Origin of the sequence: Streptomyces sp. NPDC094143 (assembly GCF_040303825.1) — a bacterium.
Taxonomy (GTDB): Bacteria; Actinomycetota; Actinomycetes; order Streptomycetales; family Streptomycetaceae; genus Streptomyces.
This window is the reverse complement of record NZ_JBEOTZ010000006.1, coordinates 130538-186531: the sequence shown is the minus strand read 5'-3', so window position 1 is coordinate 186531 and position 55994 is coordinate 130538. Positions and strand designations below refer to the sequence as shown.

At 72.4% G+C, this 55994-nt stretch carries 49 protein-coding genes (1 of these 49 cut by a window edge); 19 read left to right on the top strand and 30 right to left on the bottom strand.

Features of this window, described 5'->3' with window-relative positions:
- Positions 1–401: the 3' end of an anti-sigma factor RsbA family regulatory protein gene (locus ABTZ58_RS10715; protein ID WP_351353352.1), read on the top strand. It extends 553 nt beyond the left edge of the window; only the last 401 of its 954 coding nucleotides appear in the window; its start codon lies off the left edge, out of view; it ends in the stop codon at positions 399–401.
- Between the two features lie 57 nt (positions 402–458).
- On the opposite strand, the gene ABTZ58_RS10710 is transcribed toward ABTZ58_RS10715, so the two are convergent.
- The 4 genes from ABTZ58_RS10710 to ABTZ58_RS10695 form a co-directional block, all read right to left on the bottom strand.
- Entirely contained in the window at positions 459–1496 is a 1038-nt protein-coding gene (locus tag ABTZ58_RS10710) for a rod shape-determining protein (RefSeq protein ID WP_351353349.1), read from the bottom strand.
- Between the two features lie 168 nt (positions 1497–1664).
- Positions 1665–1865, bottom strand: a complete 201-nt coding sequence (locus ABTZ58_RS10705; RefSeq protein WP_351353346.1) for an HAD family hydrolase — start codon at positions 1863–1865, stop codon at positions 1665–1667.
- Between the two features lie 102 nt (positions 1866–1967).
- Positions 1968–3308 (bottom strand): carboxyl transferase domain-containing protein, encoded by a 1341-nt coding sequence (locus ABTZ58_RS10700; protein WP_351353343.1) that lies wholly within the window; start codon positions 3306–3308, stop codon positions 1968–1970.
- Positions 3301–4746: an acyl-CoA synthetase gene (locus tag ABTZ58_RS10695; protein ID WP_351353340.1), complete on the bottom strand. Its 1446-nt coding sequence runs from the start codon at positions 4744–4746 to the stop codon at positions 3301–3303. Before ABTZ58_RS10695 ends, ABTZ58_RS10700 begins: the two co-directional genes overlap by 8 nt.
- Positions 4747–5263: 517 nt before the next feature.
- Here ABTZ58_RS10695 and ABTZ58_RS10690 point away from each other — a divergent pair.
- From ABTZ58_RS10690 to ABTZ58_RS10680, 3 genes are all read left to right on the top strand, one after another.
- On the top strand, positions 5264–6142 hold the full coding sequence (locus ABTZ58_RS10690) for an ATP-grasp domain-containing protein (RefSeq protein WP_351353337.1): 879 nt from the start codon (positions 5264–5266) through the stop codon (positions 6140–6142).
- A 169-nt stretch (positions 6143–6311) separates the two neighbouring features.
- Positions 6312–7148, top strand: a complete 837-nt coding sequence (locus ABTZ58_RS10685; protein ID WP_351353334.1) for a hypothetical protein — start codon at positions 6312–6314, stop codon at positions 7146–7148.
- A gap of 19 nt (positions 7149–7167) precedes the next feature.
- Entirely contained in the window at positions 7168–7911 is a 744-nt protein-coding gene (locus ABTZ58_RS10680) for a hypothetical protein (protein WP_351353332.1), read from the top strand.
- Here ABTZ58_RS10680 and ABTZ58_RS10675 read toward each other — a convergent pair.
- From ABTZ58_RS10675 to pgfA, 10 genes are all read right to left on the bottom strand, one after another.
- A complete protein-coding gene (locus tag ABTZ58_RS10675; RefSeq protein WP_351353329.1) occupies positions 7902–8510 on the bottom strand; it encodes a hypothetical protein in 609 nt (202 codons plus the stop codon). The genes ABTZ58_RS10680 and ABTZ58_RS10675 overlap by 10 nt on opposite strands.
- Positions 8476–9303 (bottom strand): FkbM family methyltransferase, encoded by an 828-nt coding sequence (locus ABTZ58_RS10670; RefSeq protein ID WP_351353326.1) that lies wholly within the window; start codon positions 9301–9303, stop codon positions 8476–8478. Before ABTZ58_RS10670 ends, ABTZ58_RS10675 begins: the two co-directional genes overlap by 35 nt.
- On the bottom strand, positions 9300–9521 hold the full coding sequence (locus ABTZ58_RS10665) for a Trm112 family protein (protein ID WP_351353323.1): 222 nt from the start codon (positions 9519–9521) through the stop codon (positions 9300–9302). Before ABTZ58_RS10665 ends, ABTZ58_RS10670 begins: the two co-directional genes overlap by 4 nt.
- The gene (locus ABTZ58_RS10660; protein ID WP_351353320.1) at positions 9518–10435 is read right to left on the bottom strand and encodes a hypothetical protein; all 918 of its coding nucleotides are present in this window, start codon (positions 10433–10435) and stop codon (positions 9518–9520) included. Before ABTZ58_RS10660 ends, ABTZ58_RS10665 begins: the two co-directional genes overlap by 4 nt.
- 3 nt (positions 10436–10438) lie before the next feature.
- Positions 10439–11182: a class I SAM-dependent methyltransferase gene (locus ABTZ58_RS10655; protein WP_351353317.1), complete on the bottom strand. Its 744-nt coding sequence runs from the start codon at positions 11180–11182 to the stop codon at positions 10439–10441.
- Entirely contained in the window at positions 11179–12426 is a 1248-nt protein-coding gene (locus tag ABTZ58_RS10650) for a condensation protein (protein WP_351353314.1), read from the bottom strand. The genes ABTZ58_RS10655 and ABTZ58_RS10650 overlap by 4 nt, the downstream gene beginning before the upstream one ends.
- Entirely contained in the window at positions 12423–16595 is a 4173-nt protein-coding gene (locus tag ABTZ58_RS10645) for an alpha-(1->3)-arabinofuranosyltransferase domain-containing protein (protein WP_351353675.1), read from the bottom strand. The genes ABTZ58_RS10650 and ABTZ58_RS10645 overlap by 4 nt, the downstream gene beginning before the upstream one ends.
- Positions 16592–17290 carry a class I SAM-dependent methyltransferase gene (locus tag ABTZ58_RS10640; RefSeq protein ID WP_351353672.1) on the bottom strand — a complete coding sequence of 233 codons (699 nt, stop codon included), beginning with the start codon at positions 17288–17290 and terminating at the stop codon, positions 16592–16594. The genes ABTZ58_RS10645 and ABTZ58_RS10640 overlap by 4 nt, the downstream gene beginning before the upstream one ends.
- Positions 17291–17436: 146 nt before the next feature.
- The gene (locus ABTZ58_RS10635) at positions 17437–18588 is read right to left on the bottom strand and encodes a glycosyltransferase family 4 protein (protein WP_351353311.1); all 1152 of its coding nucleotides are present in this window, start codon (positions 18586–18588) and stop codon (positions 17437–17439) included.
- A 220-nt stretch (positions 18589–18808) separates the two neighbouring features.
- Positions 18809–19804, bottom strand: a complete 996-nt coding sequence (pgfA, locus tag ABTZ58_RS10630) for a cell envelope lipid trafficking protein PgfA (protein ID WP_351353308.1) — start codon at positions 19802–19804, stop codon at positions 18809–18811.
- A gap of 214 nt (positions 19805–20018) precedes the next feature.
- Here pgfA and ABTZ58_RS10625 point away from each other — a divergent pair, with 214 nt between their 5' ends.
- Both ABTZ58_RS10625 and ABTZ58_RS10620 read left to right on the top strand, forming a co-directional pair.
- On the top strand, positions 20019–20171 hold the full coding sequence (locus ABTZ58_RS10625) for a hypothetical protein (protein WP_351353306.1): 153 nt from the start codon (positions 20019–20021) through the stop codon (positions 20169–20171).
- Between the two features lie 3 nt (positions 20172–20174).
- Positions 20175–21419 carry a PucR family transcriptional regulator gene (locus ABTZ58_RS10620; RefSeq protein ID WP_351353303.1) on the top strand — a complete coding sequence of 415 codons (1245 nt, stop codon included), beginning with the start codon at positions 20175–20177 and terminating at the stop codon, positions 21417–21419.
- 43 nt (positions 21420–21462) lie between these two features.
- On the opposite strand, the gene ABTZ58_RS10615 is transcribed toward ABTZ58_RS10620, so the two are convergent.
- On the bottom strand, positions 21463–23475 hold the full coding sequence (locus tag ABTZ58_RS10615; RefSeq protein ID WP_351353300.1) for a TerD family protein: 2013 nt from the start codon (positions 23473–23475) through the stop codon (positions 21463–21465).
- Between the two features lie 225 nt (positions 23476–23700).
- Between ABTZ58_RS10615 and ABTZ58_RS10610 the strand changes: the two genes are divergently transcribed.
- Both ABTZ58_RS10610 and ABTZ58_RS10605 read left to right on the top strand, forming a co-directional pair.
- Positions 23701–24474, top strand: a complete 774-nt coding sequence (locus ABTZ58_RS10610; RefSeq protein WP_351353297.1) for an IclR family transcriptional regulator — start codon at positions 23701–23703, stop codon at positions 24472–24474.
- The gene (locus tag ABTZ58_RS10605) at positions 24471–25319 is read left to right on the top strand and encodes an SMP-30/gluconolactonase/LRE family protein (RefSeq protein ID WP_351353294.1); all 849 of its coding nucleotides are present in this window, start codon (positions 24471–24473) and stop codon (positions 25317–25319) included. Before ABTZ58_RS10610 ends, ABTZ58_RS10605 begins: the two co-directional genes overlap by 4 nt.
- A 44-nt stretch (positions 25320–25363) precedes the next feature.
- Here the strand turns inward: ABTZ58_RS10605 and ABTZ58_RS10600 are convergent, their stop codons facing one another.
- From ABTZ58_RS10600 to ABTZ58_RS10590, 3 genes are all read right to left on the bottom strand, one after another.
- On the bottom strand, positions 25364–26764 hold the full coding sequence (locus tag ABTZ58_RS10600; RefSeq protein WP_351353291.1) for an FAD-dependent monooxygenase: 1401 nt from the start codon (positions 26762–26764) through the stop codon (positions 25364–25366).
- 268 nt (positions 26765–27032) lie between these two features.
- Positions 27033–28262: a DUF6545 domain-containing protein gene (locus ABTZ58_RS10595; protein ID WP_351353288.1), complete on the bottom strand. Its 1230-nt coding sequence runs from the start codon at positions 28260–28262 to the stop codon at positions 27033–27035.
- On the bottom strand, positions 28259–28870 hold the full coding sequence (locus ABTZ58_RS10590) for a toxin-antitoxin system, toxin component family protein (protein ID WP_351353285.1): 612 nt from the start codon (positions 28868–28870) through the stop codon (positions 28259–28261). Before ABTZ58_RS10590 ends, ABTZ58_RS10595 begins: the two co-directional genes overlap by 4 nt.
- A 250-nt stretch (positions 28871–29120) precedes the next feature.
- Between ABTZ58_RS10590 and ABTZ58_RS10585 the strand changes: the two genes are divergently transcribed.
- From ABTZ58_RS10585 to arfA, 4 genes are all read left to right on the top strand, one after another.
- A complete protein-coding gene (locus tag ABTZ58_RS10585; protein ID WP_351353282.1) occupies positions 29121–30479 on the top strand; it encodes an extracellular solute-binding protein in 1359 nt (452 codons plus the stop codon).
- Positions 30479–31417 carry a carbohydrate ABC transporter permease gene (locus ABTZ58_RS10580; RefSeq protein WP_351353279.1) on the top strand — a complete coding sequence of 313 codons (939 nt, stop codon included), beginning with the start codon at positions 30479–30481 and terminating at the stop codon, positions 31415–31417. Before ABTZ58_RS10585 ends, ABTZ58_RS10580 begins: the two co-directional genes overlap by 1 nt.
- A complete protein-coding gene (locus ABTZ58_RS10575; protein WP_351353277.1) occupies positions 31414–32247 on the top strand; it encodes a carbohydrate ABC transporter permease in 834 nt (277 codons plus the stop codon). Before ABTZ58_RS10580 ends, ABTZ58_RS10575 begins: the two co-directional genes overlap by 4 nt.
- Positions 32248–32328: 81 nt before the next feature.
- Positions 32329–33843 (top strand): arabinosylfuranosidase ArfA, encoded by a 1515-nt coding sequence (gene arfA / locus ABTZ58_RS10570; protein ID WP_351353274.1) that lies wholly within the window; start codon positions 32329–32331, stop codon positions 33841–33843.
- Positions 33844–33853: 10 nt separating this feature from the next.
- Here the strand turns inward: arfA and ABTZ58_RS10565 are convergent, their stop codons facing one another.
- A complete protein-coding gene (locus ABTZ58_RS10565; protein WP_351353271.1) occupies positions 33854–36826 on the bottom strand; it encodes a glycoside hydrolase family 35 protein in 2973 nt (990 codons plus the stop codon).
- A 98-nt stretch (positions 36827–36924) separates the two neighbouring features.
- Here ABTZ58_RS10565 and ABTZ58_RS10560 point away from each other — a divergent pair, with 98 nt between their 5' ends.
- Complete coding sequence (locus ABTZ58_RS10560) at positions 36925–37383, top strand: RrF2 family transcriptional regulator (protein ID WP_309093498.1); 459 nt, start codon at positions 36925–36927, stop codon at positions 37381–37383.
- A gap of 372 nt (positions 37384–37755) precedes the next feature.
- Positions 37756–38406, top strand: a complete 651-nt coding sequence (locus ABTZ58_RS10555; RefSeq protein ID WP_309093499.1) for a DUF4360 domain-containing protein — start codon at positions 37756–37758, stop codon at positions 38404–38406.
- Between the two features lie 47 nt (positions 38407–38453).
- On the opposite strand, the gene ABTZ58_RS10550 is transcribed toward ABTZ58_RS10555, so the two are convergent.
- Positions 38454–39017 (bottom strand): dihydrofolate reductase family protein, encoded by a 564-nt coding sequence (locus tag ABTZ58_RS10550; RefSeq protein WP_351353267.1) that lies wholly within the window; start codon positions 39015–39017, stop codon positions 38454–38456.
- Positions 39018–39116: 99 nt separating this feature from the next.
- Between ABTZ58_RS10550 and ABTZ58_RS10545 the strand changes: the two genes are divergently transcribed.
- On the top strand, positions 39117–39668 hold the full coding sequence (locus ABTZ58_RS10545) for a YciI family protein (RefSeq protein ID WP_351353264.1): 552 nt from the start codon (positions 39117–39119) through the stop codon (positions 39666–39668).
- Between the two features lie 3 nt (positions 39669–39671).
- Here the strand turns inward: ABTZ58_RS10545 and ABTZ58_RS10540 are convergent, their stop codons facing one another.
- Together ABTZ58_RS10540 and ABTZ58_RS10535 are read right to left on the bottom strand one after the other, a co-directional pair.
- A complete protein-coding gene (locus tag ABTZ58_RS10540) occupies positions 39672–39914 on the bottom strand; it encodes a DUF397 domain-containing protein (RefSeq protein WP_351353261.1) in 243 nt (80 codons plus the stop codon).
- Positions 39911–40735, bottom strand: a complete 825-nt coding sequence (locus tag ABTZ58_RS10535; RefSeq protein ID WP_351353669.1) for a helix-turn-helix domain-containing protein — start codon at positions 40733–40735, stop codon at positions 39911–39913. The genes ABTZ58_RS10540 and ABTZ58_RS10535 overlap by 4 nt, the downstream gene beginning before the upstream one ends.
- 141 nt (positions 40736–40876) lie before the next feature.
- On the opposite strand from ABTZ58_RS10535, the gene ABTZ58_RS10530 reads away from it, so the two are divergent.
- The 3 genes from ABTZ58_RS10530 to ABTZ58_RS10520 all read left to right on the top strand — a co-directional run bounded on the left by ABTZ58_RS10530 (position 40877) and on the right by ABTZ58_RS10520 (position 43908).
- A complete protein-coding gene (locus ABTZ58_RS10530; protein ID WP_351353258.1) occupies positions 40877–41359 on the top strand; it encodes an ATP-binding protein in 483 nt (160 codons plus the stop codon).
- Positions 41360–41509: 150 nt separating this feature from the next.
- Positions 41510–42490 (top strand): arabinan endo-1,5-alpha-L-arabinosidase, encoded by a 981-nt coding sequence (locus ABTZ58_RS10525; protein ID WP_351353256.1) that lies wholly within the window; start codon positions 41510–41512, stop codon positions 42488–42490.
- Complete coding sequence (locus ABTZ58_RS10520; RefSeq protein ID WP_351353253.1) at positions 42472–43908, top strand: family 43 glycosylhydrolase; 1437 nt, start codon at positions 42472–42474, stop codon at positions 43906–43908. Before ABTZ58_RS10525 ends, ABTZ58_RS10520 begins: the two co-directional genes overlap by 19 nt.
- 61 nt (positions 43909–43969) lie before the next feature.
- Here ABTZ58_RS10520 and ABTZ58_RS10515 read toward each other — a convergent pair whose 3' ends face one another.
- The 8 genes from ABTZ58_RS10515 to ABTZ58_RS10480 form a co-directional block, all read right to left on the bottom strand.
- Positions 43970–45715, bottom strand: a complete 1746-nt coding sequence (locus tag ABTZ58_RS10515) for a pyridoxal phosphate-dependent aminotransferase (RefSeq protein ID WP_351353250.1) — start codon at positions 45713–45715, stop codon at positions 43970–43972.
- A 186-nt stretch (positions 45716–45901) separates the two neighbouring features.
- Positions 45902–47050, bottom strand: a complete 1149-nt coding sequence (locus ABTZ58_RS10510; RefSeq protein ID WP_351353247.1) for an aldose epimerase family protein — start codon at positions 47048–47050, stop codon at positions 45902–45904.
- Positions 47051–47105: 55 nt separating this feature from the next.
- Entirely contained in the window at positions 47106–48350 is a 1245-nt protein-coding gene (gene mmsB, locus ABTZ58_RS10505; RefSeq protein WP_309093507.1) for a multiple monosaccharide ABC transporter permease, read from the bottom strand.
- Entirely contained in the window at positions 48347–49897 is a 1551-nt protein-coding gene (gene mmsA, locus ABTZ58_RS10500) for a multiple monosaccharide ABC transporter ATP-binding protein (RefSeq protein WP_351353243.1), read from the bottom strand. The genes mmsB and mmsA overlap by 4 nt, the downstream gene beginning before the upstream one ends.
- 46 nt (positions 49898–49943) lie before the next feature.
- Positions 49944–51065, bottom strand: a complete 1122-nt coding sequence (gene chvE, locus ABTZ58_RS10495) for a multiple monosaccharide ABC transporter substrate-binding protein (RefSeq protein ID WP_351353240.1) — start codon at positions 51063–51065, stop codon at positions 49944–49946.
- 140 nt (positions 51066–51205) lie between these two features.
- Positions 51206–52174 (bottom strand): glycosyltransferase family protein, encoded by a 969-nt coding sequence (locus ABTZ58_RS10490; protein ID WP_309093510.1) that lies wholly within the window; start codon positions 52172–52174, stop codon positions 51206–51208.
- A 111-nt stretch (positions 52175–52285) separates the two neighbouring features.
- Entirely contained in the window at positions 52286–53290 is a 1005-nt protein-coding gene (locus ABTZ58_RS10485) for a zinc-dependent alcohol dehydrogenase (RefSeq protein ID WP_351353236.1), read from the bottom strand.
- A gap of 61 nt (positions 53291–53351) precedes the next feature.
- Positions 53352–54515, bottom strand: coding sequence for a mandelate racemase/muconate lactonizing enzyme family protein (locus ABTZ58_RS10480; RefSeq protein WP_309093512.1), 1164 nt, complete (start codon positions 54513–54515; stop codon positions 53352–53354).
- 255 nt (positions 54516–54770) lie between these two features.
- On the opposite strand from ABTZ58_RS10480, the gene ABTZ58_RS10475 reads away from it, so the two are divergent.
- Positions 54771–55520 (top strand): SCO2400 family protein, encoded by a 750-nt coding sequence (locus ABTZ58_RS10475; RefSeq protein WP_351353232.1) that lies wholly within the window; start codon positions 54771–54773, stop codon positions 55518–55520.
- Positions 55521–55994: the final 474 nt, after the last annotated feature.

Below are 55994 nucleotides of genomic sequence, written 5' to 3'. Positions count from 1 at the left end.
GCTACAACGAGCCCCTCGACCCGGTCGCGCACGCGCTGGCCTTCGCCTTCGACACCGAGTCGCTCTCCCACGCCCGGCACGTCGCCGTCGGGGAGGCCTCCCGGCTCGGCCTCACCGGCGTCAAGCGGGACGACCTGGCCCTCGCCATGGCGGAACTCACCACCAACAGCGTGGTGCACGGTGGCGGTACCGGCGTCCTGCGGGTGTGGAGCGAGGACGGGCACGTGGTGTGCGAGGTGCGGGACGAGGGGCGGCTCGCGGACGTCCTGGCCGGGCGTCGGCCCGTGTCCCGGGACCAGCGCGGGGGCCGCGGGATGCTGCTGGTCAACCTGATCGCCGACCTGGTGCGGGTGCACCGGGGCGACAGCGGCACGACCGTGCGCTGCTGGTTCGCCCTCTGAGCGTCCTGCGACCGCCTTCAGCCCGCTTTCTGCTCACCCTCCCGCGGTCCCCGGCGCTCAGCTGCCCAGCGGGTCCAGGGCCAGTGGCGCGATCCTGCCCTCCAGCATGGCGCCCAGCCCCTGGACGGCGCACACGTCCGGGCGCTCCGCGATGTTCACGGGCATGCCCGTCGCCTGCCGCAGCATCTGGTCCAGGCCCGGCAGCAGGGCGCTGCCGCCGACCATCATGATCCCCCGGTCGGCCAGGTCGGCGACCAGGTCGGGCGGGCAGGACCGCAGCACCTTGCCGATGCCGTCCAGGACGGCGGTGAGCGGCGTCTGGATGGCGTCCCGCACGGCCGCGGTGTCCACCTGCACGGAGCGGGCCAGACCCGTGGCGACGTCCCGCCCGTGGATCTCGGTCGAGGCCGGGCCGTGCGGGGTGAGGCCGTTGCCCGACAGGGCGAGCTGCAGCGGCCGGACCGACTGGCTCGGCAGAATCAGCTCGTGCTCGTGGCGCAGGTGCTGCACGATCGCCTGGTCGACGGCCTCGCCGCCCACGGGGATGCGCTCGGCGGTGACGATCGCCCCGAGGGACAGCACCGCCACCTGCGTGGCCGCCGCCCCGCACACCATGATCATGGTCGCCTCGGGCTGCTCCACGGGCAGCCCGCAGCCGACCGCCGCGGCGATCAGCGTGTCCACCAGCTCCACGCGCCGGGCCCCGAGGCCGACCAGCGTCTCGATCGCGGCCCGCTGGGCGAGCGGGTCGGCGTCGTGCGGCGTGCAGGCAGCGGCGCGCAGGATCGGCTTGCGGCGCAGGCCGCGGCGCATCTTGTCGCCGAGCAGGTGGCGCAGCATGCGCTGGGCCATCTCGATGTCGACGACGGTGCCGCCGGAGACCGGCCGGACGACCCGGATGTAGTCGGGGGTGCGGCCCATCATCTGTTCCGCGAGCTCACCGACCGCGATCAGCGCCCCGGTGCGGGTGTTCACGGCGGCGGCGGACGGCTGGTCGACGACGAGCCCGGCGCCCTTGACGTAGACCCGCGTGCGGGCCGCCCCCAGATCGACGGCGAAGTGGCAGCGGCGCAGCTGCTCCAGACTGGCGGTCATGGCAGGTCCTCCCGAGAGCACAGACCGTGGGGGGCCGCCAGGTGGCGGGCCTCGCGGACGTGAGGCCGCCGGGCGGCGGGCCTCCCTCGCATCGTGCGCGGGAGGGCCCCGGGCCGCCTTTCGGAGGGGGCCGGGCGGGGCGCCGCCGAACGGGGGGTTCGGGCCGCGCTACAGGGAGCGGGCGGCCTCCAGGAGCGGCGCCAGGGAGGTGACGGTCGTCTCACAGCCCGCCTCCTCGAGCAGCCGGCCGGCGGTGGTGTTGCGGGCGAGGCCGACGAAGCGCAGGCCCGCCTGCTGGGCGGCGGTCAGCTCGGGGACCGTGGAGCCGATGAGGACGCCCGTCGCGGCGCCGCCGCCGGTGGAGCGCATCGCGCGCAGCAGGCAGTCGGGGTGCGGGGTCAGCAGGGTCAGGTCCGTGCCGCGGGCGTGGATGCCGGCCAGGGGCAGGCGTGGCGGACAGCCACCGGTACCTCAGGGGCCGACCGTCCCCCGGATCACCCCCAGCTCCACCAGATCCTGCGGGCGGATGCGCAGTTGGTCCGCCGTCGCCTCCACCTCGCGGGGCGGGCGCTTGAGGATGGCCGCCGCGAGCTCCGGGGCGATCACCGAGAAGTAACTGTCCGGTGTGGCCCAGGTGTTGCCGGGCGCGGCCAGGGCCAGCGCGCCGCCCGAGCCGCCCTCGCCGATCACCAGCGTCGTCAGTGGCGTACGGGCGCTCGCCACCGCGCCGAACAGGTCGGCGATCGCGGCGCCCGCGCCCTGCCGTTCCGCCTCGGCGTCGTTGGCGGCGCCCGGGGTGTCCACCAGGGTCAGCACCGGGATGCCCAGCCGGTCCGCGAGGCGGATCAGCCGGGCGGCGGTGCGGTAGCCGGCCGGGCGGGTCGCGGTCCCGGTCTGCGCGGCGTAGGCGACGGTCCGGCCGTCGTGGGTGCCGAAGCCGCACAGCATGCCGTCCGGGTCGGTCCCGCCGCAGCGGTCCCCGCTGATCGCGACCCGGTCGGCGAAGTAGGCGTCCAGATAGGCCGCGGCGCGCGGGCGCAGCGGTGATCGGGCGCGCCGGACCGCGTCCCAGCCGGTGGCGGGCAGCACCGCGGTCTCGCCGAGCGGCTCGGGCGGCGGGGCGGGCGTGGTGGAGGGACAGGTCAGCAGCCGCAGCCACCGCGCCAGCGTCGCGCGCAGCTCGGCCGGCGTCACGACCGCGTCCGCCGCGCCGGCGGCGACCTGCGCCTGCGCCGTGTACGCCGCCGGGTCCGCGTCCGCCGGCCGTACCCGGGAGCCGGCGAAGCCGACCTGCGCCCCGGGCAGCGCGAGGACCACGTCGGCGCCCGCGCCGAGCGTCGCCCAGCCGCCCCCGGTCGTCGGGTCGCGCAGGACGGCCACCTGGGCGAGCCCGGCCTGCCGGGTGAGTGCCGACTGCCGCGCCACTCGCTGGAGTTGGGCCAGGGCCCGCATGCCCTCCTGCATCCGGCTGCCCCCGGTGGCGACCAGCGGCACGACCGGCAGGCGGCGCTCCCGGGCGTACGCGTGGGCCGCCTCCAGCCGGTCGCCGGTGCGCTCGCCCAGGGAGCCGCCGAGGAAGCCGAACTCGAACGCGATCAGCACGGCCCGGGTGCCGCCGACCCGGGCGGTGCCGCACACCACGGACTCCTCCTCGCCGGTGCGCGCGGCGGCCCGGGCGCGGGCGGCGTCATAGCCCGGCCAGGCCAGCGGGCCGTCGGGCGGCGACTTCCGGACGGGAGCGGGCAGTTCGTCGAAGGTGGCCTCGTCGGCGAGGGCGGTGACGACCGCACGGGCGGGGAGGCGCTCAGCCATGGGTCAGCGCCCGCTTCAGGATCTTCCCCATGTCGTTGCGGGGCAGGGCGTCGAGGTGGTGGACCACCCGCGGCCGCTTGTGCGGGGCCAGGCGCCGGGCCACATGGTCGGCCAGCTCGTCCAGCGCCGGGGGCGCCTGGGGATCGTCCGGCACGATCCACGCCACGATCCGCTCGCCGAGGTCGGGGTCCGGCTCCCCGGTGACGGCGGCCTCCCGCACCCCCGGGTGTTCGAGCAGCGCGTTCTCGATCTCACCGGCCCCGATCTTGTAACCGCCGCTCTTGATCAGGTCGGTGGCCTTGCGGCCCACGATCCGGACGTAGCCGTCGGGGTCGCGCACCGCCATGTCGCCGGTGCGGAACCAGCCGTCGGCGGTGAACGCGGCGGCGGTGGCGTCCGGCCGGTTGAGGTATTCCGTGAACAGGTTCGGGCCGCGCACCTGGATCTCGCCCACCGTCTCCCCGTCGTACGCGGTGACCTCCGAGCCGTCGTCCTCGACCAGCCGCAGCTCCACGCCGGGCAGCGGCACGCCGACCGTGCCCGGGCGGGCCTCGCCGTCGGCGCGGACGCTGGTGTTCATCAGCGTCTCCGTCATGCCGTACCGCTCGATCACCCGCCGCCCGGTCGCCGTCGCGATCCGCCCGTGGTCGTGCACGGGCAGCGCGGCGGAGCCGGAGACCAGCAGCCGCGCCCCGGTCAGCGCCTTCACCAGCTCCGGCTCGCCCGTCACGGCCTCGGCGAGCCGGTGGTACATCGTCGGCACGCCGAACAGCATGGTCGCGCCGGCGTTCAGCTCGCGGGCGACGCCCTGGGTGCTGAACCGGCCCAGGTGCCGTACCGAGCCGCCGCGGCGCAGCGGGCCGAGGGTGCCGAGGACCAGGCCGTGGACGTGGAACAGCGGCAGGGCGTGGACCAGCACGTCGTCGCCGGTCCACTGCCAGGCGTCGGCCAGGGCGTCCAGGGTGGCGGCGATCGCCCGGCGCGGGATGACGGCGCCCTTGGGCGGGCCGGTGGTGCCGGAGGTGTAGACGATCAGGGCCGGGTCCTCCGTCTCGCCGCGGTCCTCGGGGACGGGGCCGCTGTCGTGCACGTCGACGTCGACGCGGGGGAGGTCTCGCAGGGGTGCGGGGAGCTGGTCGTCCGGGGCCGTGAGCACCAGGGCGGGCTCGCTGTCGGCCAGGATGTGGCCGAGCTCCTTCTCGCCCGACCTCGGGTTGAGCGGCACGGCGGGCACACCGGCCAGCAGTGCGGCGACGACGGCGACGGCCGTCTCCAGCGTGGGCGTCGCCCAGACGGCGACCCGCGCGGCCCCGCCGAAGCGGTCCGTGAGCGCTCCGGCCGCGGCGGCGAGCTGCGCGTAGGTCAGGGAGCGCTCGCCGAACCGGAGGGCGGGCCGGTCGGCCGGGTGTTCGGTCAGGGCCGGGAAGAGAGGGGGCACGCGTCACATCTCCTTGGGCTGTTTGCGCCGGTTGCCGTTGCCGGTGGGCGGCGGGGTCACCGCAGGCCGCCGGTGCGACGGCCACCACGATCCCTCCGTACACCATCAGCCGCCGGAGGAAACGTCCCCGGCGCACGGTGGCGAAGGCGCGGCCGCTGGACGGGGAACCCGACGGCACCCAGACGCCCGCCCGGTCCCCGCCCTCCACCACGTCCGCCACCACGCAGCTGACGTTGTCCGGTACGCCGGCGCGGGCGGGGCCGTTCCGCATCACCCACGACCACACCGTGGTCCAGCCGATGATCGACGAGGGTCGTCTGACCGCCGAGGAGGCCGTGTCCCGGCATGCCCATACGGCCTCCCGCGGCTCCCGCGCTCCTCGCGCTCGTCCGTTCCGCCACCGATGCTGGGGCTTCACCGAAGGTGAAGGTCGAACGCGGCGTCCCGGTTCCGCAGGGCGGTTGTTAGCCTGCGGCGGAAGCCGACGACCGATCGTCCGCCCGAGGAGGGAGTCGCCGTGGCCGGCACCCCGCGCATCGCGCTCGTCACCTACGACCCCGGTGACGAGGAGCACAAGGACCGGGACCTGCCGGTGCTGACCGACGCGCTGCGCGACGCCGGGGCCGACGCCGTCGCCGTCCCCTGGGACGACCCCTCCGCCGACTGGGCGGCCTTCGACCTCGCCCTCATCCGCTCCACCTGGGACTACAGCCGGCGCGCCGCCGAGTTCACGGCCTGGGCGGAGCGCTGCGCCCGGGCGACCCGGCTCGCCAACCCGGTCGAGGTGGTGCGGTGGAACGCCGACAAGCGCTACCTCGGGCAGCTCGTGCGGGCCGGGGTGCCCGCCGTGCCCACCCGCTACCTCGCGCCCGGCGACCCCGTCGAGCTGCCCACCGGCTACGAGTACGTGGTGAAGCCCACCTCCGGTGCGGGGGCCCGGTACGCCGCCCGCCACCCGGCCGGGGAGCGGGACGCCGCCGTGCGGCAGGTGGAGCGGATGCACGCCGAGGGGTACACCGCGATGGTGCAGCCGTATCTGACCGCCGTCGACACGCACGGCGAACGGGCCCTGCAGTTCTTCGGCGGCCGGCTGCTGCACGCCGGCGTCAAGGGCGCCGTCCTCACCCCGGGCACGCCGTACGACGCGGACAAGGTCGCCCACCCCGACGTGCGGCGCTGGAAGCCGACCGCCGCGGAACTCGACGTCGCCGAACGGGCTCTGGCGGCCGTGCCCGGGGATCCCGAGCTGCTGTACGCGCGCGTGGACCTCGTCACCGGGCCGGACGGGCAGCCCGTGGTGATGGAGCTGGAGCTGATCGAGCCGAACCTGTTCCTGGACGTCCACCCGGACTCCGTGCCCCGGGTCGTGCAGGCGGTGCTGGCCGCCGCAGGCTGAGCGCCACGGGTGGGGCACACGTCCCGTGCTGCCGGTCCGGAACTCCGGGCCGACTCACGTATCCGGACGAACTCCTGGCGGATATCCGTCACTTGACGCAAAGTCACGTTGTACGGTCTTCGCCGACGCCGTCGAGCCGCACGCCGTCGAGCCGCACGCTGGAGTGGGCATGGGGAGCAGTTTCCGCTACTGGGCCGAGCGCATCGTCCTGGGCCTGACCGCCACCGTCGGCATCGCCGTGACCCTCGCCGACCAGGTGGACCTGCTCGACGGACTGGCGGCCGACACCGTCCCCAAGCTCACGCTGCTGACCCTCAGCACGGTCACGCTGTTCCTGCTGTTCGAGATCGACCGGCTGAAGGCGCTGGACAACATCAACACCCAGCTGTCCAGGCTGGACATCGACGCCCTCGCCCGCGACCTGCGGCACGACCACTACGGCGGTGTGGTGCGTGTGCACCGGCGCTTCCCCGAGGAGGTCTTCGAGGGCTACCTCAACGGCGCCGGGCGCGAGGTGACCATCCTGCAGACGTGGATCCCGAACGTGCACCGGTTCGAGTCCGCGCTGAAACAGGCCATCGTCGACCGCCGGGTCCGGGTGCGGATCCTGCTGCTGCACCCGTCCTCACCCGTCGCCGACCTGCGCAACGAGGCCCTGCGCGGCCTGCGCGACCCGGCCCTGGAGGAGGACGTCCAGGCGGGTGTCGCCCGCTGTCTGTCGACCTTCGCCTCCCTCTTCCAGAGCGTGCGCGCCGGCGACCGGGCACGCCTCCAGGTGCGCGTCTACCAGGCCCTGCCGTCCATCGCCGTCTACAAGGCCGACGAGCACTACCTGGTCAGCTCCTTCCTGCACGGCCGGCTCGCCATCGACTCCACCCAGCTGGAGATCGAGGGCAGCGGCACCGTGATGGGCCGGGAGATCCAGCAGGAACTGGACACGCTGTGGAGCATCGGCCGCGACGTGGACCTGGACGACTGGCGCAGGTCGGTGGACACCACCCAGTGACCCGGGAAGGGGTACGCACATGACAGACCTGGACGCGTTCGAAGACGCGCTGATCGACCGGTTCCGCGGGCACCCCGTGCTGGCGAACACCGCACGCCTCGCGGACGCCGACTTCGCCGCCCTGCTGCTCCAGCGGCGCTTCGTCTCCCTGGCCTTCACCCCCTCGTACGACCTGGCCATCGACCTGCTGTCCGACGAGGCCGGCCTGCGGATCGCCCGGGCCATCCTGCGCGAGGAGTACCCGGACGGGCGCGGCCACACCCGCTCGCACCGGGAGGACATGAAGGAGGACCTGCTCCAGCTGGGCATCCCCCGCGCCGAACTGGTCGCCTCCCGGCCCACTCAGGCCACCCGGAACGCCATCGACGGGGCCTTCGCGCTGATCTCCGAGGCGGGCGGCCACGACGACGCCGACCTGCGGCTGCTGACCTTCCTGCGGTTCTGGGGCGAGGTCCTGGTCTCCGTCGAGTACGAGCACCTGTGGCAGCGCATGGCACCCGTGCTGGCCGCCGGCGGCCGCAACCGCTCCCGCTTCTACTACCCGCACTACGTGCACGACGCCAAGGCCCACCCCCTCACCGCCGTCTCCCTGCTGTCGGCCACCCACTCCGACCGGCTGGCCACCCGCATCAGCGAACTGCTCGCCCGGCACGGCTCCGCCGACGCCTTCCGGGAGACCGAGGAACAGGCCCTGCGCCTGAAGACCGCCTTCTACGACCAGTTCCTGCCCGCCCTCGACCGGACCGGCGCGCCTCAGCCCTGAGTGCCCGTGACGGCCACCCGCTGCAGCAGGCCCCAAGTGAACTCGGCGACGGCCTCCCGCCGTACGCCCCGGGCGTCCGGCGCGGTGAACGCCAGTCCCCACCGGGTCGGTGCCGAGCCCTGCAGAGGGCGGGCCGGGGCGAAGGCACGGGCCGCCTCGTCGACGGTGCAGGACCAGGGGGCGAGGTCGTCCAGCGTGCGCAGCCCAGGTCCCGGCGCGCCCGGGGCGCGGACCAGCCACTCGTTCCACACCGCGCCGTTCGGGGCGGTCAGCACCTCGAAGCGCAGGTCCGGCCAGAGGGGCACCGGCCAGAGCCAGGCCTCGCAGTCCAGGTCGCCGATCCGGCGCGGCGTGCGCGATTCGGGTTCGCCCAGCACGGAGCGGTACCGGGACAGGGGCGCGCGGGAGCGCGGGGAGCGGACCATCGCCTGCCAGCGCTTGTTGGCCTCCCGCATGCCGGCGATGGACACGCCCAGCCGGTGCCGGGCGTCCTCGACCAGGCCGGGGTTGTGGTCGGCCATGCGGCGCAGCAGCACCAGCTGGAAGTCGAGCGGACCGAAGGGGCTAGCGGGGCGCTTTCCGGAGGGCATGGGACCCATCGTCGCCCACCGGGGCGGTGCCGGGGCGGCGGCCGTCGGGCAGGAACAGCACCGAGTTGACGTAGCGCGGGCCGCGCCGGAGCGGGGAGGGAAGGACGCGGCGGAGCAGGCCGTGGGAGACGACGTAGGAGACACGGGCCTGGTGGTCCTCCAGCGGGAACCTCGCCAGTGGCACCCAGGTGGCGCCGGGCAGCACCCAGCCCTCGTAGCCCAGCAGGGTCAGATACGTCACCACGGGCGCGATCGGCTGGATGCGGGACTCCAGTTCGACGAAGAGGGCGGGCCGGTCGCGGGCCAGCAGCCCGGTCGCGCCGCGCAGCACCGCCGGCTCGTTGCCGTCCACGTCGATCTTTATGAAGCCGACGTCGCGCAGTCCCAGCTCGTCCAGGGTGACGCTGGGCACGTCCAGCGCCCGGCCGTGGATGTCGCGCCGCACCAGCGAGGAGACGCCCCGGTCGCCCGAGTCGTCCGGCGGCAGCCACAGGCGGGCGATGCCCGGGCGGTCCGAGGCCGCCGCGCGGACCACCCGGACGTTCGGCGGGGCGGCGGCCGCCAGCAGCCTGGCCAGGTGGGGCACCGGCTCGATCGTCACCACGTGCTCGGCGTGGCCGGCCAGCCGGTGCGTCCAGGGCCCGTACCAGCCGCCGACGTCCACCGCCGTCCCGCAGTCCGGCGGGCACAGCTCGGCGAGCCGGGCCAGCTCCGGCTCGAAGCGCGGATACAGCGCCCGGGCCGTCGCGGCCACCAGCCGGGTGGGCAGGAAGGGCGCGAGGCGCGCCGCCAGGCTGGTCACGGTGCCATCCTCCTGAGGAGTTCCTCGTGCACGTCGTCCGGGACCTGCTCGCCCGAGGACGGCAGCAGCTGCGGAATGCCGTCGACGATCGGGTAACGGCGGTGCAGGCGCGGGTTGTACAGCGCCTCCTCGTGCCCGGCCTCCTCGGGCAGCAGATGCAGCGGACCCTTGTCGAGCGGGCACGCCAGGATCTTCAGCAGCGGGTCGTCGGGCTTCATGGGGATGCCAACTCCTCGGCAGGTGCGGTGGGTTGGGGAGCGGAGTCGTGCTTCGGCATGGTCAGCAGCACGGCGACCGCGAGGGCCGTGCCCGCCACCCGCAGCGCGAGCCGCAGCGGGTCGTGCGGCAGGGCCTCGCCGAACGCCGGCGTGCCGAGCACCGCCGTGAACAGACTGGTCACGGTCGTGCACACCGGCACGATCAGCGAGGCACGGCAGCGCTGCAGCGCCGCCTGCGACATCACCAGGCCGAACACGCCGGTGAACAGCAGCAGATACGGATACGGGGAGCTCAGCAGGTCCAGGACCGCCCCGCCGATCCCGTCGGTCGTCAGGTGGCCGGAGACGCCCTTGATGGCCAGCGAGCTGACGCCGTACAGCAGGCCCACCGCCACGCCGTACTCGACGCCGGTCGTCGGGCGCCGGTGCCGGTTGCGGGCGCGCCGCTCGGCGGAGCCGTACAGCCACACCCCGGCCGCCAGCGACGGCACGCACACCAGCAGGACCAGTGGGTAGGGCGCGTCCCGGCCGACGCTGTCGGCGCCCTCGCGCAGCGACAGCACGACCATCAGCAGCGCGAGCAGGATCGCACCGAGCGCGTACCTTTCCCGGCCGGTCGTCTCCTCGCCGAGCAGCCGGGCCGACAGCAGCACGAGCAGCACCAGGCCGGAGACGAAGATGCCCTGCGCGGCGGCGATCGGCAGGGTGCGGTAGACGACGAGCTGGGCGGCGAAGCCGGCGGCGAGGGCGAGGGAGCCGCCGATCCACAGGGGGCTGCCGAGGACCAGGCGCAGCAGCCGGGCCGGTTGCCGGATGCTCACCTCCGGGAGCGAGGTGAGCGCCCGCTTCTCCAGCACGAACCCCAGGCTGTACAGGGTGTTCGCCAGCAGGGCCGCGGCCACTCCCCACCACATGGGCTACGTCCTCCGGGCGTGCAGCAGCAGGATCGACGCGAGCTGCGGCCGGGCACAGGCCAGCCGGTCCAGCGGCCGCAGCGGGCGCGGCACACCGTGGAAGGGAGCGCCTTCGAGCCGTACCACCGAGAAGCCCGAGGCGGCGACGAACTCCCGCAGGGCGCGCGGGGTGTACAGCCGCAGGTGCCCGACGACCTCCCGGCCCGGGCGGCCGTGGATGCCGCGCAGGCTGACCTCGGAGAAGACGGGCTGCACCCCCGCGAGCAGCAGGGCCCGGTTGTACCAGGCGGCCAGGTTCGGCGTGGACAGCATCAGATGGCCCCCGGGGCGCAGCACGCGGCGGATCTCGTCCAGCGCCGCGTCCGGGTCGACGAGGTGCTCGATCACCTCGCTGAACAGCACGGCGTCGGCCGACCCGGACGCGAACGGCAACCCGCCGCCGGTGAGTTCGCCGCGGACCGCGTGGGGGACGCGGGTGCGGGCGCGGCGCAGCGCGTCCTGGGACCAGTCGACGCCGACGATGCGGTGACCCGGCAGCAGGGGCGCGGCGGTGGCCGCGGCGGTGCCGTCGCCGCAGCCGATGTCCAGGACGGTCGCCGGGCGGCCGGCGGCCGGGCCGAGCGCCCGGGCCAGCATGCGCGCCTGGCGCAGGCTGCGCGGGGTGCCGGAGGCGACGGGGACGGCCGGGTTCTCGTAGAAGTCGCGCAGGTCCCCCGGGCGGGGCGCGGTGGCCGGTACGGCCGTCATGACGTGGCCTCCGTGGTGTGCAGGTAGTGCTCGAACAGGTCGCGCAGGTGGGCCCCGTCGCCATGGCCGAGCAGGGCGCGGGACCAGCGCAGGGCGAGGTGGAGGCGCCCGGCCGTGGACGCGGTCGTCACGGTCAGGCCGCGCGGCATCCGGGCCGGGGCGGAGAACCAGACCGCGTGCGCGCGGCCCGCCTCCTCGCCGAAGTCCAGCGGGTAGGGGATCCGGCCGATGTTGCTGAGCAGGGTCGTCGACGTCCAGGGCGCGGCGGCCCGGCGCAGGGTGCGGGTCAGGGCGGCCCGGGCGGCGACCGGCGCCCACGGGGCGGTGAGCAGGGTGGCGCCGTGGCCGAGCTGGGGGCGGGGCAGGGACTTCAGCGCACGGGTGCGTTCCGCGGTGCGGCGCAGCAGGGTCGGCAGCTGCGGGTCGCGCAGCTCCCGCGGCGCGAAGGGGACCTCCACCAGGCGCGTGCCGTTGCCGATGGGCATCGAGGTGTCCCGTGGGCGGTCGTCCACGGGCATGGTGATGCGCAGGGGGCGGGGCCGGGCGCCGTGCTCCCGGTTCCAGTGGGCGATGGTCAGCGCCGTGGCGACCATGAGCTGGTCGTTGACGGTGTAGGGGGAGCCCTTGGGGCGGTGCGGCAGGGACAGCTCGGTGACCAGCAGGCCGTTCCCGGGCGAGGGGTCGGGGGTGCCCGGCGCGACCCGGGCGGGCGGCGTCCAGTTCGCCGGGGTGTCCGGGGGTTCCTGGTGCGGTTCGGCGGGACGGACCGGGGGCGCGGCGGGGGAGTTGTCCCTGCCGCCGTAGAGCTCCGCGGCCGTGGCCAGGACCCGCAGGCAGGCCGGGCCGTCCAGGGCGGTGTGGTTGATGGTGAGGACCAGGACCGAGTCCACCACGTCGAGGCGGACCGGCGGGGACTGCGACAGCGGCGGAGCCTGCGCCAGCGCCCGGGCCCTGGCGTCCTGCAGGGCGCCAGGGCCCGACGGGGCGAAGCTCACCACCTCCACGTCGGGTTCGCGGGTCAGCTCCCACTCGTAGCGCCGCCGGTACCACGGGCCCCGGGCCTCCCGCATGAGCACGCGCGGATGCCGGTGCAGCGCCTCCACGAACGCCTTGCGCAGGCGCGCCCGGTCGAGGGGGCCCGGCAGGTGGACCTCGATGTGGACCGTCTCCGGCTCCTCCTCCTGCAGGCAGTGCCGGGAGACCTCGTCCACCACCGGGAACGGGATGCGGACCGGTGTCGTCATACGGACTTGCCCTCCCCGTCATCCGTCCTCGGCAGCGGCCGCGTCGGCGCCGGTGACCGCGGTTGCTCGCGCAGGCTCACGAGTCCCGCGAACAGGCCGATCAGCGCCAGCAGTTGGCCCAGGTGCCCGAACGCGCCCTCCCCCGCGCCCACCGGCTCCCCGGCCCCGAAGGCCGCGGCGATCCCCGCTGCGGCCAGGGCGGCGAACGCGATCGGCACCAGCAGCGCGTGCCGCCGCGCGGCGAGCAGCGCCAGCGCCGGGACCAGCAGTGCCAGCCACCCGGCGATCACCACCCCGACCAGGGTCAGCGCCACCGTGCCGAGCCACAGGCCGGGCGGCGGCGGGGCGGGCTGCGGCGCGTCGGGGTTCGGTGCGCGGCGGCGCCAGACGGCCAGACCGAGCAGGGCGGCGATGCCGACGCCGCTGCCGATCAGCCCGATGTCGTAGGTGGTGGCCGGTTCGTACGACAGCTTCACCGCGCCGCCCGCCCCGGCCGGGATCCGCCAGCCCTGCTGCCAGCCGTCCAGCCGGACCGGGGTCAGCTCCTTGCCGTCCAGCGTGGCCCGCCAGCCGTCGTTGAAGTTCTCGTACGTCGTGAGGTACGAGGCCGCCCCCGAGCCGACCGTGACCTCGCGCCGGTCGCCCAGCCAGTCCCGGATCCGCAGCTCGCGCCCGGCCGCGGCGGCCCCGGGCACCGTGCCGCGTGTCAGGGTCACGTCCGTGAGCGCCAGCGGGCCCGCGTCACCGCCCTCCAGCCGGTGCGCGCCAGCCGGCAGCCGCACCTCGGTGTCCCCCCGGCCCTCCTGGCAGAGCGTCACCTCCACGCCCCGCCGCTCCACCAGATCGCGCACGGTGCCCTTCACCCGCGTCTGGTACAGCTCGCCGTCCAGCGCCACGTCCGGGCCCTTGCCACAGGGCAGGGAGAACGCGCGGGTGCCGTCCGGCTGCGGGGTGCGGTACTGGTCGAGGGAGGGGATGTAGGCCTCGGTGAGCCCCACCGGCAGGCGCAGGTCCTCGTCGGCGACCGGGTTGTGCAGGGTCAGCGGGGCGGTCTCGGTGATCGTGACGTCGAGCCGGTCGGTGGTGATCGGCGGGAAACGGACCCAGCCGTTCTCGTCGACGCCGGCGACGGCCGCGCCGTCCGGGGAGCTGATGTGCACCTCAAAGGCCCGCGTGGACAGGCCGCCCGCGGGGGCCAGCACCAGCTCACCGACCGGCTGCTTGCCCTCCCAGCGCAGGTGGATCGTCGGCCGGTCGCCCGCGATCCAGGCCGTCGTCAGGTCGCCGTCGGTGAGGTTGCGCGCCCCGATGCCCGCGCCGAGCCGTGCCGTGGAGTCGGCGGTGGCGACGATCCGCGCCTGCTGCCCGGGCGCGACCTCGTACAGCAGCTCGTCGAGTGCCGCGCCCGGCACCGGCACCGCACGCGCCTTCACCTCGTACGTCCCGGCGGCCGGGGTGGTGAAGCGGCGGTGCAGGCCCGCCTCGGTGCCGGTCGGGGACAGCCCGGTCGGGTCGGAGGCACGGTGCAGGGAGACGACGGTGGCGGTCGCGGTGGCCTCGTCCGCGTCGGACGGCAGCCGCAGCAGCCGCGTCACCCGCACGTCCGGCAGGTCGATCTCGGAGAAGCCCGCGCCCGTGAGACCGGCCCGCCGCTCCACCGAGTCCACGATCGTCAGCTTCATCCACCGTGTCGCGCCCTCGGGCGCCCTGACCCGCTGCGTCTTGCCGTTCGGCTGGAGGAAGCCGGTCCGCTCGCCCTTCTCGGTCTCCACCCGCACCTTGGTCGCCGCCGCCCGCACGCTCTGCTGCGGCAGCGGCGTGACCTCGAAGGAGGACGGCATGTCGTAGGGGCCGGTGAAGCCGATGCGCAGCCACTGCCCGTCCGGCGTGTCCGGCGCGCCCTCCGCCCAGGCGGTGTCCGGGTTGCCGTCGAAGGCGTTCACCGGGTCGTACTGCGGCAGGTGGAACAGCCAGTTGCCGTACGAGGACGCCGACACCGAGGACGCGCCGCGCAGTTCGGCCACCGTCTGGTGCTCGACCCCCTCGGTCGGCAGGATCTGGCGCGGCTTCTCGCCCGGGTCCTGCTGCGCGCCGGACGCGTTGCGCTCGTCGCGCGTGTACGTGTACGAGGTGTTCGCGTTGACCAGCCCGAACCGGGTGTCGGCCCGGCGCAGTCCGTCGCCCACCACCTGCACGGCCGGGGTGCCGAGCCCCGGGTGGTCGTCCCCGGTCAGGACGGTGGCCCGCCCGCGCAGTTCGGACGCCAGCGGCAGCAGCGCCTCGGGCCCGCCGGACACCACGGCCGTGTCGGCCACCGGGGCGAGCCCGGCCTGCCCGGGCCGGACGACGTCCCCGCCCGCCGGACGGTAGATCTCCACGGCCCGCTGCCGCGGGTAGAGCCCCTCGACCTGGAGCGGGGCGTCCCGGGCGATGCGGCCACCGGTCATCACCGGGCCGAGCCCCGTGACCCGCTCGTACCCGGACTGCTCCAGGGTGCGCTTGACGGTCGCGGTCGGCACCGCGCCGATCTGGTCGGGGTCGAGGTCGTTGCGCACGACGACGTAGTACAGCCCGGCCCGGCTCAAGTAGTCGGCGAGTCCCGGCACTTCGGCGCCGGACAGCAGCGCCTGCTCGACCGCGTCCATGGCGCGCCGGTTGCCGGGCGTGCCGAACGGGACGTAGTCGCGCTGCGCCCAGCGCGACTCGGCGAGCACGTCGAGCGGCTGGTCGATGGGGGAGCCCCAGGTGTACACGCCGTGTGCGGTGGCCGGGACGACCAGGGCGCGCGAGTCCGGCGAGTACTTCTCCAGCCAGTCGGCCGTGGCCTGCCAGTAGGTGGGCAGCTGCCGGAAGGAACCGGGGTTCAGGATCGAGCCGTTGAGGTACGGCCACAGCAGACCGGGCAGGATCAGCACGGCCGCGACGAGCGGCGCGAGACGCCGGCCGCGCACCGGCCGGGGCCGGCGCCGCTCGGCGGCCACCCCCACCAGATGGGCCAGGCCCAGCACGAGCGCGAGCGCCAGCCCCGTCTGGAACTTGTAGACGTTGCGGAACGGCGACAGCCACCCGTCCAGCCAGCCCTGCGTCACACCGTGGAACGGCGCCCCGAACGCCCCGCCGTACCCGGCGAGCAGCACCAGCGCGGTCACCAGCACCGTCAGCACCAGCCAGCGCCGCTCGGGCAGGTCCCGCCGGGCGAGCCCGGCCAGCCCCAGCCCCGCCGCCAGCGCCGAGCACACCACCACCAGCACGGAGGAGACCACGGTCCAGCCGGCCGGCAGCCAGGCCTCACCGAAGTGCAGATAGGCGACCCAGTTCCCGGCCCCGCGCAGCGCCTCGGTCGCCGACATGGTGTCCGTCGTCGTCCGCGCGGTCTCGATGTAGGGGAGGAAGTTCTCGCCGTAGACGCCGAGCAGCAGCAGCGGCACCCACCACCAGGCCGTCACCACGATCACCGCCGGGGCCCACCAGGCGATCAGCTTGCGCATCCGCGGCCCCGGCGGCCGGGACAGCAGGTACAGCCCCACCGGCAGCAGGGACGCCAGCATCGCCGAGGCGTTCACCCCGCCCATGAACGGCACGAGCAGCGCCGAGCGCAGGGCGGCGACCCGGGCCGCGTACCGCTCGTCGGCCAGCGGCAGCAGCACCCACGGCAGGAACGCGCCGGGCAGCGCGGCGGCCGACGTGGAGCCGACGACGGTCGTGAACAGCGGCCACAGCGCGTACGCGACGGCCCCCAGCAGCCGGGACGCCGGGCTGCCCACCCGCAGCCGCTCCGCCAGCCGCAACGCCCCCCAGAAGGCGACGGACACGATCACCGACAGCCACAGCCGCTCCGCCAGCCACACCGGCAGCCGCACGAGGTCGGCCACCCAGTAGAACGGCAGCATCGGCCACAGATAGCCGGCGTACTGGTCCTGGATGCCGCCGAACCCGGCGCGGTCGTGCCACAGCTGCCCGAGATCGGCGAGGAACCGGCCGGGATCGGTGGTCACCCCCAGCTTGGTGTCGAACGTCTGCCGCCCCGGCTGCACCGCCAGGAACAGCACGAACACCACGGCCCAGAAACCCAGCAGCCAGCGCCGCGACCGGGGACCCTCGGGCGGGCCCGACGCGGTCGCGGTGGTGGGGACGGCTGCCGGGGGAGGAGCCTGGACCGTGGTTGTCATGTAGGACACCGCCGCAGGATGAGGAGGAGGTTCCAGGTGGCGAACTCGCGGATCCCGGGCGCCTTGACGACGGCCTCCGCGAGGAAGGGCCAGTAGCGGGAGCGCGCCGAGACGACCGTGACGTCGTCCCGGGCCCGCACCTGCCGCAGGGTGGAGCCGATGTGCACCGCGAACAGGTTCTCGCCGAGCGTGTGCTTGGCGGGCCTGCCGGTCCGCCGGGTGTAACGGGCCCGGGCCCGCTCGGCACCGAGGTAGTGCCACGGGGCCCACTCGTGCCCGCCCCACGGCGACAGCCAGTTGGTGAACGACACGTAGATCAGCCCGCCGGGCCGGGTGACCCGGGCCAGCTCGCTGAGGAACGTCTCGGGGTCCCAGACGTGCTCCAGCACGTTGGAGGAGAAGGTGACGTCCGCGACGCCGTCCCGCAGGGGCAGCAGGTAGCCGTCGGCGACGACGGCCGAGTCGGGCGGCTTCTCGCCGAGTTCGGCGACGTCCGGCTCGAACAGGAAGGCGTTCGCCCCGCGTCGCCGGAACTCCGCGGTGAAGTACCCGCCGCCCCCGCCGACATCCAGGACGGTACGCCCGGCCACGGGCCCGTCGTAGGCCTCGACCTGGTCGACGGCGTCCCGGGCGAGCAGGGTGTAGCAGGCCTCGGGGTCGTCCTGCTCGTGGCGGAAGGCACGGAACAGGGCCAGGGAGCGCCGGAACGAGGGGTCCCTCCACGGGGTCGTTCCCGAGGGGCGCGGGGCGGGGACAGACGCGGCTCCGCCACGTGGACGCGACCAGCCACGCGCGACCCGCACCCGGGACACGGCGTCACCCGCACGGCGCAGGGGCGAGGTCACGGCCCCCAGCCCCTCACCGCCTCCGCGGCCACCACCCGGAACTGCCGCACGGTCCGGTCCCACCGGAACTGCGCGGCCCGCTCCCGGGCCGCCTTGCCCATCAGCTCGCGCCGCTCCGCCGACAGCGCCAGCGCGCACCAGGCCGCGGCGAACGACGACTCGCCCCGGGCGAGGACCCCGGTCTCACCGTCGACGACGGAGTCCTTGAGCCCGGGCACGTCGAAGGCCACGCTCGGTGTCTCCCGGGCCGCCGCCTCCGTCACGACCAGCCCCCACCCCTCCACCGCGGAAGGGTGCAGCAACAGCCAGGCCGCACACAGCAACCGGTGCTTCTCGGCTTCCGAGACGTACCCGGCGAATTCCACACCGGGTCCGGCCAGCCGTTCCAGCCGCTCGCGCTCCGGCCCGTCCCCGGCGATCACCAACCGCCCGCCGGTCACCGGCCGGACCCGCTCCCACAACCGCAGCAGCAGATCGATGCGCTTGTACTCGACGAGCCGCCCGACGGCGACGAACAGCGGCTCGGGCGAGCGCTCGGCGCGCGGCCCGGGCTCCTCGACGCCGTTGTGCACGACCCGGATCCGCTCCCGCTCGACGCCGATCGCGCGCAGGGCGTGGGCGGTCGAGGACGACACGGCGACCAGCAGGTTGCGCTGCTGCGCACCGGTCAGCGCCCAGTGTTCGAGTCTCCGGCCGATCCGCGCCGCCGGGGCCAGCGGGCCGCCGAAGCGCATCCTCCACAGGTCCGTGTGGACGTGGTTGACCAGGCACAGGGTCGGTCCCCGGTGCCACAGCGGCGCCAGGTACGGCATGCCGTTGCACACCTCGACCAGCAGATCGCAGTCGCCGACCTGGCGGGCGAAGGCGGACCGGGCGCGCAGGTAGTGCCCGTACGGGCCGCCCGCCGACACGACCCGGTAGTCGCGGAAGGACGCGGGGCCGCCGCACAGCAGGGTCACCTGGTGACCCAGCCGGCTCAGTCCGTCGGCGAGTCTGTCGACCAGCAGCTCGGAGCCGCCGGCGGAGGGATTGTCCAGATCACGATGGGCGAGGAACACGATCCGGCGCGGATGTGGGGGGAGCGCCGGAAGGTGCTGCGGCGCGTTGGAGGACGCGGTGCGCAGCGTGGACGGTACGTGCTGGGGCATGGGTGCTCCAACTCGTCTCGGGGTGCGGAACCCGGTGGGGGAGAACGTGGGGGTGGGGTCGTCGGGGAGGGAGGGTCGGCCTGTGGGGGGCCTGAGTTCTTCCTGGGAGGGGAGTGTGGACGGGGTGTGCTCGGGTGGGGTTGGACAGTTTTCGCCCGGACCTTCTCCACGGCTACTCACCGACGTGACAATTTCTGGCTTTGTCAGAGCTGACGTCACATCACATCGTGAGGGTCGGCTGGGGCGTACCCGGCTTATCGGACGGAGTGGGCTGCTCCGGCTCCTTCCGCCCACGGGCCACCAGAACGCCGCCCGCCACGGCGAGTACCAGTCCGGCGATCCCCGCGCCGGCCGGCAGGGTCGTCCCGACGAGCCGCAGCCGGCCGCTGTCGTTCTCCGCCTGCCGCACCGCCTCCTTCTGCGTCGCGGTCGTGAAGGCGACCTTCTCGCTGTCCAGCAGCACCGCCGCGTCCTTCTTCGCGCCCGGCGCCCGCAGGGTCCGCTTCGGCCCGGTCTGCGCGTACAGCACCCGGCCCGTGGCCTGGTCGACGATCAGCACGAAGCCGTGGTTGGCGTACCACTCCTCGGCCAGCACCTGGGGCCGGTCCGGCTGGCCGACGAGGGTGCCGGGCACCATCCGCGTGCCCGTGCGGGTCGGCGGCACCGAGCCGGTGAACTTGTAGCCGGTGTAGCCCTGCACCTTGTCGGTGCCCCGGTAGCGCAGCACGACCGTGTCGCCGAGGGTGTTGTCCCACCACTGGTAGGAGCGTTTCTGCACGTCGAAGGGGAACTTCAGGTACGCCTCGCCCTCGATGTGGGGCTTCTCGCCGCAGCAGTGCACCGGCCGGGTGGTCTGCCGGTCCATCACCCAGCGGTGCGGCACGAAGTCCAGCGCGTCGTGCGGATCGGCCGCCGGCAGCGACTTGTCGGTGTCGACCGTGGTCGTCACGTCCCAGACGGCGTTGCCGCTGCGTTCGCTGTCCTCGACGTTGCCCCGGACCCGCTGGGTGACGGTGATCCTGCGGTCGGGCACCGTCTCGATCCGGTTAGTGTCGAAGACGCTGCCGCGGCCGGTGTAGACGGCGGTCGTGTCGATGTCGATCGGGTTCACCGCGGCCCGCGGCTGCACGTACCAGGCGAGCAGGGGCGCCAGCACCAGCAAGAACGTACCGAGACCCAGCAGGACCAGGGAAAAGGGAGAGGTTGTACGGCGCATCCGGGCACTCCAGTGGCTTGGGGCGGCTCGACGTACGAGAGGACCGGCACGGCGGCGGAATGCGCGCGTGCGGCCGGGCCGGGAACCGTAGGCGGCTCTTGACGGGGTGTCAATGCTTGTCGAGACTGGGCGCGACAGGCAGGGACGGGGTGCCGAGGTGGGGCAACCTCCGGACCATCTCCGGACGAATCCGGACAGAGAGGCTGACCCTGCGATGTCCAGACTGCTCGCTGCCGCGCTGACCGTAGCGCTCGCCGCCGCCCTCGCCCTGGGGGCCGCGCTCGGCGTGGTCGCGCTGCTCGAAGCCACACCCGACCAGCCGAACACGCCCCTGATCACCTACGAGCAGGCCGGTCAGGGGAGTTGACGGATGACGGCCGCCCGCACCGGAACCGTCACCACCCGCTCGGCCTGGCACGACGTACCGCGCTTCCAGGTGCGCCGGTTCGCCGCCATCGCCATGGCCGAGGCCCCCGAGCTCGCCGAGGAGATCCTCCGCGAGATCCAGCGCGAGTACCCGCACCTGCCCGTGGTCCTCGACGACTCCGGCGAGCCGATGGCCCTGGTCGGCATCCGCCGCGCCATCGAGGTCTTCGTGCAGCACCTGGAGAACTCGGAGGGGCGCCCGACCGTCCCGCCCGGCGTCTTCCAGGACTTCGGCCGCGGCGAGGGCCTCAACGGCCGCTCCCTCGACTCCCTCCAGGCCATCTACCGCATGGGCGTACGCCTGGCCTGGCGCCGCTTCGCCGACATCGGCCAGCGCGTGGAGATCCCGCCCCCGGCGATGTACGAACTCGTCGACGCGGGCTACGAGTACCTGGACGGCCTGGTCGACCAGTCCGTGCGCGGCTACGCCGAGGCGGCGGCCCGCCAGGCCGGTGAACGCCTGCGCCTGCAGCGCCGCCTGATGGAACTCCTGCTGGCCGAGCACCACCGCGGCGACCCCACCGAGGCCTTCACCGAACGCGCCGCCCGCATCGGCTGGCCGCTGCCGGAGAAGGTCGCCGTCGGCGTCCTGCTGCGCCCGGCGCGCGAGGCGATGGCGCCGGCCGTCGGCCAGGGCGTCCTGCTCGACATGGAGTACGAACAGCCCCGCATGGTCGTTCCCGAACCGGACGCGGCCGGCCGCCACGAGCTGCTGCACCGGGCCCTGACCGGCTGGTCCGGCGCGATCGGCCCGCCCGTCCCGCTGGCCGACGCGGCGAAGTCGCTGCGCTGGGCGGAGGCGGCGGTCCGCCTCATGGAACGCGACCTCCTGCCCGGCGGCGAGGTCCTGCACTGCACCGAGCACACCGAGGCCCTGGTCCTCCTCCAGCCCGAGGAACTGATCGACGACCTGGCCCTGCGCTGTCTGGCCCCCCTGACCCACTGCGGCCCCACCCACGGCCGCCGCCTCGCCGAGACCCTCCTGGCCTGGCTGGAAACCCGCGGCGGCGCCCCCGAGGTCGCCGCCCGCCTGGGCGTCCACCCCCAGACGGTCCGCTACCGCCTGCGCCAGATCCGCGAACTGTGGGGCGACGAGATAGACGACCCGGACCGCCGCTTCGAACTGGAACTGGTCCTGCGGGCGCAGCGGTTGCGGGGGGAGCTGGGGGTGGTGCGGGGGCGGCGGTGAGGCGGGCCGGTGCACTCGGCGGGAGCCCACCGCCGCCGCACCGTCACACCGTGGCGCGTTCCTTCACCGCGGCCCGCCCGGACACCGGAGCGTCCAGGTGGACCACCACCGACGTGTAGAAGCGGTGCACGGCGTCGTCGACGCTGCGGATGAAGCCGGACTCCGCGCTGCCCCGGCCGCTGCCCATGCCCTTGAACAACGACAGGCGGAAGCCGGTGATGCGCGTGGCGCCGTCCTTCGGGAGCAGATCGGCCGGTTCCGGGCGCAGCCGCTCCAACGTGCCCCGCGGACCGCCCGTCCCGCCCTCCACCAGCGTCTCGACGTGCAGATCCGCCGGAGCGTCGGCGAGACGGCGAATCAGACGCTTGGCCCAGGTCAGGGGATAGCCCTGCTCCGGAGCCGGGATCTCCACGGACGTCCGCAGCTTGGCGGTGCGCAGGTCCGCGGTGACGCCGAGCAGGCCGGGCGCGCCCTCGACCCGCAGCTCCGCCTGGAGCCTGCCCTCCTCGCACAACCGGTCCGCCAGGCGGGCGCGGCGGGCCCCGGGGTCGGTGCCGCGCCTGGTGCGCTGGGCGGGCAGCACCTTCTGCCCGAGTTCGCCGCCGAGCCGCAGGCACACCTGGCGGATGAGCCGCTCCCAGCTCTCGACGACCTCCAGGGCTCGCGGGTCTCCCTGGCAGAGGGTCTCGTCGCTGATGCCGTTGCGCACCGGCACCCAGGCGGCGCCCATGTTCTGGAAGCCGTGGCAGCCGGAGTTGTCGTGCTGGAGGTAGTGGAGCAGGTCCTGGAGGAGCCAGGTGCGTGCCGCGTTGCCGACGCCCTCGTGGCGGATCAGCATCTGCGCCTGGTGGGCCACCTCGGCCCAGGACAGGTGCCAGAGCGCCACCTGGTGCTTGCGCCGCCGGTCGATCTTGACGTCGACCAGCGGGCTGCCTTCCAGCGCCACGTCGTTCGACAGGGTGATCACGGCCTCGTAGCCCCGCCGGGCGGCGATGTCCATGTAGGCCTGCACCTGGTCGGACTTCAGCGGGTTGCCGTTGGTCTTGGTCTCGACGAGCGCCGTCCACAGCTTCCCGGCGCGCTCGACGCGGATGACCCCGTCGGGGCGCCGGGGTGTGTCCCCGTGCGGCAGGGAGACCTCGGTGAAGGTCTCCATCCGGCCGGACGGCGCACCGAACGGGGCGGTGATGCGCCGGCCGAACCGGGGCACCTGGGCCATCACCGACAACAGCACCGAGGTGGCGCGCGTCTCCCGGTCCCGGTCGCTCTTGAGCGTCGAGACCGGAAAGAGCCGGGCCTGCTTCCAGGAGTCGTTCTCCGCCAGGCTCTTCACGGGCGCCCCGGGCGGGGTGGCCTTCTTCTTAGCGGTCCGGGGCCGGGCCGTCCGCTTCTTCGGAGCGGCCTCCTCGTCCGCCGGCGGACGCGGTGCCGGGACAGCCTCCAGCGTCGCCCGCGGCGGGGCGCCGGAGGCGGGGGCCGCGGCGGGTTCCTCCGCGACCGGCGTCGCGGATTCCGCCTCGTCGTCCTCGATGTCGACGCCGAAGTCCGTCGCCAGTCCCGCCAGGCCGCTCTCGTAGCCCTGTCCGACCGCCCGGAACTTCCATTCCTCGCCCCGCCGGTACAGCTCACCGAAGATGATGGCGCTCACCTGGCCGGGGTCCTCGATGACGAACCGGAGGAGGTTCTCGCCCACCGCGTCGGCCAGCGTCACGCGCACGTCGTGCAGTTCGCCGAAGCGCGCGCCCTCGTAGCGGCTGGCGGCCACGACGATCCGCTCCACCTCGGCCGGGACCGCGGTCAGGTCGAAGCTGATCCGGTCCTCGCTGCCGTCGCGGGTGGGCTCCTTGCCGAGCAGTTGCACGCTGCCGTCGGCGGCCACCGGGTTGTTGTAGAAGTAGAAGTCGGCGTCGCTGCGCACCTTGCCGTTGCCGTCCAGCAGCAGGACGGACACGTCGGCGTCGCCCTCCCCGCTCGGGCTGGACCAGCCCAGGCTCACGATCGCGGAGCCGACGTGCTCGCTCAGGGCCGACAGGGACACGTTCGATCCCATGGTCATGTCACGCACAGAAGAATCCCCCACCTCTGCGGCACCTGTGACGTGCCGCACATCGGCACTTTAATGTGCACGCAACGTGCTCGTGGGGTGCTCGTCGGTTTCCGCCCGCTGCGGGCCTGCCCATTGCCCGGGCATACCTCTATGGCTAGCCTGTGTTCGTCATGCCGATCGCCTGTTGAAATCTCGAACGCGGGCGCTGAGAACACATTAGGGAGGGGGCCGGTCGTGGGACGACTCGTACCAGCCGTGACCCGGGCTCTCGACATTCTCGAGCTCTTTCTCGACGGGGACGGGACGCTCTCCGCCCCCGACATCGTGCGCAGGCTGCAGCTGCCGCGCACCACCGTGCACGAGCTGGTGACCACGCTCGCCGCCCGGAAGTACATCGTCCCGGTACCCGGCCAGCCGGGACGCTACCGGCTCGGCGTGCGCCCGTACCAGCTCGGCGCCCGCTACGCCGAGCAGCTCGACCTCGCCGCCGAGGGCCAGCAGGTCGCCCGGTCCGTCGCCGAGACCTGCGACGAGACCGTGCACGTGGCGATCCTGGAGGACACGGACGTCATCTACATCGCCAAGGTCGACTCCACGCACGCCGTGCGGATGGTGTCCGCCGCCGGCCGCCGGCTCCCCGCGCACTGCACCTCCGTCGGCAAGATGCTGCTGGCCTCCCTTCCCGAGCACGAGCTCGCCGCGCGGATCCCCGACGGCGCCGAGCTGGTCGCGATGACCCCCAACAGCATCACCGACCCGGCCGCCCTGCGCGAGGCCCTGGCCGAGATCCGTGAGCGGGGCCTCGCCGTGGAGAGCCGCGAGTCCAACCCGGACGTCAGCTGCGTGGCCGCTCCGGTGCGCGACCGCACCGGGCAGGTCGTCGCCGCCCTGTCGATCTCCGTGCCCATGATCCGCTGGAGCGAGGAGCGCCGGGCCGAGCTGGAGCAGCTCGCCGCGAAGGGCGCCGCCGAGCTGTCCGAGCACCTCGGTCACCGGAGCGTGGCATGACGACGCCGTACGAGGTCGCCGTGCGCGCCGAGGCCGAGCTGGGCGAGGGCCCGACCTGGGACGCGGCGGCCGGCCGGCTGCTGTGGATCGACATCCTCGGCTCGCGTCTGCACACCTACGACCCGGCCACCGGACGGCGGACCGTCCGCCGCACGGAACAGCACATCGGCGCCGTCAAACCGCGCGCCGGAGGCGGTCTGGTGCTCAACCTGCGCGACGGGGTCGGGCTCCTCGACCCCGACGGCGGCTTCCGCTGGCTGCGCCGCGAGCCGGTGCCGGGCCGCCGCGCCAACGACGCCGCGGTCGCCCCCGACGGCGCGCTGTGGGCCGGCACCATGCGCTACGACGAGGCGCCGGGAGGCGCGACGCTGTCCCGCGTCACCGGGGACGGATCGGCCGAGGTCGTGCTCGACGACGTGACCGTCAGCAACGGCACCGGGTGGAGCCCCGACGGGCGGCTCATGTACTACATCGACACCCCCACCCGGCGCGTCGACGTCTTCGACCACGCCGACGGGCGGGTGTCCGGCCGGCGCACCCTCGCCGAGATCGAGGAGGGCGCCGGTTTCCCCGACGGGCTGACCGTGGACGCCGACGGGTGCGTGTGGGTGGCCCTGTGGGAGGGCGCGGCGGTGCGGCGGTACACGCCCGACGGCCGGCTGGACCGGGTGATCGAGCTGCCGGTGCCCCTGGTGACGGCCTGCGCCTTCGGCGGGGACGGGCTGACCGACCTGTACATCACCACGGCCCGCACGGGGCTGACCGAGCCGCCCGCCCTGGCGGGATCGCTGTTCGTGGTGCCCGGGGCGGGCAAGGGAGTGGCGCAGCCCGCGTTCGCCGGCTGACGAGGGGCGGGGCGGCCGGGAGCGCGGACCGGACCGCCCCCGCCTCAGCCTCCCGTCCGGTCCAGCCGTCGCAGGATGGCCCGCTCGTCCTCCGTCAGCGGCGCCCCCACCGCCGCCGGCAACGGCGGCCCGCTCAGCGTCGCCAGCACCGTCGAGGGCCGCAGCAGCCGCGTGGGCCCCGTCGTCATGCTCATCACGTCCCAGAGTGCGGACGCCGCCGGGTACGAGCCGGTCGCCGTGCGGATCATGCGGCGGGTGTAGGCCGTGACCAGACGGTCGGCGACCCCGGGGGAGCCCCCGCGCGTCCCGGGGTACCAGACGTCCTGGCTCACCGCCATCGTCCACGCGGACTGGACCGGCCGCGCCGCCCGCCGTTGCACCCGCCGGGCGAGCCCGGGCGCGTCGAGGCCGGACCGCCGCAGCTCGCGGTCCAGCTCCCGGGCGCCCAGCGCGGCCACCGACATGCCCTGTCCGTAGGCGGGGTTGAACGTGGCCAGCGCGTCACCGAGGACGACGAGGCGCTCGGGCCAGGAGCGCGTCTTCTCCAGGTAACGCCGGTGGTTGCTGGTGCTGCGGCTGACGTGGACCTCGGTGAGCGGCTGCGCGCCGGAGATCAGCCGGCCCACGATGGGGTCGGGCAGGTCCAGGGTGTACCGCAGGAACGCGTCCGGGTCGGACGGCGGTTCGCCGCCGCCCCGGGTGCCGGCGAGGCTGACCATCCAGCGGTCGCCCTCGATCGGCAGCACCATGCCGCTGCGGCCGGGCCGCCCCTGGTACGGATCGGCCTGCACCATGGTCAGCGGGAAGCGTCCGGCGCCCTCGGGAGTGCGGTAGAGACGGGTGGCGTTGACCAGGCCGGCGTCCACCGTCTTCTCGCGCACGTCGTCGACGCCCAGCCCCGCCAGCCAGGTCACGATCCGCGAGCCGCGTCCGCTCGCGTCCACCACGAAGTCGGCGGCGAGTTCCTCCTCCCCGGCCTCGGCCGAGATGCGGACCCCGGTCACCCGCTGCCGCGACCCCGTCAGCTCCAGCACCCGGGCCTTGCGGATCACCACCCCGGTGCTGTCCAGTACGGCGCCCCGCACCGCCCAGTCGAGCAGGGCCCGGGTGCAGGTCAGCATCCGCGGGCCGGGGTGGCGCCAGCGCCTCAGCCAGCCCTCGGGCGTGAGGGCGACCATGCCCGAGCCGAGCGGTATCTCGTGCGCACCGGCGGCGAGCAGGTGCTTGCGCATGCTCACGCCCGGCACCAGGTCCTCCATGGGGGCGAGTCCGCCGGCCATGAGGAGATGCGCGTGACGTCCCTGCGGCAGGCCCTTGCGGTGCTCCGGCCCCTCGGGCAGATCGTCGCGGTCGAGCACGACCACCTCGTCCGCGACGGCGGACAGCGCCGCCGCGGCCAGCATGCCGGCCAGCCCCGCACCGATGACGACAGCTCTACGCGACATGCGACTCCTCGCACTCAGCCATGACGGCTCCTTCGCCCCGCGGGCATTCCCCGACGTCCGGCCACGGCCGTGCGGCGCACAACACCGTTCGCCGGCACCGGCTTTCGAGCCATGCGGGCCTCGTCCCGGACGGCTCTCACCGTACCTTCACGCACCGTGCGCGCGGCCCCCGCGTACGGGCCCCGCGTACGGGCCCCGCGTACGGACCCCGTCCGCGCATCCGGCCGGGCACGCGACGCGCGGCCGCCGGGACGGCCCGGGGGGCGGGTCAGCCGGTGAGCGACCTGCCCTCCGTGTGGTCACGCGCCAGGGCGCGGATCGCGCGGAGGTCCTCCGTGCGGCGCAGGGCCCGGGACACGGCGCCGATCTCGCGCAGCAGCTCCGTGGTGTCGCGGGCGCCGGTGCCGTCGTCCTCCCGGGCCCGGTTCCGGGCCTCGGCCGCGTCCAGGATCGCCGCGGTGGCGGCGAGCACCTTGGCCCGGTCGGGCGGGTGGCCGAGGGCGCGGGCGGCGTCGTGGAACCGCTCGCGCCGGTCCTCGTCGATGTGCCGGGCGAGCGGCAGCAGCACGTCGCGGATGAACGTCTCCCGGCGGACCAGCCGCAGCTCCGGCGTGGCCCGCAGCAGGAACGGCACCCCGTCGCCGTTGACGGTCCTCATCAGCAGGTAGAGCGGCCGCAGTTCGTGGTGGGCGAGCCGGACGTGCCAGCGGCCGTGCAGGTACTGCCCGGCGTGCGGGAGGATGAAGCCGATCGCGATGAGCACGGCGGACAGACAGGCGAACGGCGGGGCGACGGCCGTGCTCAGCCAGTCCACGTTCCGCCCGGACCAACGGGCCACCACGGCGCTGATCTTGGCGGCGTCGAAGAGCAACTGCGCCGCGTAGCCGAAGCCGAGGAACTTCAGCCCCCAGCGCAGCAGCGAGTCCAGCCCGTCCGTGCGGACCCAGTTCCAGATCAGCCCATTGGTGACCAGGGCCGCCGCGGTGTGCGCGAGCAGGTAGAGCACGATCACTTCGCGCATGTACGGGGTGTTCGCGTAGTACGTGTCGAGATCCCGCAGGCGCTCTTCCGGCACGTCCGCGAGCGCGAAGAGCACCCACATCGCGACGATCACACCCGAGTAGACCGCCACGACCCCGCGCATCGCGCGCCGGGTGCGCGCCGAGCGGTCGGACAGGCCGTTGCGCCAGGCGATGATCAGCAGCAGGCAGAAGGCGCAGAACGCGGTGAGCAGCGAGTAGACCCAGGGTCCGGAGAAGTTCGCCACCCCGGTGAGCCGGTTGACCCGGGCGATCGTCGACGGCGCCACGAAGACGAACACCGCGCAGGCGAGCAGCAGCAGCCCGCCGACCGCGCGCAGCATCGGGTCCTGCCAGAGCCGGATGATGCTCGGCAGCTTGATGGCCAGGGCGGCGGCCAGGACCCCCGCGGGGATCCACCAGAAGTTCGGATAGAACTGGTTGACGAACTCGACCGGGGTCAGCGCCACCGTGCTCACGGCGCCGCACCTCCTCGCGGCCCCCGGTAGTACAGCGACCGCTGCACGGGTTCGAGGGGCACGTCGGGTCCGCGCCCACCCGGCAGCAGTGCCCGGCACCCGGCCGCCAGCCGGTGCCCGAAGGCGTCGGCGTCGGCCTCGTCCCGCTCCCGGGAGCCGTCGCGGGCGGCCACCGCCAGCGCGATGTCGTCCCACCCCGGCCGGTCGGCGAACGCGTGGGCCGCCGCCGCACCCGCCCCGTGGTGATGCCCGTGCCCCGCGTGCAGATGCCACAACTCGTGTCCGAGGATGACCAACTGCTGTACCGCCTCGGCCCGTTCCTCCACGATGACCAGGTCGAAGTCCTGGAACTCCACCCACAGGCCGGTCACTTCGATCTCGTCCGGGAAGCGCTCGAAGCGCAGCTCCACGGGCCGCCCGTCGCGCCGCGCGCTCATCTCCTCGCACAGCGCCCGGCACAACGACCGTACGTCGCCGGGCGCCTGGGGTCTGGCGCGGACTGCGGCGGTGAGGTCGGCGGCCAGGCCGCGCATGGCCGCGCCACGGCGCGAGCGCCCGAGCGCGGCGCTGACTCGGGCGGCCATCGTCCGCGCGCCCGCGATGTCCATCGCTCCCCCTTCTCACCACCGGCCGACGGCTTCGGCAGCCCGTCCGAGACTACGCGCCCGAAAGTGTGCGCGTCATGCGATCCGGCGTCCGATGTGCAGCGGAGAACGACCGTTCGTGCTCACGGAGTCACCCCCAATGTGTGACCGGACCATTGACGCGGGGGCGCTGCGAACTTACGGTCCCGTTCGAAGTAGCGAGCAACTTTCGAAATACCGAACGGACCGTGGACACCGATCGTAAGGGCAGGGCATGGGACGACCTGGCCTGAATCGCAGGCAGCTACTCGGCGCGCTCGGCGGACTCTCCGTCGCCGGCAGCTTCGGCTTCGCCGCACTCGGCACCGGAGCCGACGCACTCGCCTCCGACGCGCACACACGCGTGCGGTACTGGAACCTCTTCAGCGGCGGCGACGGCGCCAACATGATCGCGATGCTGGACGCCTTCCGCCGGGCCGACCCCGACATCGCGGTGAAGGACTCCACCCTCCAGTGGGGCAACCCCTTCTACACCAAACTCGCCATGGCGGCCGCGGGCAACCGCGCCCCCGAGCTCGGCGTCATGCACCTGGGCCGAGTGCCAGGCTTCGCGCCCGGCCGCCTCCTAGACCCCTGGGACACCGGCCTGCTCGCCGAGTACGGCGTGCGGGAACAGGACTTCAACCCCGACCTGTGGAAACGGGCCGTCGTCGACGGCAGGCTCTACGCCCTCCCGCTCGACATCCACGTCCAGCTCTGCTTCTACCGCAAGGACGTGCTGAAGAAGGCGGGCCTGCTCGGCGCCGACGGCCGGATCGTGCCGGTCACCTCCACCGACGAGTGGTTCGGCGTCCTCAAGGAGGCCAGGAAGGCCACCAGGAAAGGGCTGCAGACCATCGGCTTCTGGCACAACGACCAGAACTTCCAGTGGTGGTTCTTCGTCGCCTTCTACACCCAGCTCGGCGGCACCTGGTTCGACGCCGCCAACACCGAGGTCACCTTCGACACCGGCAAGGCCGTGCAGGTCCTGGAGTTCCTGCGCCGGCACGTCACCGACGGATACGCCGACCCGGGCTTCGGGGGCGGCGCCGGCGCCGAGCAGTTCCTCAACGGCTCGCCCTTCGTCTGGGAGGGCAACTGGTCGGTGCCGGTCTTCTCGGGGGCGAAGCTCGACTACGGCGCGACCCCGCTGCCGCCCGTCTTCGGCAGGCCGGCCACCCACGCCGAGTCCCACGCCTTCGTCCTGCCGCACCAGTCCGGCCGCGGCGGCGCCCCGAACGAGGCCGCCCACCGGCTCGCCGCCTACGTCGTCCGGCACGCCCGGCAGTGGGCGGCCGGCGGCCACATCCCCGCGTACACCCCCACCCTGTCCACGCCCGCCTACCGGAAGCTGAACCCGCAGAGCGAGTACGTCTCCGCCATGGACCACCAGGCCAACGAGCCCAAGGTGTGGTTCGCGGGATCCACCGGCATCCTCGCCCAGCGCGTCGGCCCGATCGTGGTCTCCTCCACGACGGGTTCCGCCGCGCCGGAGACCGCCGCCCGCCGCATGAGGAGCGCGCTCACCGCACTGCTCGCCACCAGGAACCCCATGGACGGCAGGACCGCCGCCGAAGGAGGTGCGGCCACGTGATGGCGACCAGCGCCCAGACCCTCGCCGCACCCGCCCGCGCCCGCACCGCCGCCGCGGGCGCCACCCTCCGCCGCGGGCAGGGCTTCCAGCACGGCGGCTGGTTCGTCGCCCCCTTCCTGGCCCTGTTCGCCCTGTTCGTGATCTGGCCGCTCCTGCGGGGCGTCTACCTCAGCTTCACGGACGCCAACATCACGGGCGAGGGCGCGAGCTTCGTCGGCCTCGACAACTACCGCGAGGCCCTGCGGGACCCCCTGATGTGGGACTCCCTCGGCCACAGCGCCTACTTCACGGCCCTGGTCGTGCCCTGCATCACCGTCCTCGCCTTCCTCCTCGCGATGCTCGCCCACCACATCGAGCGCGGGAAGTGGCTGTGGCGGCTGTGCTTCTTCGCCCCGTTCCTGCTGCCGTCCACCGTCGCGGGCAACCTGTGGCAGTGGCTGTTCAACCCCGGCACCGGCATGGTCAACCACGTCCTCGGCCTTCAGACCCCGTGGCTGACCGACAAGTCGTACGCGATGCTCGCCATCGTCGTCATGACCCTGTGGTGGACCGTCGGCTTCAGCTTCCTGCTCTACCTCGCCGCACTCCAGGGCATCCCCGGCCACCTTTACGAAGCGGCCAGGCTGGACGGCGCGAACGCCTGGCACCGCATGGTCCACATCACCCTGCCGATGCTGCGCAACATCACCGGCCTCGTCATCGCCCTGCAGATCCTCGCCTCGCTCCAGGTCTTCGACCAGGCCGTGGTGATGCAGGACTTCGGCCCCGGCCCCGAGGAGTCGACCCGGACCTTCGTCCAGTTCACCCTCGAAGAGGGCTTCACCAGCTACCGCGTGGGCTATGCCTCCGCCATCTCCGTCATCTTCTTCGTGATCATCGCGGCCGTCGCCCTCGCCCGGATGTGGCTGCTGCGCAACCGTGAGGAGAGCGCCCGATGACCACCAAGGCGTGGAGCCCCGCCCAGATCGTCCTGACCCTCCTCGGGACGGCCGTCTCGGTCGTCTTCCTGGCCCCCTTCGCCTGGGCCCTGTTCACCTCCCTCAAGTCGGAGACCGAGGCCGTCGAGGTCCCCCCGCACTGGCTCCCCGAGGACTCCACGGGCCAGGCCTGGCAGGCCCTGTTCGAGGCCGGCATCCTCACCGACTGGTTCGTGAACTCCGTGGTCGTATCGGTCTGCGTGACCGCGGTCGTGCTCCTGGTCAGCGCCCTGGCCGGATACGGCTTCGCACGCACCGAGTTCCGCGGCAGGAACGCCCTGCTGGGCCTGGTGATGGCCGGCCTGATGATCTCGCCGGCGGTGCTCGGCGTCCCGCTGTTCACGACCGTCCAGCAGATGGGCATGGTCGACACCTACTGGGGCATGATCCTGCCGCAGTGCGCGCCCGCCGCGATGGTCTACATCCTCTACAAGTTCTTCCAGGGCATCCCGCGCGAACTGGAGGAGGCCGCCTTCATCGACGGCGCGGGCCGCTGGCGGGTCTTCTTCACCATCGTCCTGCCGCTCTCGCGCCCTTCCCTGGCCGCGGTCGGCATCTTCACCTTCATCGCCTCCTGGAACAACTTCCTCTGGCCGTACATGGTGACCAACAACCCCGACCTGATGACCATGCCGAACGGCATCGCGACCGTCATGAACTCCTACGGCATCCAGTGGGCCCAGCTGATGGCCGGCGGCCTGATGGCGGGCCTGCCCCTGATCATCGTCTTCGTCTTCTTCCAGCGGCAGATCGTGGCGGGCGTGGCCCACACGGGCCTGGCAGGGCAGTAGAACGACGCGCTCAGGGGCGCGGGGAACTGCGCGACCAGCCACACACCACCTGCAGACGAAACCGAACTCCGAAAGGCGACCATGCACACCGCCCGCTTCACCCTCGACCCCGCCTTCACCGTCGGCGAAGTGAACCCCCGCCTCTTCGGCAGCTTCGTCGAACACCTCGGCCGCTGCGTCTACACCGGCGTCTTCGAACCCGGCCACCCCACCGCCGACGGCCAGGGCCTGCGTCAGGACGTCCTCGCCCTCGTCCGCGAACTCGGCGTGACCGCCGTCCGCTACCCCGGCGGCAACTTCGTCTCCGGCTACAGGTGGGAGGACTCGGTCGGCCCCGCCGAGAACCGCCCCCGCCGCCTCGACCTGGCCTGGCACTCCACCGAGACCAACCGCTTCGGCCTGTCCGAGTACATCGACTTCCTGCGCAAGATCGGCCCTCAGGCCGAGCCGATGATGGCCGTCAACCTCGGCACCCGCGGCGTCGCCGAAGCACTGGAGCTCCAGGAGTACGCCAACCACCCCGAGGGCACCGCCCTGTCCGACCTGCGCGTCTCGCACGGCGACAAGGACCCCTTCGGCATCCGGCTGTGGTGCCTCGGCAACGAGATGGACGGCCCCTGGCAGACCGGCCACAAGACGGCCGAGGAGTACGGCCGCCTCGCCGCCGAGACGGCCCGGGCCATGCGCCAGCAGGACCCCGGCGTCGAACTCGTCGCCTGCGGCTCCTCCAGCCAGTCCATGCCGACCTTCGCCGAGTGGGAGGCGACGGTCCTCAAGGAGACGTACGACCTCGTCGACTACATCTCCCTGCACGCCTACTACTGGCCCGAGGACGGCGACCTCGACTCCTTCCTCGCCTCCGCCGTCGACATGGAGTCCTTCATCGACAACGTCGTCGCGACCGCCGACCACGTGGGCGCGAGACTCAAGTCGAAGAAGAAGATCAACCTCTCCTTCGACGAGTGGAACGTCTGGTACCTGCCCGAGTGGGAGGCCCGCGCCAAGACCTTCGAGCAGCACGACTGGCCCGAGGCGCCGCGCCTGCTGGAGGACAACTACAGCGTCACCGACGCCGTCGTCTTCGGCTCGCTCCTCATCGCCCTGCTCCGGCACGCCGACCGGGTCACCGTCGCCTGCCTCGCCCAGCTCGTCAACGTCATCGCGCCGATCATGACCGAGCCGGGCGGCCCGGCCTGGCGGCAGACCACGTTCTTCCCCTTCGCGCAGGCCGCGCGGCACGGCCGCGGCCGGGTCCTCGACGTCCGCGTGGACTCCCCGACGTACGAGACGCGGAAGTACGGCGAGACCGACCTGCTGCACGCCACCGCCGTGCGCGGCGAGGACGGCACGGTCACCGTCTTCGCCGTCAACCGCAGCCGCACCGAGGAACTGCCCCTGGAGGTCGCGCTGAACGGGCTCGACCTGTCGTCGGTCGTCGAGCACAGCGCCCTCGCGGACGCCGACCCCGACGCCCGCAACACCCTCGACGACCCCGAGCGGGTCACCCCGCACACCGTCGACGGCACGACCCTCCAGGACGGCACACTGACCACCGTCCTGGAGCCGCTGTCCTGGAACGTGATCCGGCTGGCGTGACGGCGCCCGGTCACACCGGCTTGACCGGCACCCCTCCGGCCGCGGCACCCAGCAGGGTCAGCCGTACCCGCCCCGGTCCGGAGGGTGTGGTCCCGTCGGACAGCACCGCCAGCGCCAGTGTGTTGGCACCACGGGTGCGCAGGATCCCGTTCGGCAGCACGAACGTGTGCTGCGGTCCCACGTCGTTGATGTACTGGCCGAGGTTCCAGCCGTTGAGGAAGATCTGCACGCGGTAGGCCCGGCCCGGGTCGTCGTCGAGGACGAGGCCGATCGAGGCGTCCACGCCCGGGTCGACGTCCAGCCGGAAACCCGTGCGGTACCAGGTGACGCCCTGCCGCCGCTCGGCCCGCGGCAGGGCCGTCTCCTTCCACTCCCCGTCGTCGTGCTCCGGCAGGTGCCAGCCCTCGCGCTCCCCGTACAGCCCGCCGTTGTTCATCGGGCCGCGTACCGGGTCGGGCGCGGCGGCGCCCTGGATCCGCCAGGTCACCTCCGGTGCGGCGCCCTCGAAGGTGACGGCGGTCAGCCCGCGCGCGGCCTTGTGCGTGTCGCGCGCCCTGCCGTCCATGTCGTGCTGCATCGGCCGCACGAGCACGGACAGCACGTGGCGGGTCCCGGGCTCCTCCTCCCGCAGCCGCTCGCGCAGTTCCTCCGGCAGGCCGAAGGAGGCCTTCGCCGTCCACGTCCCCTGCCGGGCCCGGCGCCGGTCCGGCACGGGCATGCGGTGCGTGCCCAGCGGTTCCCCGTCCAGCCAGGCCATCAGCAGGCCCTGGGTGCCCGTGCTGTAGGCGAGGGACACCGACTCGACGCCGCCCGCGCCCCTCCACGTGCCCCGGTACCAGACGTCGCCGTAGTGGAAGCCGTAGTCGTCGGCGAAGAGGACGGGCTGCCCGTCGGGCACGGGCGTGGTGCTGAAGGTCGTCGTCCGGTCGGCCGTCGTCCAGTCCGAGTCGTCGAAGTCCGGCTCCGCCTCCGGGTTCTCGGTCCGTCGCCGCCAGCCGTCCAGGGCGGGCAGGGCCGGCCGGGTCACCCCGGGCAGCGGGCGCAGCGCCAGCAGGCTGCCGGAGGCGCTGATCCGCGTGGGCACCGCACGCCCGTTCCACGTCACGTGGGTGATGCCGCGCGGGCCCCACACCTCCAGACCGGTCGCGCCGATGGTGTCGCCGGTGAGGTGCACGGTGGAGCCGCGCAGCTCGGCCGAGCGCAGCAGGGCCGGGCCGTAGACGAGGAGCGGGCCGGACGGCGTCTCGTAGGGCCACAGGCGCAGGGCGGTCGCGTCGTCGGCGAACAGCACCAGCATCGGCGTGTCCACGCCGTCGCCCTCGACCCGCACCCGGCTCAGCCCGCCGGCGCCGAGCGGGGCCGTGATGTTCAGCTTGCCGAGGTTGTACGCCCAGGCCGGCTCCGCGTCCAGCCGCATGGGCGTCGGCTCGTCCGCGCACTCCAGCACGACCTGCGCCATCTCGCCCCGCCGGCCGGTGAACACGGCGATGTCCTGCCGCCCGGCGGTCAGGCTCAGCATGGGCTGCACCGTGGAGTGCACCAGCGTGCGCCGTCCGAGCCGCAGCCCGGCCGCGAGCAGCTTGGCGTCGCGGGCCCCCACGGTGACCGGCACGTCGATCCCCGCGTCCGGCAGCGTCGTGGACACGGCCTCGCCGGTGTCGTTGCGCAGGACGTAGACGTGGGCGCCGGTGTCGGGGTTGGTCAGGTGGTACACCCTGATCCGCTCGTCGGTGGCGCGCACCCGCTTCGCCGGGTCCAGCTTGGCGAGGTCGGGCACGTGGCGCAGCAACTGCCCGATCTGGTGCATCGGGGCGAGCTTCGGGGTGGCGTTGCGGGCCTCGTCGAAGGCGGCCCCGTAGTCGTACGACGTGTAGACCACCGGTGCGGGCAGCCACCCCCACGAGGTGCCGCCGTAGGTCATGTAGACGTTGTGCAGCGTGATGCCGTTGGCGAGGTTGGTCAGGTGGAAGCGCCGCTCGTAGGCCGCGTCCCGGATCCGGCGCGACTCGGCGTAGCCCTTGCCGCCGAACCAGGACCCGCCCCACGGGTCGAACCAGCCCCCGCCGAACTCGGGCACGAACCCGGGCGTGCGCGCACTGGCCGTGGCCCCGCCCTTGGCGCCGCCGGGCCCGAAGTGCCCCCAGTCGGGCGGCACCTCGTCCGGCTCGGGGTAGCCGTCGAACCCGTACAGCCAACGCCCCTTCTCCCCGCCGGTGCCGAACGACCCGGGCGTCCAGTGGCCGTTCCTGCCCTTGTCGTTGTGGAACAGCGGCACGTCGATGCCGTCGGCGCGGACCTTCTCGTACAGGTACGACATGTAGGCGCGCCCGGCCGGCTCGTCGACGTGCGCGTCGTACTCGTTCTCGATCTGGTAGAGCAGCACCGTGCCCGTGCCCCGGGTGAACAGGCGCTTGGCGACGACGGCGTTGACGGCGGTCAGCCACTCGTCGACGTAGCGCAGATACGCCGGGTCGGACGTGCGGGCCGTGCCGTCGGTGGCGGTCAGCCAGCCGGGGAAACCGCCGGCGTCGACCTCGGCGTTGATGTACGGGCCGGGCCGCACGATCACGTACAGCCCCGTCTCGGCGGCCGTGCGCAGGAACAGGTCCAGGTCGCGCACCCCGGTGAAGTCGTAACGGCCGGGCGCGGGGGAGTGGTGGTTCCAGGCGACGTACACGCTGACCGCGTTGTAGCCGTGGGCGCGCATCTTCTCCAGCACGTCCCGCCACAGCGACGGGCTCGGCAGCCGGAAGGGGTGCATCTCGCCCGACCACAGGACCAGGCGGCGGCCGTCGATCAGCAGGGAGTACCGGTCGAAGCCCACCTCGTGCCGCCGGCCGTCCGCGCGCGGCACCGGGGGCGGCGGGCCCGTCGGGGCGGTCCGTGCCGGGTTGGCGGAGGTCGGCGACCCGCTGCCGGTCAGCGCGAAGCCGAGCGCCGCCGTGCCGGCGAGAGCGTGGAAGGTACGCCTGCTGAGCTCCAAGGGAGCGCCTCCTGTTGTGCCATGCCTTGCGTGGTGCGTCATGCCGGGTGCGTGGTGTGCGTGCTCAATGTCTACAGGGTGACCGCGACAATGGTCCTATGAGGATCTCGGCACGTGCGGACTACGCGGTGAGAGCGGTCGTGGAACTGGCCGTCCGGCAGGGCCAGGGGCCGGTCAAGGCGGAGGCCGTCGCCACCGCGCAGGACATTCCCCACAAGTTCCTGGAGGGGATCCTCGGCGATCTGCGGCGCGGCGGTGTGGTCGACAGCCGGCGCGGCGGGGGCGGCGGTTACCGACTGGCCCGGGAGGCGGACCGGATCACCGTCGCGGACGTGATCCGGGCCGTGGACGGCCCGATCGTGTCGGTGCGCGGCGAGCGGCCGACCGGCCTCGCCTACACCGGCACTGCCGAGCCGCTGCTGCCGCTGTGGATCGCGCTGCGGGCCAATGTGCGCCGGATCCTGGAGGGCGTGACGATCGCCGACCTCGCGGCCGGGGCGCTGCCCGAGCCGGTGGAGCGGCTCGCGGCCGAACCGGCGGCCTGGGAGAACCCGTGACGGGCCGCGCCCGCCGCTGAGCGGGCGGCGGGGTCCGGGGTGGTGGGTGATCCTCATCGCGTCCTCGGTGGCCTCGGTCGACGCATCGGTAACGCACCTTATGCGCCCGGCGGCACGGCCGCGGTTCCGGGGCGGCGGCGGACACGCTGCGGGCCCCGCCCCACCTCGGCGGATGCGGAACGGCTGTGAAATGCCGCCCTGTGAATGGCCGGTGACCGCCCTGGCCGCCCCCGGTGGCCCTGCGTACGATGCGACCGCTCCCGGCCTTCACAGCTCCTCCATCGCACGGACACAGGCCGGGCGCACATGCGCTGTCGTCTTGGCATGCTCATGTCTATCTTGATCCACCCCCCACGAACGGATGGGAGAACCATGGCCGGTGGCCTGCTCCTGAGCGGCGCGATCGCCGCGCTGCTCACCAGCGCACTTCCCGCGCAATCCCCGTCCTCCGGGTTCGTCGACCCGCCCCCGGACAAGATCGTCATCAAGGTCGCCACCGTGAACGGCTCCGGCTGTCCCCAGGGCACGGCGGCGGTCGCCGTCTCCGAGGACAACACCGCCTTCACGGTGACCTACAGCGACTACCTCGCGCAGGCGGGCGGGAACTCCGACCCCACCGCGTTCCGCAAGAACTGCCAGCTCAGCCTGATCGTCCACGTCCCCCAGGGCTTCACGTACGCCATCGCCAGCGCCGACTACCGGGGCTTCGCCTCACTGCAGCGCGGAGCGAGCGCCACCCAGCGGGCCTCGTACTACTTCCAGGGCTCCCCGAGCACGGCGCACCGGAGCCACCCCTTCAGCGGCCCGTACAACGACAACTGGCAGGCCACCGACGAGACGGACTGGGCCCAGCTCGTCTACGCCCCCTGCGGTGTCCAGCGCAACTTCAACATCAACACCGAGATCCGGGTCAACGCCGGTACCCAGGCGGCCGACAAGGTCAGCTTCATGACGATGGACTCGACGGACGGGGACATCAGCACGGTGTACCACATGGCGTGGAAGGAGTGTCCGGGCCGGTAGGAGGCCGGGGGCCGGAGCAGGAGCCGGCCCCCGGCGAGGCCGGCCGTCTAGCGCTTCACGCGGTGGCGCAGCAGGACGACGTGCGAGCTGAACCTGCGGGTCTCGACGAGTTCGAGATCCACCCGGCGCTCACTACGGGGGAAGAAGGGAATGCCGCCGCCGACCAGGACGGGGTAGACCATGGCCCGGTACTCGTCGATCAGGTCCAGCTCGGCCGCCTGCGCGGCGAGCGTGGCGCCGCCGATGGCGATCTCGCCCTCTCCCGGCTCGGCCCGCAGCCGCTCGATCTCCTCCGCCAGGCTGCCGGAGGCCAGGCGGGCGGCGCCGCGCACCTCCGACAGGGTGGTGGAGAACACCACCTTGGGAAGCGGGTTCCACAACCCGATCCATTCCAGCTCCGCCTCGTCCGGGGTGGTCTCCTGCTCGGCGGTCTCCCAGTACAGCATCGTCTCGTACAGCCGCCGCCCCATCACGTGGACGCCGACCTGCCGGATGTCGTCGATCCAGTAGCGGAAGACGTCCGGGAGGGGCTCCGACCAGTTGAAATCGCCGTCGGGCCCGACGATGTAGCCGTCGAGCGAGACGTTCATCGAGTAGGTCACGCTGCGCATCGAAGTCCTCCTGGTTGACGGATCCGACCTTACGACCGCCGGGCGAGGCGGAACTCATCGCGACGCGCGCGATCCGGGCAGTTCGCGGTTGGATGAGGCATGGAGTTCTTCTGCTACCACCGTGACCGGCCCGGTTCCCTGCCGCTGCGGGTGGCGCTGGGAGAAGCGCACTGGGCCTACATGGACGCCTACGAGGCGGAGCTGATCGCCCGTGGCCCGACCTTCGCGGCGGACGGCGAGACGCCGACGGGCAGCGTCCACATCGTCGACCTGCCGGATCCGGCCGCGGCCCGGGCGTTCGCCTTCGACGAGCCCAACCAGCAGGCCGGGGTGTACCGGGACGTCCTGCTGCGGCGGTGGCGGAACGTGCTCGGGCGGACCATGTGGGAGTTCCCCGGCGGCCGGTCGGGCGGAAACCGCTACCTCGTGCTCGGCTTCGGCGCGGGGCCGGGTGTGGATCTCGACGTCCCGGCGGCCGTGCGGGACGACCTGATCGCGTACGGGCCGCTGCTGTCCGACGACGGTGCCGTGTGGGTGGGTACGGCGGCACTGGTCCGGGCCGTGGACGCGGAGGCGGCGGGCGCGGCGCTGACCCGGGACGCGTACGCCGAGGTCGAGGTGCACGCGTGGGAGTTCGGGGGGCGGAGGTGAGGGTTACTCGCCGGCGTGCGTGAGGAAGGCGGACCAGGCGGTGGGGGAGACGCGGAGTTCGGGGCCCTGGCGGTTCTTGGAGTCCCGGATGTGGATGGTGTCGGGGCAGGTGGCGACTTCCAGGCAGTCGCCCGAAGCGCTGCTGCTGTGGCTGGACTTGCGCCAGGCGAGGGCGACTTCTACGCAGTCGCCCGAGCCACCGCTGCTGTAGCTGCTTTTGAACCAGGCAAGTTCGCTTGTGCTCATAGGTCCCCTCGCATCCGCTGCAGCAGGCTCATGGAGTCCGTGAGAGTGAGAGCCTGTGAGCGCATCCTGGCATACCGCATCTGGAGCATGCTGACCACCTTTCGGTCAGCGATGAACTGCCCGCTTTCCTGCCCCTCGCAGTAGGCGAACCACTTGTTCTCCGGGGTCTCCAGCAGTTGCATGGGGCCGTCCAGCCCGGCGTGCGCTTCCTGCTCTGTCGGCATGATCTGGATCTCGACGTTCCGCAGCTCGCTGACCTCCAGCACATGGTTGATGAGCCCTCGGGTGACGTCCACCCCACCGTGGCGTCGCCGGAACAGATGCTCCTCCAGCAGGAAGCAGAACGCAGTGTTGGGCCGGTCCCTGAGCAGACGCTGCCGCTCTGCCCGCGCCACCCACTGAGCCTCGATCTGCTCGTCGTCCAATGGCGGCAACTGGTTCCTGAACAGCGTCCGCGCGTACGCCTCGGTCTGCAACAAGCCGGGGATCAGACGGCACTCGTACGTGTACAGCGTGATGGCCACCTGCTCCAGCCGAGCCCACCGCCGAAACCAAGCCGCCAACCCCGGCTGCCGCTCCAGGCACCCCGCGGCCCGTTGCAACGCCCCCGTCCTGCCGAACACCTCCTCCGCGCGCTGCACGAACTCGGGATCCGGCATCCGCCTCCCCAACTCCACCGAAGCCACCGTGTGTTTGGAGAACCGCACGAGTTCCCCGAACTCCTCCCGGCTCAGCCCGGCGTGTTCGCGCAAGCCCTGGACCACCGCCCCGAACGTCCGCAGACTGTCCGACGACTCCGGCTCGCCACCCGTCCCCACCATGCCATCGACCACGGTCGGTCACCTCCCGCAGCATGGTTACGGGACGTCACCGGTACTGTCCAGTCCGTGACCGCGTACGCTGCCGCAGCGTACGCGGCTCCGGCCTGGAGAATCGCCGTTCCCGCACGTCACATTGGGCGCATGACAGCGCCGATCAACCGCAGCACCGCCCAACCTCCGGTCACCGTACGTGTGTTCACGCAACGCCTCAGCTCCACCCCGCGCGGCGCCCGTCTCGCCCGCCGCCTCACGCTGAACCAGCTGCACTCCTGGGGCATCCCCTACGGCTCGGACGTCTCCGACGTGGTCGGGGCGATCGTGGCCGAGCTGGCGGCCAACGCCGTGACGCACGGGCGCGTGCCCGGGCGGGACTTCGCGCTGCGGCTGGCGCTCGTGCCGGGCCGTGTCCAGGTCGAGGTGACCGATTCCCGCAGCGGGCCGCCGCGTCCGCCCGCGCCCGGTGCCGTACGACCGCCCCGGCCCCTCGACGAGCACGGCCGTGGGTACGTCCTCGTCGACGCGCTCGCCGACCGCTGGGAGGTGCTCGACCGTGAGCCGCCCGGCAAGACCGTGCGTGCGGAGGTCGACCTGCCGAAGTGGATCTGCCGCAGTGCCGCGAAATGACCGGGCACCTCTCCGGGGCGGGGCGCCCCGGTTGTTGCTGCGCGAACCATTGACGCGCAAGGGGTTCGATTCTACGTTCCCGTTCGAACTTGCGAGCACTGTTCGATATATCGACCAGTTGTAACACCCCACCGCAAGGAGGACCCCCGTATGAGCCGCACCCCCCTGCGCAGGCGCACCGCCCTGCTCGCCCTCCCGGCCGCCGCCCTTCTGGCCCTGATCCCGAGCACGGCGTCGGCCTACCCGGGCCCGGGCCGTGTCACCGGCGACGTCGTCACGCACGACCCGTCGATGATCCGCACCTCGTCCGGCCAGTACCTGCTCTACGCCACCGGCGGCGGCATCGCCCACAAGACCAGCGGCGACCGCACCGCCTTCCGCAACGGAGCCGACGCCTTCTCCAGCAGGCCGAGCTGGTGGCGGAACTACTCCTCCGTCCCCGAGGCCTGGGCGCCGGACATCTCGTACCAGGGCGGCACGTACCTGATGTACTACTCCGTCTCGAAGTTCGGCTCGAACACCTCCGCCATCGGACTGGCGACCTCCACCACCGGCCAGCCGGGCAGCTGGACCGACCAGGGCACCGTCTACACCTCGAACTCCGCCAGCGACTTCAACGCCATCGACCCGAACCTCTTCGTGAACGACGACGGCAAGTGGTGGCTGTCGTTCGGCAGTTGGTGGACCGGGATCAAGATGATCCAGATCAATCCCGCCACCGGGAAGCAGCTCGGCTCCAACACCACCCGGTACTCGCTCGCCTCCCGCCCCACCGGGACCAAGGCCGTCGAGGCGCCCTTCATCGTGAAGCGGGGCGGCTACTACTACCTCTTCGCCTCCTACGACACCTGCTGCGCCGGCACCAGCTCCACGTACAAGGTGAAGGTCGGGCGCGCCACCAGCGTCACCGGACCCTACGTCGACAGGAACGGCGTCTCGCTGATGAACAACGGCGGCACCCCCGTCCTCGAATCGCACGGCAGCGTCATCGGCCCCGGCGGCCAGTCGATCCTGAAGGACACCGACGGCGACCTGATCGTCTACCACTACTACGACGGCAACGACAACGGCACGCCCAAGCTCGGCATCAACCTCCTGAACTGGAGCAGCGGATGGCCCGTCGCCTACTGACCCTGCTGGCGGCCCTGCTGCTGGCGCTGTCCGTCCACCAGCCCTCCGCGAGTGCCGCCTCCTTCACGAACCCCGTCAAGTCCGTCAAGGGCGCCGACCCCTGGATCTCGTACCACGACGGCAACTACTACCTGGTGACGACCAGTTGGACCGACGTCATCACCATCCGCAAGTCCACCACCCTCGCCGGGCTCGCCACCGCCCCCAGCGTCCAGGTGTGGAAGGGCGACGCCGCCTCCCGCTGCTGCAACATCTGGGCGCCCGAGCTGCACTTCCTCAATGGCCGCTGGTACCTGTACTACGTCGCCGGACAGAACGTGTCCGACTACAACCCCACCCAGCGCAGCCACGTGCTGGAGAGCGCCGGCTCCGACCCCATGGGGCCGTACACCTACAAGGGGCAGCTCAGCAGCGGGTGGATGCTCGACCCGAGCGTGCTGAACGTGAACGGCCGGCTCTACATGCTGGGCAGCGCCATCACGGGCGGGACCCAGAACCTCGTCGTGGCGCCGATGTCCAACCCGTACACCGTCAGCGGCGCCTACTCGACCATCTCGACACCGACGTACGCCTGGGAACGGCAGGGCGGCACGGTCAACGAGGGCGCGGAGGTGCTCCAGCGGGGCGGCCGGACCTTCCTGATCTACTCCGCGAGCGGCTGCTGGACGCCCGACTACAAACTCGGGCAACTGGAACTGACCGGCTCCGACCCGCTGTCCGCGTCCTCCTGGACGAAGAAGTCCACACCCGTCTTCCAGCGCAGTGATGCCAACGGGGTGTACGGGCCCGGCCACAACGGCTTCTTCACCTCACCCGACGGCCGTGAGGACTGGATCGTCTACCACGCCAACGACGCGGCCTCCGAGGGCTGCGACAACGGCCGTACGACCCGCGCGCAGAAGTTCACCTGGAACGCCGACGGCACGCCGAACCTCGGCACGCCGGTGCGGCTCGGCGCCTCTCTCCCCGGGCCTTCCGGGGAGCCGTCCAGCGCCTCCACCACGTACACGGTCACCAACCGCAACAGCGGCAAGTGCCTGGACGTGACGGGTGGTTCCACGGCGGACGGCGCCAATGTCGCGCAGTACACCTGCAACGGCAACGCCAACCAGCGCTGGCACCTGGAGGACCTCGGCGACGACACCCACCGCCTGGTGAACGTCGCCACCGGCAAGGTCCTCGACACCGCCGAGTGCTCCTCCGCCGACGGCGCCGACCTGCGCCAGTGGTCGTGGCTGAACAACACCTGCCAGCGGTTCCGCTTCGTGGCCACGGACGGCGGCTTCGTCCGCATCACCAACCAGGCGACGGGCAAGGTCGCCGACGTGGCGAACTGCGGGACGGCGGACGGGGCGGACGTACGCCAGTGGTCATGGCTGAGCAACGCGTGCCAGCAGTGGAAGCTGACGGCCGTGTAGCGCCGCCCCTGGGGGCGCGGGGAACCGCGCGATCAGCCACGACGGCCCCGCACCCGCCGGACTACCCCGCCTGCCCCATCCCCGCCGCGTTGGGCCAGCTCTGCGCGGCGGGCCACCCCGTGGCCGGCGCCGGTGTCAGCCCGTTCGTGCCCCGCACCTGCGCGGCCGTCAGGCCACCCCGCGCGGGAACACCGGGCGGCGTGGGACCGGTGAACGGCGCGGCCACCGGCTGGGGAGCCGGCTGCGGCACCATGGGCTGGGGCACCTGCGGCTGCGGCATCTGCGGGACCGGCTGTGGGTGCGGCTGCGGCAGCTGCGCCGCGGCCGGCATCGGCATCCCACCGCCCGCGCCCGCCGGCACGGCGGACGCGGCGGCGGGGAGCGGCATGCCGATGCCGGCGGCCGGGGCGGGGACGGGGGTGGGCATCGGGCTGGGCATCGGCGCGGCGGGCGCCGGCGCGGGGGCAAGGCCCGGGCCGCCGGAACCCGCGCTCGCGGCGGCCGGGACCGGGGCCGGGACCGGGGTCGGAACCGCCGCCGGGCCGGTTCCGCCCGGCCCGGCCGCCATGGCCTGCGCCGCCAGCCCCCGGGTTCCCGCCCCGTTCGTCTCGCTCACCAGCCGGTCCACGGCCGCCGTACCCGAGCTGTAGCTGGTCCCGTTGCCCAGCTCGGGTACGGCGGCTCCCCTCCTGGACGTCCCGTAGAGCACCTGTTCCAGGCCGGACACCAGGCGACGCACGTCCACCTGGGGGCGCACCACGAGTCGCAGGAAGCGGCTGGACGAACCGATCTTGTTGCCGCACTCGCGGACCAGGATCCGGTGCTCGGTGAGCATCCGGTCCCGGACCACGGTGCCCTCCGCGCCCACGGGCAGGCGCACGAAGAGGAAGTTGCCCTGGGACGGGTAGACCGTCAGCCCGGGCAGCGCGGAGAGCTGGGAGGCCATGTCGAGCCGGTCCCGGCGCACCTGTTGCAGGCTCTGCGCGTACTCGGCGCCGTGCTCCTTCAGCATGAAGACGACGTGCTCGGCGAAGGAGTTGAGGTTCCACTTGGGCAGCATCGAGCGGACCCGGCCCGCGAGCGCCGGGTTGGCGACCAGGTAGCCGAAGCGGATGCCGTGCAGGCCGAAGTTCTTGCCGAGGCTGCGCAGGACCACGACGTTGGGGCGGAGCATCGCCTCCTGCACGACGGACGGTTCGGCCTCGGCGTCCGCGAACTCCAGGAACGACTCGTCGATCACGACGAGGTCGAGGTCGGCCATGGCGTCCATGAACTGCACGACGGCGTGCTTGTGCAGGAAGCCGCCGTCGGGGTTGTTCGGGTTGCAGATCACGGCGACGCGGGTGCCCCGGGCGCGGATGAACTCGGCGTACTGGGCGAGGTCCAGGGCGAAGCCGCTGGACTCCTGGAGCGGGAACATGTCGACCCGCTTGCCGGTCTCCATGGGCTGGTCGGTCCAGCGGCCGAACGTGGGGACGGGGACGGCGAGGGACTCGCGGACCAGCAAGTGGTCGATCCAGGTGATCAGTTCGGTCGAGCCGTTGCCCATGGCCACGCACTGCGGCGGCAGCTGGAGCAGGCTGCACAGCTCGGCCGTGATCGTGTCGGCGCTGCTCGGGTAGTACGTGATGATGTCCCGCAGCCGGGCCGCCATGTCCTCGAACATGGCCGGGGTGGGGAAGTAGGGGTTGCAGGGGATACAGAAGTCCACGGGACCGGCGCCCTCGCCGCCCTCGCGGGTCAGAGCCGCCATCGACGGGCTGTGTGCCGCGGTACTGCGGAACAGCGACGTGACGTTGTCGGCCATGGAACCTCCGTAGGGGGCGGGCCCGTGGGGGACGGCTGGACCCGACGTTCAAGGGCGGCCCGCGCGGGGGAGCGCGGGCCGCCCTTACATACGGAGACTCCGGTGACGTCGTTCAACCGCTGAGGCTTCCCTCAGAAAGTTGTGTGCCACCTGTGAAGACGGCTGAAGACGGCCGGAGGGCCCGGATCAGCAGCCGAACGTGTGGATCGTGGTCGTCCGGTAGGTCTGCCCGGGCCGCAGCACCGTCGACGGGAACGACGGCTTGTTCGGCGAGTCCGGGAAGTGCTGCGTCTCCAGGCACAGCGCGTCGCCCTGCCGGTAGGTGCGGCCGGACGGGCCGGTGAGCGTGCCGTCGAGGAAGTTGCCGGAGTAGAACTGCAGGCCCGGCTCGTTCGTGGCGATCTTCAGCGTGCGGCCGGAGGACGGGTCGCGCAGGGTGGCCACGTGCTCGGGCCGGGCGGTGATGCCCTTGTCCAGCACCCAGTTGTGGTCGAAGCCCTTGGCGGTCACCAGCTGCGGGTGCGAGACGCGGATGTCCCGGCCGATCGGCTTGGCCTTGCGGAAGTCGAAGGGGGTGCCCGCGACCCTGGCCAGCTCGCCGGTGGGGATCAGGCCCGCGTCGGTGGGGGTGTAGCGGGAGGCGGCGATGTGCAGCTCGTGGTCCTCGATGGTGCCGCTGCCCTCGCCGGCCAGGTTCCAGTACACGTGGCTGGTGAGGTTGACGACGGTGGCCTTGTCGGTGGTGGCTTCGTAGTCGATGCGCCAGTCGCCGTGCTTGGTGAGGGTGTACGTCACCTTCGTCTTGAGCGTGCCCGGGTAGCCCATCTCCCCGTCGACGCTCGTGTAGTACAGGTACAGACCGACGTCGGAGCCCTTCACGAACGGCTCGACGTCCCAGACGCGCTTGTCGAAGCCCTTGGCGCCGCCGTGCAGGCTCTGCTCGCCGTCGTTGACGGACAGCTGGTGGGCCTTGCCGTCGAGCGTGAACCTGCCCTTGCCGATGCGGTTGCCGTACCGGCCGATCAGGGCGCCGAAGTACGGGCTCTTGGCGACGTAGTCCTCCATGTTGTCGAAGCCCGCGGAGACGTTGGCGTAGCGGCCCCGGCGGTCGGGGATCTCCAGGGACTGCACGATGCCGCCGTAGGAGAGGACCTTCAGGCGGGTGCCACCGTTCTCCAGCGACCAGCTGTGGACCTTGGTGCCGTCGGCGAGCTTGCCGAAGAGCGTCTTCACCGGCTTCCTGCCTCCCGTGGCGTGCGCCGTGCCGCCGAGCGTGGTGGCGGCCATGCCCGCCGCCGCGGCTCCCACGATGACCGTGCGTCTGTTCAGTTCCATGTGCGCGGCTCCCGATGAGGAAAGGGCCCCGCCTTCCGGCGGGGCCCGAGCTGACTTACGAACCGACCTTGCGCTTGTTCCACACGTCGAACCCGACCGCCGCCAGCAGCACCATGCCCTTGATGACCTGCTGCCAGTCGGTGCCGATGCCGACGAGGTTCATGCCGTTGTTCAGCACGCCCAGGACCAGGCCGCCGATGATCGCGCCGAGGACGGTGCCGACACCGCCGCTCATCGACGCGCCGCCGATGAACGAGGCCGCGATCGCCTCCAGCTCGAAGTTGAGGCCGGCCTTGGGAGAGGCCGCGTTGAAGCGGGCGGCGAAGACCAGACCCGCCAGGGCCGCGAGCATGCCCATGTTCAGGAAGACCAGGAAGGTGACCTTCTTGTCCTTCACACCCGACAGCTTGGCCGCCGGGAGGTTGCCGCCGATCGCGTAGATGTGGCGGCCGATGATCGCGTTGCGCATCACGTAGCCGAAGCCGACGAGCAGCACGCCCAGGATGAGCAGCACGATCGGGGCGCCCTTGTAGCTGGCCAGCAGCAGCGTCAGCGTGAGGATGGCCGCGCCGATCGCGACCAGCTTCAGCAGGAACAGCTTGGCCGGCGGGACCTCCAGGGCGAACTCCTGCTGCCGCTTGCGGTCACGGACCTCCTGGAAGATCACGAAGGCGATCATCGCGAAGCCCAGCAGCAGCGTGAGGTTGTGGTAGTTGGTGTTCGGGCCGACCTCGGGCAGGAAGCCGTTGGCGACCTTCTGCAGCCCGTCCGGGAACGGGCCGAGGGTCTGGCCCTCCAGGAAGATCTCCGTCAGACCGCGGAAGATCAGCATGCCCGCCAGGGTCACGATGAACGACGGTATGCCGCCGTACGCGATGAAGAACCCCTGGACGGCGCCCGCGACCGCGCCGACGGCGAGGCACAGCACCACCGCGAGCGGCCACGGCATGTCCTGTTTGACCATGAACACGGCGGCCATCGAGCCGACGAACGCCGTCAGCGAGCCGACCGACAGGTCGATGTGGCCCGCGATGATGACCAGCATCATGCCGATCGCGAGGATCAGGATGTAGCTGTTCTGCAGCACCAGGTTGGAGACGTTGCGCGGCAGCAGCAGGTCGCCGTCGGTCCACACGGCGAACAGGACCACGATCAGGCCCAGCGCGATCAGCATGCCGTACTGCCGCATGTTGCGGCGCATGCCGTCCAGCACCAGGGCCAGCAGGCCGTCGCCCGCGGCCCCTCCGCTCCTGCCCGGCGGCGCGGGGGCCGGGCTCTTTGCGGTCACGTCCGTGCTCATCGGGATACCTCTTTGTCCTTCGTCATCTGACGCATCAGCGATTCCTGGGAGGCCTCGGCCCGCGAGAACTCACCCGTCAGCCGCCCCGCGGCCATCGTGTAGATGCGGTCGCACATGCCGAGCAGTTCGGGCAGCTCGGAGGAGATGAAGACGACCGCCTTGCCCTGGGCGGCCAACTGGTCGATGACCGTGTAGATCTCGTACTTGGCGCCGACGTCGATACCGCGCGTCGGCTCGTCCAGGATCAGCACGTCCGGACCCGAGAAGATCCACTTGCTGAGGACGACCTTCTGCTGGTTGCCGCCGGACAGCTTGCCGACCGGCTCGAAGACGGTCGGCGCCTTGATGTTCATGGACTTGCGGAAGCCCTCGGCGACCTGCCGCTCCTCGTGCTCGTCGACCACACCGCGCCTGGCGACCTTGCCCAGGGCGCTCAGCGAGATGTTGCGGTTGATGGTGTCGATGAGGTTCAGGCCGTAGTGCTTGCGGTCCTCGGTGACGTACGCGATGCCGTGCTTGACCGCCTCGGGGACGGACTTCGTACGGATCTCCTTGCCGTCCTTGAGGACCATGCCGCCCGCGTACCGGCCGTAGGCCCGCCCGAAGACGCTCATGGCGAGTTCGGTGCGGCCGGCGCCCATCAGGCCCGCGATGCCCACGATCTCCCCGCGGCGCACGTGCAGCGACACGTCGTCGCACACCTTGCGCTGCTGGTCGATCGGGTGGTGCACGGTCCAGTTGCGGATCTCCAGGGCGGGCGCGGCGCCCTCCTCGGGCTCGTGCGGCGACCGCTCCGGGAAGCGGTGCTCCAGGTCGCGGCCGACCATGCCGCTGATGATCCGGTCCTCGGTGGTCTCCGGCGCCTTCACGTCGAGGGTCTCGATGGTCTGGCCGTCGCGGAGGATCGTCACCGAGTCGGCGACCTTGCGGATCTCGTTGAGCTTGTGGGAGATGATGATCGAGGTGATGCCCTGCTTCTTCAACTCCAGGATGAGATCCAGGAGTTTGCCGCTGTCCTCGTCGTTCAGGGCCGCGGTCGGCTCGTCCAGGATGAGCAGCTTCACCTTCTTGGACAGGGCCTTGGCGATCTCCACGAGCTGCTGCTTGCCCACGCCGATGTCGGCGACGCGGGTGTCCGGGTGGTCGGACAGGCCGACCCGGCGCAGCAGTTCGGTGGCGTGCCGCAGGGTCTCGGTCCAGCTGATGATCCCCCGGGTGGCGTGCTCGTTGCCGAGGAAGATGTTCTCCGCCAGGGAGAGGTAGGGCACCAGGGCCAGCTCCTGGTGGATGATCACGATGCCGCGCTCTTCGCTGGCCCGGATGTCCTTGAACCGGCAGACCTCCCCCTCGAAGAGGATGTCGCCCTCGTAGGTGCCGTGCGGGTGGACACCGGAGAGGACCTTCATCAGGGTCGACTTGCCGGCGCCGTTCTCCCCGCAGATGGCGTGGACCTCGCCCTGCCGGACGGTCAGTGTGACGTCCGACAGCGCCTTGACGCCGGGAAAGGTCTTGACGATCGAGCGCATTTCCAGGACGGGTCCCGCCATGGTCGTGCCTTCCAATCAGTGGTGAATCGTCGGTGGGTGGCGGGGCTTACTTGAGGTCGCTCTCCTTGATGTAGCCGGAGTCGACGACCTCCTTCTGGTAGTTGCCCTTGTCGACGGCGACCGGCTCCAGCAGGTAGGCGGGGACGACCTTGGCGCCGTTGTCGTAGGTCTTGGTGTCGTTGACCTCGGGCTTCTTGTCGTTCAGCAGGGCGTCGACCATGTTGGAGGCCACCTTCGCCAGCTGGCGGGTGTCCTTGTAGACGGTCATCGACTGCTGGTCGGCGATGATCGACTTCACCGAGGCGACCTCGGCGTCCTGGCCGGTGACGATCGGCAGCGGCTTGCTCTTGGAGCCGTAGTCGTCCGACTTCAGGGCCGACAGGATGCCGATGGAGATGCCGTCGTAGGGGGAGAGGACGGCGTCGACGCGCTGGCTCTTGTAGGCCGAGGTCAGGATGTCGTCCATGCGCTTCTGGGCGGTGCCGCCGTCCCAGCGCAGGGTGGTGACCTGGTTGAGCTTGGTCTGGCCGGAGCGGACGACGAGCTGCTTCTTGTCGATGTAGGGCTGCAGGACGTTCATCGCGCCCTGGAAGAAGTAGCGGGTGTTGTTGTCGTCGTTGGAGCCGGCGAACAGCTCGATGTTGAAGGGGCCCTTCTTCGACGAACCAGAGCCGTCCTTCAGGCCGAGCTTCTCGACGATGTAGCTGCCCTGGAGCTCGCCGACCTTCTCGTTGTCGAAGGAGGCGTAGTAGTCGACGTTCTTCGTGCCGAGGATCAGGCGGTCGTAGGAGATGACCGGGATGTTCGCGTCCTTGGCCTGCTGGAGCACGTTGTTCATCGACTTGTTGTCGATGGCCGCGACGATCAGCGCCTTGACGCCCTGCGTGATCAGGTTCTCGATCTGCGAGACCTGCTGGTCCGGGTCGTCCTCGCCGTAGACCAGCTGGGTCTTGTAGCCCTTGGACTCCAGGTCCCTCTTGACGTTGTTGCCGTCGGCGATCCAGCGCTCGGAGGACTTGGTCGGCATCGCGATGCCGATGGTGCCGCCCTTGGCGCTGTCCCCGCTCTCCTCGCTGCCGCCCTCGCTGTTCTGCCCGCAGGCGGACAGGGTCAGGGCGAGGGACGCGGCTCCGGCTATGGCGGCGAGGGCGGCTCTGCGGTTTCGCATGATCATCATCCTTGATCTGTGTGCGGGGCTCGGTCTGGGAGGCCCGAAGTCGCTCCGGGGGTCGTGCCGGAAAGACCGAGAGGAGGTGTGTGGGATTGTGGTCGGCTGTGTCGTCTTTTGTAAGAAGAGTTTCCGGAACGTTATGACGAGATTTCGAACCGTTGCAGAGCGCCGGGCAGTCGCGAGCCCAGCGGCGCCATGTCACCGTCGGCTCCGTGACGGGCCAGGAGGTCGAGGGCGAGCCGGCCGCGCCGCACCCGTTCCTTGGCGGTGGCCAGGGTCAGCTCCCGCATGTGGTGCCCGTAGGGGTAGATCCCGGGCGCCTTCGACAGGCCGAACTTCAGGTAGAGCGGTGCGCCGCGCCGGATCAGCTCGGCGACCTCGTACATCCGGACGTAGCCGCCGAGGTCGTCGGGGGCCTCGATGTACATGTCCATGGGAGCGCCGGACACCCGGCGGATCTCGGTGAGGTGATCGAGCGTCAGGTCGCTGGGCACATTGACCGAGTCGGCGCCGAGGCGCTCGTAGACGGCGTAGGCCGCCGGGTTGACGGGGCCGATGAGCGCGCTCACCTTGAGCGTGGTGTCGGCCGGGATGATGCCGGCCGCGCGGGCCCGGTGCAGCGTCCACAGCACGCCCTCGTCGGCGACGAGCAGACACTTGACGCCCAGCTCCGTGGCGCGGACGGCGTCTTCGACACAGCCGGCGACGGCGTCGTGGCCGCGGGCGCGCAGTCCGGCCCCCCGCGAGTCGGTGCGCGTGGAGCCGCCGATGTCCCAGGTGCCGCGCGGGCCGGTGAACAGGCAGAGCTCGATGTCGCGTTCGGCCGTCGCCTCCACCATCTCGGTGATCTCGGCGTCGGTCAGCATCCACACACCGCTGCCCTGGCTGATCCGGTGGATCGGCACGTCCAGCCGCGAGGCCTCCTTCAGGACCACGGCCAGCGCCTCGGGGCCCTCGCAGGAGGGGATCTCGGTGCGCCAGCGGCCGCCGCCGGGGAAGGAGTGCGGCGAGGCGTCGGCGGGGTCGAGGGCGGGCGCGTTCAGGCCCAGTGCGGTGAGCGCCTGCTCACCGGGCCTGCGGGCGGCCGGGGCGGAAGCGTCGGTCACAGGAATGTCCTTCGGTTCGATATTTCGGACGAGGTTCGCGGCTCGGAGTGCGGCAAGGCTGGGTGTACGCCGGTACGGGAGCCGTCAGGTCGCCCCCGTACCGGCGTACGTCTACGGGCGGAGCAGCACCTTGCCCACCTTCGGATCGCCGGCGCCCACCAGCTCGATGGCCTGCGAGAACTCGGCGAGCGGCAGCTCGTGCGTCACCAGCGGCAGCGGGTCGAGCAGCCCGGCGGCGAACACCCGCACGGTGTGCGCCCAGGCGTCCGGCGGAGCACCGAAGACGGTGTGCACCTCCAGTTGCCGCACGACCAGGTCGGTCGGGTCGAGGCCCTCGGCGCCCGGGGCCGGGATGCCCGTCAGGACCAGCCGGCCCCCGCGCCTGAGCAGGGCGGCGGAGATCCGGGCGGCGTCCGCGGACCCGGCCGTCTCGATCACCACGTCGACGTCGTCCGGGAGCTGCTGGTCCTTGGTCCGGAAGTCCGTGGCGCCGTAGTGCCGCGACAGCGCCTCACGGTCCCGGCGGGTGCCGACGACCAGCAGCTCCGCCGGCGAGTTCGCCTTCAGGAACTGCACGGCGAACATGCCGAGCGTGCCGGTGCCGACCACGGCGACCTTCTCGCCGGGCCGCGCGTTCGCCTTCAGCGCGGCGGCCGCGATGCACGCGGCGGGCTCCAGCAGCGCCGCGGCCGTGAGGTCGCAGCCGTCCGGGAGGACGTGCAGCAGCCGCGCCGGAAGGGTCAGCGTGGCCGCCATCGCGCCCGGCTGGGTGAACCCGGTCTCCTCGTACCCGGCCGAGCACAGGGTCGTGTCGCCCGCGTGACAGCGGTCGCAGACCTGGCAGTTGCGGAAGCCCTCACCGACGACCTTGCGGCCGACCAGGGAGGCGGGGACGTCCGCGCCCACGGCCTCCACCGTCCCGGACCACTCGTGGCCCGGGGTGAGCGGGTAGCGCACATAGCCCTCGGGGCGGTTGCCCTGGTACACCTCGCGGTCGCTGCCGCAGATGCCGGAGGCGTGCACGCGCACCAGGGCCTCGCCGGCCCCGGGCCGCCGGGGCTGGTGCGGGACGAGACGGTGCTCGCCCGGGGCGTCGATCACTACCGCGATGCTCACGAGGCGCCTCCGGTTTTCGAAGGTTTCGGTGGCCGGCTCCGGGTTTCCGGGGGCCGGACGGTCACTGGGTGCCCTTGGGCTTGCGCTGCTCCCAGCCCTCCGCCCAGAGGTCGAAACGGGCCTGCTGCTGCGGGAACTCGGCGGCGGCGTCGACGTCCAGCTCCACGCCGAGGCCCGGGGCGTCGGACAGGTGGAAGCAGCCGTCCTCCGGGTTCACCTGCGGCGCGCCCTTGACGACCTTCTTGATCTCCGCGTCCGCGAAGTCGTTGAAGTGCTCCAGGATCTTGAAGTTCGGGGAGGTGAACCCGACCTGGAGGGAGGCGGCGGTCAGCACCGAGCCGCCCACGTTGTGCGGAGCGACCAGCATGTAGTGGGTCTCGGCGGTCGCGGCGAGCTTCCGGGTCTCCCAGATTCCACCGATGTGGCCGACGTCCGGCTGGATGATGTCGACGGCCTGGTTCTCGAACAGCTCCCGGAACTCGATCCGGTCGTGGATGCGCTCGCCGGTGGCGACCGGCATGTCGACCTTGGCGGCGACCTTCTCCAGCGCCTTCAGGTTCTCCGGCGGGACCGGCTCCTCCAGCCACGCCGGCTTGAACGGCGCCAGCTCCTTGGCCAGGCGCACGGCCGTGGCCGGGGAGAAGCGGCCGTGCATCTCCAGCATCAGCTCGGCCTCCGGGCCGATGGCGTCCCGGACCGCCTCGATCAGGGAGACGGCGTACAGGGTCTCCTTGTGGTCCAGCTCGAAGTGGCCGGTGCCGAAGGGGTCGATCTTCAGCGCCCGGTAGCCGCGCTCCATGACCCCCTGCGCGGCCTTGTGGTAGGCCTCCGGCGTCCGCTCGGTGGTGTACCAGCCGTTGGCGTACGCCTTGACCTTGTCGGTGACCTTGCCGCCCAGGAGCTGCCAGACGGGGACGCCCAGGGCCTTGCCCTTGATGTCCCAGCAGGCCATCTCGATCACGGCGATGCCCGACATCACGATCTCGCCCGCACGGCCGTAGTCGCCGTACTTCATCCGCTTGACGAGGTCCTCGACAGCGAACGGGTCGGAGCCGAGAATGTGGTTGACCTCGGCTTCCCTCAGGTAACCGAGAAGGGCGTCGGTGTGTCCCAGCATCCGGGTCTCGCCGACTCCGGTGATGCCCTCGTCGGTGTGCACCTGGACGTACGTCAGGTTGCGCCACGGCGTCCCGACCACGTGTGTGCTGATTCCGGTGATGCGCACGGCGATTGTCCCTCGCAGCTTCGTCGGCTCAGTTTCCGTCAGTTTTCCGTCCGTGTGCGCGTCCTGCTGTGTTCGAGATTTCGGCACACGTTCGAAATGCTGGCGTGACAGTAAGGACGGGGTGGTGGGGGTGTCAATGGGTCGCGCGCATAACGGTTTCGACAGTTTCGAAACCACCGGCGGGGTGTGTCCCTACAGAACCTTCACAGCTGGATCTAGGAACGTGACCCGCGCGGAACTTAATCTTCCCGCGTCATGGACTACTGCGACCCGTGCCGACGGCACCTCAACGGCGCGCTGGCCTGCCCCGGGTGTGGCACCTCAGCGGAATCGCTGCGCTGGCGTGAGCCCGGCCGGGGCGCGTACGACGGCGATGCCGGCGACGCTGCCGAGGGGGTCTCCGGCGACACGGTCGACGAGGCCGATGACGAGCCCTCGGGGCGTGCCGCGCGCCGGCGTGGCCAGGGTCCGGACGGTGACGGCCCGGGCGGGTCGACCCGGCGGGACCGCAAGGCGGCGGCACACCGCCGGCGGCGGCGCCGGACCCTGTTCGTCGCGGCCGGGTTCGTCCTGGCGGCGGGCGGACTGAGCCTGGCGGAGCTGGGCATGGACGCGCACGAGCCGGCACCGAAGCCCGCGGCGGCAGGTGGGGAGTCGGCGGACGGTGACGCCACCGAGGTCGAAGTGGGCGAGCAGGAAGCAGATCCCGCCGCGGACACCCTCCCTGAGGACTCGTCAGCAAGCCCCTCGGCGAGCGCGTCCGACTCGCCGTCGGCCTCCGCGTCCCCGAAGGACGGGACGTCGGAGTCGCCGGAGGGGGAGGAGGCGACCAAGGGCCCGGAGTCGGCCCCGGCCGGCACGTCCCCCAGCCGCCCGCCCTCCGCCCCCACGACCGCCCCGCCCGCCCCGGCACCGACCGAGACCTCGGACCCGACGACCCGCCCCCCGGACCCGGAACCGTCCCCCTCGGAGACCTGCGACCGGTTCCTGTGGTGGTGCACGTAGCGCCTGACAGTGGGCGGGGGGTCGGGGCCGCGCCGGGGGGTGTCCGTCCTCGGAACGGCGCGATGGGGTTGCGTGCCGGCTGACTGTCCGTCGACGCGCCAACCGCTGCGGGCGGACACCCCCCGACACGTCCCCTTCCGTCGTCCGGCGGGTGCGGGAACGTCTCGGCTGCCGCCCAGATCCGCCCTGTAGCCGCCGCAGCGGGAGCCGGTCCCCGCGCCCGGGCTGTGCGGGCAGCCTGTCCGCACAGCTGCGGGCAGGCGCGCCGCTGGGGGCGATGGGGGTCACCCTGCTCGAGCGAAGCCGAGAGCTTGGGGGAGGGTGGGCGCAGGGGCGCCTCGTCGCGCCGAGCGGTGCGACGCCACGGCCCCGGCGATGACCCCGAGCACCTCGAAACGCCGGGGGCGGGCAACGGTCCGACGGGGGCGTCACCCCGAGCACCTCGAAACGCCGGGGGCGGGCAACGGTCCGACG

Bases quoted from the DNA above. Each gene is read 5' to 3' on its own strand.
- arfA (WP_351353274.1), top strand. From the start codon at position 32,329: ATGCACACCGCCCGCTTCACCCTCGACCCCGCCTTCACCGTCGGCGAA.
- ABTZ58_RS10550 (WP_351353267.1), bottom strand. From the start codon at position 39,017: ATGCGCAGCGTGACCTACTCGATGAACGTCTCGCTCGACGGCTACATC.
- ABTZ58_RS10620 (WP_351353303.1), top strand. From the start codon at position 20,175: ATGACGGCCGCCCGCACCGGAACCGTCACCACCCGCTCGGCCTGGCAC.
- ABTZ58_RS10525 (WP_351353256.1), top strand. From the start codon at position 41,510: ATGAGCCGCACCCCCCTGCGCAGGCGCACCGCCCTGCTCGCCCTCCCG.
- ABTZ58_RS10665 (WP_351353323.1), bottom strand. From the start codon at position 9,521: ATGAAGCCCGACGACCCGCTGCTGAAGATCCTGGCGTGCCCGCTCGAC.
- ABTZ58_RS10530 (WP_351353258.1), top strand. From the start codon at position 40,877: ATGACAGCGCCGATCAACCGCAGCACCGCCCAACCTCCGGTCACCGTA.
- ABTZ58_RS10700 (WP_351353343.1), bottom strand. From the start codon at position 3,308: ATGGCTGAGCGCCTCCCCGCCCGTGCGGTCGTCACCGCCCTCGCCGAC.
- ABTZ58_RS10660 (WP_351353320.1), bottom strand. From the start codon at position 10,435: ATGTGGTGGGGAGTGGCCGCGGCCCTGCTGGCGAACACCCTGTACAGC.
- ABTZ58_RS10635 (WP_351353311.1), bottom strand. From the start codon at position 18,588: ATGCCCCAGCACGTACCGTCCACGCTGCGCACCGCGTCCTCCAACGCG.
- ABTZ58_RS10655 (WP_351353317.1), bottom strand. From the start codon at position 11,182: ATGACGGCCGTACCGGCCACCGCGCCCCGCCCGGGGGACCTGCGCGAC.
- ABTZ58_RS10575 (WP_351353277.1), top strand. From the start codon at position 31,414: ATGACCACCAAGGCGTGGAGCCCCGCCCAGATCGTCCTGACCCTCCTC.
- ABTZ58_RS10675 (WP_351353329.1), bottom strand. From the start codon at position 8,510: ATGGGTCCCATGCCCTCCGGAAAGCGCCCCGCTAGCCCCTTCGGTCCG.
- ABTZ58_RS10650 (WP_351353314.1), bottom strand. From the start codon at position 12,426: ATGACGACACCGGTCCGCATCCCGTTCCCGGTGGTGGACGAGGTCTCC.
- ABTZ58_RS10510 (WP_351353247.1), bottom strand. From the start codon at position 47,050: ATGGAACTGAACAGACGCACGGTCATCGTGGGAGCCGCGGCGGCGGGC.
- ABTZ58_RS10645 (WP_351353675.1), bottom strand. From the start codon at position 16,595: ATGACAACCACGGTCCAGGCTCCTCCCCCGGCAGCCGTCCCCACCACC.
- ABTZ58_RS10600 (WP_351353291.1), bottom strand. From the start codon at position 26,764: ATGTCGCGTAGAGCTGTCGTCATCGGTGCGGGGCTGGCCGGCATGCTG.
- ABTZ58_RS10625 (WP_351353306.1), top strand. From the start codon at position 20,019: ATGTCCAGACTGCTCGCTGCCGCGCTGACCGTAGCGCTCGCCGCCGCC.
- ABTZ58_RS10555 (WP_309093499.1), top strand. From the start codon at position 37,756: ATGGCCGGTGGCCTGCTCCTGAGCGGCGCGATCGCCGCGCTGCTCACC.
- ABTZ58_RS10535 (WP_351353669.1), bottom strand. From the start codon at position 40,735: ATGGTGGGGACGGGTGGCGAGCCGGAGTCGTCGGACAGTCTGCGGACG.
- ABTZ58_RS10710 (WP_351353349.1), bottom strand. From the start codon at position 1,496: ATGACCGCCAGTCTGGAGCAGCTGCGCCGCTGCCACTTCGCCGTCGAT.
- chvE (WP_351353240.1), bottom strand. From the start codon at position 51,065: ATGCGAAACCGCAGAGCCGCCCTCGCCGCCATAGCCGGAGCCGCGTCC.
- ABTZ58_RS10680 (WP_351353332.1), top strand. From the start codon at position 7,168: ATGACAGACCTGGACGCGTTCGAAGACGCGCTGATCGACCGGTTCCGC.
- ABTZ58_RS10685 (WP_351353334.1), top strand. From the start codon at position 6,312: ATGGGGAGCAGTTTCCGCTACTGGGCCGAGCGCATCGTCCTGGGCCTG.
- ABTZ58_RS10475 (WP_351353232.1), top strand. From the start codon at position 54,771: ATGGACTACTGCGACCCGTGCCGACGGCACCTCAACGGCGCGCTGGCC.
- ABTZ58_RS10540 (WP_351353261.1), bottom strand. From the start codon at position 39,914: ATGAGCACAAGCGAACTTGCCTGGTTCAAAAGCAGCTACAGCAGCGGT.
- ABTZ58_RS10585 (WP_351353282.1), top strand. From the start codon at position 29,121: ATGGGACGACCTGGCCTGAATCGCAGGCAGCTACTCGGCGCGCTCGGC.
- ABTZ58_RS10615 (WP_351353300.1), bottom strand. From the start codon at position 23,475: ATGACCATGGGATCGAACGTGTCCCTGTCGGCCCTGAGCGAGCACGTC.
- mmsB (WP_309093507.1), bottom strand. From the start codon at position 48,350: ATGAGCACGGACGTGACCGCAAAGAGCCCGGCCCCCGCGCCGCCGGGC.
- mmsA (WP_351353243.1), bottom strand. From the start codon at position 49,897: ATGGCGGGACCCGTCCTGGAAATGCGCTCGATCGTCAAGACCTTTCCC.
- ABTZ58_RS10515 (WP_351353250.1), bottom strand. From the start codon at position 45,715: ATGGCCGACAACGTCACGTCGCTGTTCCGCAGTACCGCGGCACACAGC.
- pgfA (WP_351353308.1), bottom strand. From the start codon at position 19,804: ATGCGCCGTACAACCTCTCCCTTTTCCCTGGTCCTGCTGGGTCTCGGT.
- ABTZ58_RS10520 (WP_351353253.1), top strand. From the start codon at position 42,472: ATGGCCCGTCGCCTACTGACCCTGCTGGCGGCCCTGCTGCTGGCGCTG.
- ABTZ58_RS10580 (WP_351353279.1), top strand. From the start codon at position 30,479: ATGGCGACCAGCGCCCAGACCCTCGCCGCACCCGCCCGCGCCCGCACC.
- ABTZ58_RS10705 (WP_351353346.1), bottom strand. From the start codon at position 1,865: ATGCGCTCCACCGGCGGCGGCGCCGCGACGGGCGTCCTCATCGGCTCC.
- ABTZ58_RS10605 (WP_351353294.1), top strand. From the start codon at position 24,471: ATGACGACGCCGTACGAGGTCGCCGTGCGCGCCGAGGCCGAGCTGGGC.
- ABTZ58_RS10545 (WP_351353264.1), top strand. From the start codon at position 39,117: ATGGAGTTCTTCTGCTACCACCGTGACCGGCCCGGTTCCCTGCCGCTG.
- ABTZ58_RS10560 (WP_309093498.1), top strand. From the start codon at position 36,925: ATGAGGATCTCGGCACGTGCGGACTACGCGGTGAGAGCGGTCGTGGAA.
- ABTZ58_RS10590 (WP_351353285.1), bottom strand. From the start codon at position 28,870: ATGGACATCGCGGGCGCGCGGACGATGGCCGCCCGAGTCAGCGCCGCG.